The sequence below is a fragment of the Brucella sp. HL-2 genome (assembly GCF_025846885.2).
Lineage (GTDB): Bacteria > Pseudomonadota > Alphaproteobacteria > Rhizobiales > Rhizobiaceae > Brucella > Brucella quorumnocens.
In genome coordinates this window covers 1-55,654 of record NZ_JAOYTK010000011.1, presented here as the reverse complement: position 1 = coordinate 55,654, position 55,654 = coordinate 1, and the positions used below count along the sequence as shown (strand labels likewise).

The following is a 55,654-nucleotide window of genomic DNA, read 5'->3' as shown; positions in this document are numbered from 1 at the left end:
TCAGTTCGATTTCCGTACGCATATCGACGCCACTCTTGGCACGTGTCCAGCGTCCGCTGACTGCATTGGGCAAGCCCAAGAAGCTCAGCGTGAGCGAAACCGGATAAACGCCAAGATCGAATGCGGCACCGCCGCCTAATGCCGGATTGAAAAAGCGGCTTTCCGGGTTCTCCTCGTGGAAATAGGAAAGATCGGCTTCAATACGCTTTACTGTTCCAATTCTTCCGGCCTTGATGTGCTCGCGCGCGGCATGAACTGCCGGGAGAAAGCGGCTCCACATAGCTTCCATGGCAAACACATTATGCGCTTGGCTTGCGGTTGCGATCTGGTTTGCACCATCAGCATCAAGCGTCAGCGGCTTTTCAGTCAGGCAGGCTTTGCCAGCGGCGATTGCCTGTAATGTCTGCGGGACATGCACGGCATTGGGCGTGGCAATGTAAACGGCATCGATATCAGCACTATTTAGAAATGCTGATGGATCGTCAAACGCCTTGTCTGCATCGACGCGGTCCTTAAAGCTTTCAGCACTATCGAGTGAGCGAGAGCAAATGGCGGTCACGCGCATATCTTGGCTTGCCTGAATATCTGCTGCAAAGGCGTTGGCAATCGTGCCCGTTCCCCAAATGCCCCAGCGAAAATTTTTGCCGTCGCGTTGCGTGTTCGTCATGGTTTTACCGCCAACCCCTTCGCGATACCCTTGTCATTTGTCTGTTGTATATCGCATGATATGCGGGATTACGACCGGCTTTGCCTGCCGTTTCCCTCTTCATGTGATCAAGGTAAAAATATGAGTGGAATTGTTGTAGCCGTTGCACGTGACGCCGAGCATCGTTTCTCGAAACAGCTGGTTTCTGAGATCAGCATCATTGCAGGCCAGGGCGTTGAAGGCGACGCGCATAAAGGTGTGACGGTCAAGCATCGTTCGCGCGTGAAGGCTGATCCGACTCAGCCAAACCTGCGTCAGGTTCATCTTATTCCAGCAGAACTCTTCGATGAGCTGACTGCGAAAGGGTTCGACATTGCGCCAGCGCAACTGGGTGAAAACATCACCACGCGCGGGATCGATCTGCTCGCACTTCCAAAGTCGGCGCTTCTCAAAATCGGCAGTGATGTAGTTCTCGAAATCACGGGCCTGCGCAATCCATGTTCACAGATTGAAAACTTCGAAAAAGGCCTTCTCGGCGCTGTTCTCGATAAAACCGACGACGGCGAACTGGTGCGTAAAGCGGGTATCATGTCGATCGTTATTGCGGGTGGCAATGTGCAGGCTGGTGACAATATCGAGGTCGAGCTGCCGCCCCTGCCGCATGAGAAACTGGAGCGCGTCTGAGCATTTAAATCGGTTAGTTTTTTAGAAAAAGGCCTATCAAATTTGCGTCATATGCCCTAGATCATCCAACAATAGGATACAGACTGGCTTTGCTGGCGCTACATAGTGCGACAGCGACAGCTACGACAGTCCAGTCTGTCGGCTCTCTAATTCTGTATGACAAGCCAGTTGGCTGTGTTTCAAAAGGGCAAAAAATGGAAAAAGCAGATATCGGAATGGTCGGTCTCGGCGTCATGGGTTCGAACCTTGCGCTGAACATCGCCGAGAAGGGCTACACGGTAGCCGTCTATGACCGCGACGAGCCCGTCCTGAAAGCATTCATCGAAAAAGCTGGCGCGTTGCGTGACAAGATCATTCCTTGCGCCACCTTTGAAGAGCTGGCTGACAATATCCGCAAGCCACGTCCAATCATCTTCCTCATCAAGGCAGGCGCACCAGTTGATGCCGAAACCACCCGCCTCAAGGCTTATCTTGAGAAAGGTGACATCATGATCGATGCTGGCAACTCTGACTATCGCGACACGGTTCGTCGTTTGAAGGCGCTGGGTCCAAACGATCCGACCTTCGTCGGCATGGGTGTATCGGGCGGTGCGGAAGGTGCACGTCATGGGCCTTCGATGATGGTTGGCGGTACAGAGGAAGCCTATGAGCGCATCGCGCCAATCCTCCTGGCTGCGGCTGCAAAATATAAGGGCGAGCCTTGCTGCGCACTGGTTGGCCCGGATGGCGCAGGCCATTTTGTGAAAACCATTCACAACGGTATCGAGTATGCCGACATGCAGATGATTGCCGAAATTTACGGCATTCTGCGTGATGGCCTTGGCCTTTCGGCTCCGGCAATCGGTGATGTGTTCGAGAAGTGGAATGCGGGCCCGCTCAATTCCTACCTCATTGAAATCACTGCAAAAGTCCTGAAGGCTACCGATCCTGAAACCGGCAAGGCGATGGTCGATGTGATCCTCGATGAAGCTGGACAGAAGGGTACGGGTCGTTGGTCGGCTATCGAAGCGCAGATGCTCGGTGTTCCGGCAACTGGTATCGAAGCCGCAGTTGACGCGCGCTCTTTGTCGTCGCTCAAGACCGAGCGTCAGGCTGCTGAAAAGGTTTACAATCCGGCTTCGCGCGCGCTCGATATTGCCGATCAGGCACAGTTCCTTGCCGATCTTGAACAGGGTCTTCTGGCTGGCAAAATTGCAGCCTATGCTCAGGGCTTTGCCGTCATGTCGGCAGCGTCGAAAGAATATGGCTGGAACATTCCGCTCGCAACGACAGCACGTATCTGGCGCGAAGGCTGCATCATTCGTTCGCTGTTCCTTGACGACATTGCACAGGCCTTTGAAGGTCAGGAAATCGAAAACCTGTTGCTGGTTCCTGCTTTCGTTGAACGTATGGGCAAGGCGTCAAAGGGGCTTCGCAAGATCGTGGCGCAGGCAGCTCTTGCCGGTCTACCTCTTCCTGCGCTTGGTTCGGCATTGAGTTATTTCGACAGCTTCACGCAGTCGCGGGGCACTGCAAATGTTATTCAGGGTCAGCGCGATTTCTTCGGTTCGCACGGCTTCAAACGCATCGATAAGGAAGGTGACTTCCACGGACCTTGGGGTGATTAAGCGCTGAAAAGCTTTGGCTCTGATTGATGGAAAATCACATCAGCGCCATTATTTTGACACGCCATGAACACGAGTTTCATAAAAAAGCCGCCCGGTTGGGCGGCTTTTTTGTTACTTTTTATCGACTAATCAGCCAGAACGAGCAGATCGTGTGATGCAAAATGCACCGTCACTTTGTCGCCGCGCTGCGGCGGTGGCTGTGTCGGATCGTTGAACGTGTCAAATGACAGCTGGTTCTTGCCAAGTGCTACGCGCGTACGAATAACCGAGCCAAGGAAATGCACATCTTCGATGGTTGCATCGAGCGACGTATCGTGGCTCTTGCGTGCTTCGAGGCTGACAGCTTCCGGGCGCAGAGCCAGCGTGATCTGCTTGCCCTTAGCATGATGACCGAGTTCGTCGTTAACTTTGATTGTGCGACCATCAAGATCGATGCTGTTTTGTCCCGGTTCGTTGACGGATGCTTCGAGCATGTTGAGTGTGCCGACGAAGGACGCAACAAAGCGCGAGGCAGGACGGTTATAGATATCAAACGGAGTGCCGATCTGATCCGCCCGACCTTCATGCATGACGACAATGCGGTCGGAGATCGACAGTGCTTCTTCCTGATCATGTGTCACGAAGACAGTCGTGATGCCCAGCTTCTGCTGGATCGCACGGATTTCCTGACGCAGTGAAATACGGATTTTCGCGTCGAGCGCTGAAAGCGGCTCATCAAGCAGAAGCACTTGCGGCTTGGTTGCGAGCGCACGCGCCAGTGCCACACGCTGCTGCTGACCACCAGACATCTGATAGGGATAGCGGTCCGCAAGATGCTCAAGCCGGATGAGGCTCAGCATTTCCTGAACTGTGGCATCGATTTCAGCTTTTGACTTGCCAGAAACACGAAGACCGAAGGCGACGTTCTGTGCAACAGTCATATTCGGGAAGAGCGCATAGGCCTGAAAAACCATGCCGATATTGCGCTGATTGGGCTTGAGGTCGACAACATCCTTGCCGTCGATTTCAATCGCACCGCTATCCGTTGTTTCAAAGCCTGCGATCATACGCAGAACGGTTGTCTTGCCACAGCCCGAAGGCCCGAGAAAGGAAACGAATTCACCTTTTTCGACGGCAAGATTGAAATCGTGGACGACGGTATTGGCGCCGAAGCTCTTTTTCAGGTGCTTGAGATTAAGAAAAGCCATGAATGTTACCCGGCGGTTGTCTTGAATTTGTTGAGGCGAGATACGAGCTGCAGCATGATGATGCTGACCCACGTAATGCCAAACGAAATGATCGCCAGCGCGGACGGCTCATAAGCGCGATTGGCGCCCACAAGCTGCAGATACGGGCCGAAAGCTGGACGATTGAGTAGCGATGCAAGCGTGAATTCGCCAATGACAATGGCAAAGGTAATGAACGCACCGCTCATAACACCCGACATCACATTCGGGAAAATCACCTTGAACATGATCCGCCCCCAGCCAGCGCCAAGGCTCTGTGCTGCTTCGGTGAGTGTGCGGACATCAATCGTGCGCATGGCAGTATCAACAGCGCGATACATGTAAGGCAGCGACAAGGTCATATAGCCGAACATAAGCAACAGATCAGTTGCACGCGTCGACGAGGTGAACGGCAACCATGACGATGAATTATAGATGCGCAAGTAACCGAACACGATGACGATGGCCGGAATGACAAGCGGCATCAAGGTGATGAACTCAATCACTGGCCGTAAGTGCGGCAGACGCAAACGCACCCAATAGGCTGTCGGTACCACCAGCAGCACACCGAATATGATCGTCAGAACGCCGAGCAGAATCGAATAACCAAAGGTTGCCTGGAAATTCGGATCGCTGAAAACAACCCGATAGGCATCAAATGAATACTCGCCGCGACGCATGCGCAGAGAAAACTCGAAGGTGCCAATCAGTGGGACCAGGAAGTAGATCGCGCCGATAAGGAAAGCGATCCATGCACCGATCTTCTGAGCGTTGAATGCCTTTTTCATCGCTGCCACCTTTCGGCGCGCATACGCAGCCAGATGTAAAGGAGGTTGGAAAGCCCGGTTATAACGATCATGCCGAGCGCCAGCGCGTACCCAAGGTTCTGGTTATGCAGAACGTCGCCTCGGATCTGCGCATAGAGCAGGATCGGCACGATGTTGAGCGAAGAACCGGTCAGTGCATAGGCGGTCGCAATCGCACCGAAGGCATTGGCGAACAAAAGCAAGGTTGTGCCGAGAAGGCTCGGCCAGAGGATCGGGAATGCAACCATGCGCCAATATTGTAGATTGGTGGCACCCAGGATCGAAGATGCCTCGCGCCATTCCTTTTTAAGACCGTCGAGTGCTGGTGTCAGAATCAGCACCATCAACGGGATCTGGAAGAACAGATAGGTGATTGTCAGGCCGAAGAAGCTTAGGAGATTAAAGCCTGTCGAATAAAGATTGAAGCCGAACCATTCGCGCAGCAGGATAGTCACAAAGCCGGTGCGTCCGAGCGTGGCCAGAAAGGCAAAGGCCAGCGGAACGCCAGCGAAATTGGATGCAACGCCTGAGAAGGTCAGTACGGTCGGACGTAGCCAGCGCGGCAGATTGCCCAGCACTACGGCCCAAGCCAGAAAGAAGCCAATCAGCGCACCGCCAAGGGCGGAGGCGAGGCTTACTTTGATCGAAATCCAATAGGCACTCATAATCTGAGGCTGGAAAAGATCACGGACATTCTGCAGCGTGAAATTGCCATTTGGGTCCTGAAAGGCGCCGATGATCAGATACACCGTCGGCCATAACAGGAAGAGAATGGCAAACAGAAAGAAAGGCGCGACGCCAATCCACGATAGTGGCAATTGACGCTTACGCACCCCGCTGATTGGTGCGGTTGTTTCGGCTGATGAACTCATGCGTTCTTTCTTTAGAGCATAATCCCGAAAGCATATAGGTTTTCGGATGTGACTACGCGTGAAATTAAAAGACGAAGTATCTCTGTCGGCTAAGATTCTATCAGAGCACCGCGAACCCTAACGGGCATACGAAGGTTGCTCTAACAGCTTAAATTCGCTGCATAATGCCTGACTGTTCAGGAAATACTGCGACGACCATTTCTGGTCGTCGCAGGCATAAACAGGGCGAGATGAAATCGCTTACTGAACGTTGGCGCCGACGACGCTATCCCAGTTCTTGGTGATTTCTTCCTGAGCGGCTTCAATCTGTTCCAAGGTTGGGAAGATAGCCTTTTCATAGGAATCTGCCGGTGGCAGCTTGTCGAGCAGATCCTGTGGGATCTTGCCAGCCTTAGCCATCGCGTTGAAGCGGATCGGATGGCAGTAGCCCTTCAGATAGCCGAGCTGGCCTTCATCCGAATAGATGTGCTCCATCCAGAGCTTTGCAGCGTTTGGATGCGGTGCGTATGCGCTGATCGCCTGAACGTAAACGCCGGCAATGACGCCGCTCTTCGGAATCACGGTTTCGATTTCCGGGTTGCCCTTGAGCGTATCGCGGTCTGCGAGAGCGTTATAATCCCAACGGATAACGATTGGGGTCGAGCCCTGTGCGAGCGAAGCAGCCTTGCCGATAACAGGAACGAAGTTACCGTTGGCATTGAGTTCCTTGTAGAATTCAAGGCCCTTCTTGCCAGCTTCTACACCTGGCTCCGCGCCGCGTGCGATACCTGCAGCGTGAACGCCGAGAATGGCCTGCGCGGAAACGCGTGGATCACCGGCGAGTGCAACCGAATTGGCATAATCGCTCTTGAGCAGATCTTCCCAATCCTGTGGGACGTCCTTGACGATGTCCTTGTTCACTTCGAAAGCGAGAACGCCGTAATAATCGCCATACCAGTAGCCTTCAGCATCCTTGGCGCTATCTGGAATTTCGTCCCAGGTTGCAACCTTGTATGGCTGGATCAGGCCGTCTTTCTTGGCGGTGGTGCCGAAGGCAAAGCCGACGTCGATCACGTCAGGAGCCTGTGGGCCCTTATTGTCCTTGTTGGCCTTGATGGCTTCGATTTCGTCGCCCGAACCCGCATCTGGATTCAGTTCGTTGACCTTGAGGCCATACTTGTCTTTGAAGCTCTTGATGATTTCGCCATAACCGCACCAATCATGCGGAAGAGCGATGGTGGTCAGTTCGCCTTCGGCCTTCGCCGCAGCGATCAGTTCGGCCGATGGTTCAGCAGCTGCAATAGAAACCCCGCCAACGGCGATTGCTGTCGATAGCGACAGCAGGCGCGCAGTAAATGCAAGCATTGTTTGACTCCCCTGTTAAAGTCGGGCGAACGCTCCCGGTCGATTCCAGTGTTCGCGCACTCCCGATAGCCGTCCTAGATGACGGTTGGATGACAGTTTGCTTATTGTCACAAATTGTCAACGACAGAAAGTGAAACACGTTTTCAGGGACTTAGCAATTGATCCATAAGGGTTAACTGCATTTTTATGACAATAAATATGACAAAGGTTTCGTCACTGTCACAATTTAAAAAAACGCTTTTCCCAAAACGACAGGAGTTTGCCTGCGCGCGGCAAAGTGCAAGCAGGAGCAATTTAAACGAAAATTTATGAAATACTGACGAAGCAGATTCAGTTTCGTTTGAAACCGAACCTTGTTGCTTGCTGGCTCTATTCTAGTGCCCGCCGCCACCGCCTCCGGCTGCTTGTTTTGGTTTGCGCAACAGCACGGCACAGACTGCGAGTGTACAGAACATCATCGTCAGGATGAAGAACACATCGATGAACGACATCAATGTCGATTGTTGGCGCACCATGCCTGACATTTTGGCAATGGCAACAGTTGCGCCATCCATCCCAGCCGCATTGTACTTGGCAGTCAGGTTGGCGAGCATCTGTTCGGCTTCGGCATTGCCCCAGCGAACATGTTCGGCCAGCCGTTCATAATGCATATCGTTGCGGCGCATCAGGATCGTGTTGATGACAGCCAGACCGACAGCGCCGCCGAGATTTCGCGTGAGATTGAACAGGCCGGAGGCATTCTTCATGAGAGGAGGGGGCAACGTGCCAAGCGCAAGGTTGTTGATAGGGACCATGCAAAGCATGAGCGAACAGCCACGCAAAATCTGTGGGATGAGCAGCTCGTAGAAGTCCCAGTCCGCTGTAAGCCCGGTGACCATCCACGTCCCAGCCGCAAAGCCAAGGAAGCCGATCATCATCATCAAGCGCGGGTCCATGCGCGTGGACAGGAAACCGGCAAGGGGGGCCGTGAAGAACATGGCAAGGCCGCTGACGAACAACGCTTCACCGATCATCAGGGCGTCGTAGCCACGTATTTGACTGAGATAGAGCGGATAAAGATAAGTAAGGCCATAGAGGCCGACACCCATTACGAATGAGAACAGCGAGCCAAAGGCAAAGTTGACGTTTTTAAAGGCTCTTAAATCTACAATGGGTTCTTCGGCTGTGAAGGCTCTGAAGAAGAAGAGAATACCGCCTACAACCATTACGCCGCTCAGAATGAAAATCGCTTCATCCTGCAGCCAGTCATTGCGAGGGCCTTCTTCCAGAACATATTCCATTGAGCCGAGGAACGCTGCCATACCTGCGAGGCCCCACCAGTCGAATTTGCTCAGGAGTGAGCTGTCGCCTTCGTCGAAATCGATGAGGTTCCATGCAGCGATTGTTACCAGAATGCCCGGGCCGACATTGACCAGAAACAGCCAGTGCCAGGAAAAAGCGTGGCTGAGATAACCGCCGATGGTCGGTCCGATTGTTGGCGCAAGTGTTGCGACAAGGCCAATCATCGGCGAAACGATGGAGCGTTTGGAGGGCGGGAAGATCGTGAAGGCGGCTGCAAACACGCTTGGGATCATACCGCCGCCGATGAAGCCCTGAATGGCGCGATAGACGATCATCTGATCAATATTGGTCGCGGTCGCGCAGAGCATGGAGGCAAGCGTAAAACCAGCAGCGGATACCGTGAACAGAACGCGGGTTGAGACAAGGCGTCCGAGGAAGCCTGACAGCGGGATCATGATGACTTCCGCAATCAGATAGGATGTCTGAACCCAGGAGATTTCGTCGGAGCTGGCGCTGAGGCCTGCCTGAATTTCAGACAGCGATGCGGACACAATCTGAATATCCAGAATGGCCATGAACATGCCGAACACCATCGCAAGAAAGGCAATCGCCTTCTTGGGGTCGATGCGATCATCTGCAGGAGCCATGGGCCCCATTGTGGTGTTTGCAGCCATGACGGCGCACTCCGAAAGGGAAGAGGAAGGCGGCGCGAAAGCTGTCAGTCGCGCCGCCGCATGTTCTAATGATCAGTGTTCACGCTTTTCGGAATGCGCTCCCAAAAGCTTTGTCACGCGTGTCAGTTGGCCTTGTCTTCAGGTGCGGTGCGTGTGTCCACGTCAACCGTTACGCTGAGACCGGCGCGGATCTTGCCAGAATCGAGGGCGTCCTGAGGGATCGTGATACGAACCGGAACACGCTGAACGATCTTCGTGAAGTTGCCGGTGGCATTTTCAGGCGGCAACAGCGAGAACACGGCACCCGATGCAGGGGCTACGGATGCGACCTTGCCTTCAAAGTAAGGGCCGTCGATGGCATCAACATAGATACGCGCTGTTTCGCCAGTTTTGATGTGGCCGAGCTGCGTTTCCTTGAAGTTGGCATCGATATAGAGTGCATTCACAGGAACGAGCGCTGCAATCTTCTGTCCGGGCGAAACGAGATCACCCTTCTTGCCGGAAAGATTACCAACAACACCATCGAAAGGTGCGCGCAGTGTCGTAAAGCTGAGATCGCGGGCAGCCTTGTCGCGGGCGAGCTCCAGCGAACGAATGGTGCTTTCCTGCTCTTTATACTGTGCGTTCAGCACTTCGATATTGGCATTGGCCGAAGCGATCTGCGCATTCGAACCAGCAAGCTTTGCCTTCGCCTGATCGAGCGACGACTGCGCGTTGTCGAGTTCGGACTGCGCGGAGAAGCGCGTATCATGCAGCTTCTGAATTCGGACCATGGTGCTTTCGGCATTCTTCAGAACGGCCTGCGAGGCCTGTTCGTCTGCTTGCGCCTGCTGCAACGTCGCCTTTGAGGCATCGATCTGCGCGTTGATACGTGCAAGGGTCTGCTTCTGGGTGTCGAGCTTGGCTTCCGCATCGTCGAGCGCAATCTGGTAATCTCCGGCATCAAGCTGGAAGATCACATCACCAGCTTTGATATGCTGGTTGGCAACGACTGGGATGCTTTCAATATAGCCGGTGACTTTTGGTGCGATAGACGCAATGTCACCCTGCACGTAAGCGTCGTCCGTTGAAACCATGAAGCGGCCAACAGTCCACCAGTTGTAACCGTACCAAAGTCCACCAGCGACGGCAGCAATGAGAACGACCGGCAGCACAACGCGCTTACCAATGCCCTTTTTCTTGCCGCCTTTTGCGGTATCAGGTGTTGCGCCAGGAGCAGCAGTATCCGGGGCTGTTTGCGGTGCTGGCCGTTCGCCCATGGGTTCTGCATTCACTCTGGACTGTTCTCCCTGAGCCGTAGGGGTCGGGAATGGACGGATATCAGCCGTATCAACAGACTTATGGGCGGACATTTGGAAACTTTCTGTATAACCGCTTCAACGAACCGCTTGGTTCGATGTTGACTTAGAGCAATAAGTTGACCATATCAAGTGACATCGAACCGTTTGGTTCGAGAAAATTATGAGTTTTGTACAATGAATCGTGAACACCACATAGAACAGAGCGCTGCAGCTGCCTTGGATAGCGATGAGGTCGGCGCCTTTGCGGTCGAACCCGATGTGGAAGGCGGACGTACGCGTCTCGCTGCAGGTCAAGATCCAATAAAGCGCCAGCAGATTCTTGAGGGTGCGCAAAATGTATTTCTGCGGATGGGATTTGACGCTGCGAGCATGAACGACATCACGCGGGAAGCGGGTGTCTCCAAGGGAACGATTTACGTTTACTTCAATAGCAAAGAAGATCTGTTCGTCGCCTTGTGCGAACATTATCGAATGACGACTTTCAGCAAGATGGTCGCTAAAATCGACAAAGGCTTCTCGACCCGCGAAGAGCTTGCTGACTTTGGTGTTACTCTGGTTACGCTTATCACTTCGACGACCGCAATTCGTGCGCAGCGCATCATTCTGGGTGTCAGTGAACGCAAGCCTGAATTGTCGGCGCGCTTCTATGAACGTGGTCCTAAACGCAGCCACTTAATCATGGCAGATTATCTTTCCAAAATGATCCAGTCAGGCGAACTGGAACCGTTTGATCCGCTGGAAAAAGCTTATCAGCTTTCGGATCTTTTTCTTTCCGGCCTCTATCGACCCCGCCTTTTTGGCGTATTGAGTGAACCTCCTTCGAGGCAGACAATTGTTAAAAATGTCGAGTCTGCTCTCGAATTTTTCTTCAGGGCTTATGGCAAACGAAGCCCGGATGTTTCAAAATAGTACATCCGCCCTTTGAGTGAAGGATTAAACACACATTATCCTGTCGGTAACGTAGTTTTCATTTGCGAGAGCCATAATTAGGCACCGTTCTTGTGTGTAATACATAGCAATCAATTTATTGCGGGTTGCAACACGACCCATTTTTTATGTGACTTATAAGTGATTGAAGGCCCGAAGGAGTCGATTCGCCACTGGTATTTTGGTGGCACCAGATGAAGCCCTTTTTTCCTTTATTACCAAGGATATTATGCAATGACTCTCGACTTGATTCATTTTCCGAATTTTAAGAAGACCTTCTTTGGCACCTCGTTCCAGGGCGACACACTTGCGCTTCTAACGCGTATCCGTGACGAGATTGGGTGCAAGTATATTATGCACACATATCGCGGGCGCATGGGAGATTGTACAAAGGCAAATTCTTCCGATCTTACTGTGGTGATGACTTTTCCTTCGAGCTGGGCGACCCGATATTCAGCGAAGAATTACTTCATAATTGATCCTGTCTTTCAGGATGACGCTCCCTATTATCGAAATGATTCCAGCGGGATCGTGCGCGATCTCAAGGAAGATGCTGCAGCATGCCCCGATATCGCCGACATGCTGCAGGATGCTGAGAAACATGGGCTGGGAAATACATTTATAGCGGTCTCGGCACGCAATCCGAAGGGGGCTGTTGGCTGCACATTTTTCTGCTTTGAGCTTGGCGACCAAGCTACGCAGGAAGAATTTCTTCTTAAGATGCGCCCGCGTCTGTTGAGCGTTTCTGGTATTATTCATAACACGCTGTGCGGTTGTGATAATACGAAATCGGCAGCATCTCTTCTGACACCACGTGAAGTTGATTGCTTGCGCTGGGCGGCCAATGGCAAGACGGACGGGGAAATCGCTGAAATTCTCAGCATCGCTCGCTGGACGGTCGTAACCTATCTTCAGAACGCGAAGATCAAGCTCAATTGTTCCAATCGTACTTCCGCAGTGGCGACTGCGCTCTCTCTGGGCATCATTGAAATGCCGGAAGTTCAGCATTTAATGTGATGCGACGCTTACATGAAAAACTACCATTACACCGGATGCGTGAAGCTTCCGGTGTAACTTTTCAGGACCAACGGCGTTATTCTGGATTACAGCGGTTCGAGTTAATATTGAATCGTTGGAACCGCTGTAACTATTTGTTTTTACGCATTTCCCAACGCAAAACCGGTTCCCACTTTTGCTGGAAATGCTTTAAGCAGTCTTCCGCATAGGTAGGCGTGCATTGTCGATCGCATCGATCAGGCGGGTCGTATTCTGTGCCGGATCGTCGTCCGGGTTCTCAAATACAATGTGGCTCAGTTCAACGCTTGCCGTTTTCCCCGACAGCGTCAGGCGGAAATAAGCGTAGACGCCCTTATTGCGAAACTCCATGTCGAGAACGATGGACGGATTTGTGAACCAGTCACAATGAAACTCACCGCCATGCCCAAGTTCGAGCGTGCCGGGGAAAAAGTGCAGCTCAGTTGCCGAGTGGACGATATCTGCAATGTTGGCGAACAATTCGCAGCGGATGAAAGCAATATAGTCGGCTGGATCAACCAGCCGAAGTTCAGCGACGACTTCGCGAATGTTTTCGGCAATGATTGCCTCGCGTTCGTTAGAGAATTGCAGGCTCTTCATCTTGCCACCGCCGATCCGGAAGAACAGGGATATAATATATTAGAATATCCTAAAGTCATCTCAAAACCTATCAATGTAATGCATGTCGAGCATTGATGACACGGACGAGTTCAGCGACAGCCTTATAGAATTCAGGCGCGATCATCTGGTCGACATTCACCTGTTTATAGAGCGCGCGTGCCAATTGTACATCCTCGAAAACCGGGATCGAATTTGCGGCAGCGACTTCTCTTATTTTCAGAGCGATCAGATCTTGTCCCTTCGCAACAACAATTGGAGCTGCATCCTCATTGGGCCGATAGCGTAGTGCTACAGAGAAATGGGTCGGATTTGCGACAATAAGCGTTGCCGTTGGTACGGCGTTGATCATGCGGCGGCGCGCGCGATCACGTCCAAGAGAGCGCTGACGCGCTTTTACAAGCGGATCGCCTTCTGATTGCTTGTGTTCATCTTTTACTTCCTGCTTGGTCATGCGCAATTCCTGCTTCCAGTGAATGCGCGACCAAGCGAGATCGAAAGCAGCAATAGCTGCAATTGCCAGCACATTGGCAACTAGAAGCTTGACCAGATTTTCACGCAGGAATTCTGGCAACGCGCTCGGATCGGTCGCAAGGGCATCGGTGAAAAGATTGTTGCTCTTGAAGAAGACGAAAAAAACAATAATGCTGGCGGCGAGAAACTTCGCAAGAGATTTCAGGAATTCCACCTGACCGGAACGCCCGAAAATACGCTGCCAGCCTTTGATCAGCGATATCCGGGACGCCTGTGGACGGATGCGCTCACCGACCATGCGCGGAGCGTTCTGAAAGGCGGAAGCGGCAATGCCTGCCAGCGGAATAATGATGAATATCGGAACAAGCGCCATGCCGACTGACAGTCCAAGAATGCCAAACAGATGGCTTGCATCCTCTGCGCTGTTGAGAGTCCAATCCTCTGGACGATCCATCAACTCACGCAAAAATACGGTGAGTTTTGTCGTCGCCGGAGCTGCAACAAAGACAGCGATGACGAGAAAGGACGCGATACCTGCAAGAATGGGCGTTTCGCGGGAAAAGGGCATATTGCCCTTATCGAGAGCGTCGCGGATTTTCTTCTCGCTGGCGTCCTCTGTTTTACTCTCTTTGTCGGTATCATCGGACATGTGTCACACGCGTTCTTAGTGCATGTCTCCCAAAAGCGGAAAGCAGTTTTGGAAGACATGCGTGAAAACAAAGAGTTAGAGAATCTTCAGGAAAAGAGGGCGCGGCTTATTCCGTGTCTTCGCCTGAATCGAGCGTGATGATTCCGCGCTCCGACAGATCAATCGCAATACGAGCGACAGCTCGCCGTGCGTCTGCGATGTTCTGGCTGGTGATATTGCCCTGTTCGGCGGCCAGTTCGCTCTCGACCATGCGGCGTCCGCGCGTGGAAAGCGACGAAAGCACTGTTTCCTGGAGGGCTGCATCGGCGCCACGCAAAGCCGTTGCGATCTGCTCGGTCTGTACTTCATCGAAGAGCAGAAGACGGGCACGCTGCGACAGACGTTCGATATCCTCAAAGTTGAAGAGCTTGGCCTTGATGCGGGAAATGTCGTCCTGGCTGAGATCTTTGAGGCTCGCCATAAGCTCTTCCATTTCCTGCCGGTCGAGCTGGTTGAAGATGTTGGCGATCTGGCCGTGATGGGCTTTGACCGGACCAGAGTCACTGCGTCCCAGAAGGTCACGACGAAGCACATCTTCAAGAAGATCAGCGGCAGCAGGGGCGACATTGCCGATGTGCAAGGAACGCTGCACCACGGCACTGCGTAGCTGTGGAGGCAACCCTACAAAAATGCGTGCTGCGAGGTCCGACGGAAGCTTGGAAACGATATAGGCAATGATCTGCGGGTGCTGATCAGCGAGATAGGCTTGCAGCCCTTCTATCGGCAATCTTGCAAGCCCTGCCCAGACGGGTTCCTGAACAAGCTGCGGTTGAACGCGCTCTTCAAACACGGCATCAGCTTCGTCCTGCGGCAGTGCTTCGCGCAGCAGACCTTCGAAGCGCTGGGCTGCTTCCGACACAGGCGCACCTTCTGCAAAGGAGTCTTCGAACTGCTTTACAAGATGCTCGAAATCAAGCGGCGAAATTGGCTCGAGCGTTCGGGCATGACCGGCGAGCTTGCGCAAATCGTCCGCATTGAAATGCTTGAGGAGACGTGATGCGGATGGACGGCCAATGGCGACAAGGATAGCAGCCGCTTTTTGCGGACCGGAGAGTGTATCGATCAATCCGCTTACGCTGTCGTCGGAAGGCTTTTGCGTTTCATTGTCGGCCATGGTCGATCCGTTACTTACCGATGATTTCGGTCAGGCTGACGCCGAACCGCGAGGAATCGTCTTCGAGCACGATGACTTCACCGCGTGCAATCACACGTCCATTGACGACGATATCGACCGGATCACCGATTTGCTTGTCGAGCGTGATGACAGCACCACGACCGAGCTTCATGAGGTTTGCGACTGGCATGGTCGTGCCGCCGAGAACCACCTGAACATCGACCGGGATACCCATGATAAGCTCGAGATTGGGCTTTGAGGCACCAGCTTTGGCGCTGCGCGGCTTTTCTTCGCGCAATTCTTCAATCGCCTCTTCCAGCTCATGCTGCATGTTTTCGTCCTTGTTCTCGGTGCTCATGCCTGCCCCGCAATTTCAACGGTTGCCTTCTTGACCGCACGGCGCACGAAGACCGGCAAGGCGCTTTTTTCTTTTGGTGCAGGTTCGCTTGCGGGCGAAAACACCTTCTCATCGATACGTGCTGCAGTTTCCGTGACGGTTCGTGCCTGACGCATATCGCGCGTGAGTGCTTTACGCAGCCGGTTCAGCTCTTCGATTGCTTCGTCCATCTCGCGGCGCACACGGCTTGTCTCGGCTAGACGGGCTTCGAGCTTTAGTGTTTCGTCTGACAAGTCGGTGCGCTGGTTCTGCAACGACTTGGCAACGCGCTCCAAACCATTGGAGGCAGCAGCCACGCGCAGCGTCAGCAGTTTACCAAGCTTAATGGTTTCGTTGGTTTTGCGACCCACAATGATGAGCGCACCAAGCGAGCCGAGCGCCAGAAGCGTCGATAGAAGATTAGCCAGCAACAAGCTCATCGATGAGATCCTCTTCCTGATTGACCGGATCGCCAACCTTGACTGTAAAGTGAATGCCGGACTTGCCGAGCGTGCATTTGAAAAGCTGCTGATCACCAGCGCGGAGCCGCACCTGCTCCATCGCATCGACAGGGAGTTTCAGCACCTGTCCGATTTCAAGCTTTGAGAGGGCATCCAGCGTCATGCTGCCCTGTTGAATGAATGCCTCAAGCTCAATGCGGGCACGGCTGACTTCATTGCGCATCTTCTTGGACCAGGCAGGGTCTGCCTGGTTCATGGGACGGCGCAGGAAAGCAGCAACGGCATCCTGCATTGGCTTATGTGTGGCTCTGGGAAGAAGAAGATGCAGCGTGCCGGTCTTGCCCGCAGCAACAACATCGATACGGCAGATAAAGAGGCGTGAGCGCTCAAGGTCGTCACTATTAAATTCGGCTGTGTCCATGCATTCGCCGGGCGCAAAAAGCGATTGTCCGCCGCCCATAAACACCTGATCCAGTGCCGCCGACATATGCGATGTCAGCTGGTTGGATACCTTGCGTTCGAGCATACCAAAGGGGCGTTCAAGGTCAAAACTACCGAGGTTGCCCTGCGCACCGAACATGGTTTCGATGACTGAAAACACCAGGGTTGCGTCGGCAGTCAGATAAAGCTTGCAGCCCCAGCGATCGGCTTTGAGTGGCGCGATGATTGCAGCCTGATCGAGAATGGCATTGATCGCGGCGTCATCAGCCGTTTCTACCTGACCAGCTTCGGCGTCAAACGCAGCAGCGCTTCCCTGCTTGAGACGGCCACAAAAATGAGACGATGCATCCTTGAAGACATGCGCAAGCGATTTGAGATCGTCACCGGAAAGTCCGGCCGCACGTAAAAGGTTTTCAGCGAGCACGTCGTTTTTGCGGTTTTGGTCCGGAGAAGTCATATCAGGCCGCCTGCTGGATCGGCGTGGTCGCCATGGTTTCCTGCTCAACCACGTCGATGCTTGGACGCTCATAGGCCGAAATGGTCTTGCGGCCATATTCAAGCGCGATCTGCGGCAGCGAACCATTCATGTAGGCAAGCAGCGTCTGTTTCACGACTGTATAGAGACGGTTTTGCTTGTCTCGGGTTGACTTGATCTTGGTGGCGATCGGACCCACGACACCGTAAGAGAAGAAGATACCGGCAAATGTTCCGACAAGTGCTGCACCGATCAGGTGACCAAGCACTTCCGGCGACTGATTGAGCGCGCCCATGGCCTTGATAACACCCAGAACTGCGGCAACGATGCCCAGCGCGGGCAACGCTTCCGAAATCGAAACCATCGCCTGATACGGTTTGAGCTTGTCACGCGAGAGCGTGTGGATTTCTTCATCCATAAGCGCTTCAATTTCATGGGGACGTACATTTCCGACAATGATAAGGCGGCAATAGTCACAGATGAAATGCACGAGGTCGTCGTTTTTCAGAACGCTCGGATAGGCCTGGAAGATCGCGGACTCTTTTGGGTTGTCGATATGGACTTCCACTTCATTGCGCGACTTTGCGCGCAATTCCCGCATCAGGCTGTAAAGCAGGCCCAGAACGTCGAGATAATCACGTTGCTTTGGTACAGCATTTGCGAAGGCTTCCATGCAGGCCTTGCCCGTATCCTTCACAAGCGAGAGGGGGTTGGCGACAAAGAATGTACCGAGTGCTGCGCCCAGAATAATGACGAATTCCCACGGCTGGATGAGCACGCTGACGTGCCCGCCCATGGCGATGAAACCGCCGAGCATGCAGCCCAGTGTGATGGCGAGGCCGATGAGAATACCCAAAGCGCATGACTCCCGTTGGTTCGAAGTTACAGCGGCTCCAGTTAAGACCGAATCGTTGAAGCCGCTGTAACCATTTGTTTTTACGCATTATCCTACGCAAAACCGCTTCGCACTTTTTGCTGGAAATGCTATATTTTTGCACCTTAAGGATTGCGCCTTGTGCGAAGCTTGCCATTTGAGACCGAGCAATTGACGCGGAAATGCATCAGCTTCGGACAAGCTTGATCGAGCATAACGGTCATGAAAAATTGCAGGGGGTTCTCGCATGGTCAACACGATGATGAGTTATCGGCTGATTGCGTCCGATATGACGCGGTCGTTGCAGCGCGTCTCGAAGGAGCCTGTGGTTGAGCGGGAAACCGCTTACTACAAAGAGAATATCGGCAAGGTTAAATCCATTGACGATTTCATGTCCGACACCCGGCTTTTCAATTACGCGATGAAGGCATTTGGCCTTGAAGACATGGCCTATGCGAAAGCTTTCGTGCGCAAGATCCTCACCGAAGGTGTCAAAAGCGATGACGCCATGGCGAACAAGCTGACTGACAAGCGCTACAAAGAATTCGCAACAACCTTTGATTTTCAAGGCAAGGGCGACAAGGCGACAGAAGGCACTGCTGCACAGCAAGGGGTGATGGACAAGTATGTCCGTCAGACGCTTGAAACGGAAGCAGGCAGTCAGAATGAAGGCGTCCGTCTGGCGCTCTATTTTGAGCGCAAGGCATCTACCATCACCAATGCGTATGAAATCCTCGGCGACAAAGCGTTGCTTACGATGATGCAGACGACTTTCGGCTGGCCGTCAGCCATGTCGAACGCCGACATCGACAAGCAGGCCAAGATGATCGAGGCGAAAGTCGATTTCTCGAAAATGTCCGATCCCGACTATGTGTCGAAGCTGATTTCGCGCTTCACGGCCATGCATGAAATGAACAATCCAACGGCGAGCAGCCCAGCTTCCATTGCGTCACTGTTGCTGGGCGGAACATCGTCAGTTGGCATATCGGCCAACATCCTGACCACATTGCAAAATTTTAAGCCGGGCGGACGCTGATCGATGCAGAATAATTCCATCTATGTCGGGCTTTCTTCGCTCGTAACGCTTGAGCGGCGGATGAACGCCATCGCTCATAATGTGGCGAATATCTCAACACCGGGGTTCCGTGGTGAAGGCACCAAGTTCGACACCATCGTTTCGAACAAGGCCAGCGAAGACATAAATTTTGCGACTGCTGGCAAAAGCTTCATCCGAACTGAAGCAGGCTCGATGCTAGAAACCGGCAATCCATTTGATGTCGCCGTCAAAGGCAACGTCTGGATGTCGGTGAACACGCCGCAAGGTCTGGTTTACACACGCGACGGGCGCATGAAAATGATGCCGACAGGCGAGCTGGTGTCTGTAACCGGAAACTCCGTTCTGGATGTGGGTGGCGCGCCGATTGTGCTCAATCCCGATGGCGGTGCGCCTAAAATATCAAGCGACGGCGCAGTCTACCAGAATGGTGCACAGATTGGTGCCATCGGTCTGTTCTCAATTCCTGCTGATGCTGATCTCAGCTATGCTGGCAATTCTGGCGTCGTACCGAACAAGCCGGCACAGCCTGTCGTTGACGATATGAGCGCAGGCGTTGTGCAGGGCATGATTGAAGGCTCCAATGTTGATGGTATGACGGAAATGACACGTCTGATCAGCGTTAGCCGTGCTTTCGAGCAGGTCAACAATCTGCTTGGCCAGCAGGAAAATACAGTCGCTGAAGCCATCAGGACGCTAGGCTCCAAAAACGGATGATCTCTGACCTCCCGCTCGCGCGGCTTGCCGCCTTTGCAAGTCAGCAATCGATAGCGCCAAAGCCACTAACCGGCATTGGTGGCACGGTGAGTGATGTGTCGCGTTCGGCAATTGCTGTGCGCGGGTTGTCGCGTAATGCGCGTTTGGGGGATGCAGTGGCCATTCGTGCTGATGGTGGGCAAAGTCTGGCGGAAATCATCCGCGTGGCAGACCGTCAGGTGCTGGTGAAGCCTTTCGACGACCGCATTATTCCGTCTCTTGGCGCGGCTGTTTTCGAGGAAGGTCCGCTGCGCATTCGCCCGGCGCCGGAATGGCGTGGCCGGGTTATCAATGCGCTTGGCGAAGCAGTTGACGGAAAAGGCGCTCTTCAGCCCGGCACACGGCCGATGGCTTCCGAGAACCTGGCTCCAGCTGCATTGCGCCGCGCCCGCGTTGATCGGGGGCTTCGCACCGGCGTCAATGTGATTGATATTTTCACGCCGCTTTGTTTTGGACAACGTATCGGTATTTTTGCGGGCTCTGGTGTGGGTAAATCCACATTGCTGGCCATGATGACCCGTGCGGGCGATTTTGACACTGTGGTTCTGGCCCTGACCGGCGAGCGTGGTCGTGAAGTGCGCGAGATGCTTGAAGAGACCATGGCCGGGCATCTCAACAAGACTGTGACGGTGGTCGCCACTGGCGATGAAAGCCCGATGATGCGCCGCCTCGCACCCAATACGGCGACAGCGATAGCCGAATATTTTCGCGATCTTGGCCAGAACGTGCTGTTGATTGTGGATTCCGTTACCCGATTTGCACATGCGGCGCGCGAAGTGGCGATTGCCGCAGAAGAACCGCCTGTTTCGCGCGGTTATCCGCCAAGTGTTTTCAGCCAGCTTCCTCGCCTTCTTGAACGCGCCGGACCGGGCATCACCGAGGCAGGTGGAAGCATCACCGGCATCTATTCGGTGCTGGTCGATGGTGACGACCACAATGATCCGGTTTCGGATACCATTCGCGGCACATTGGATGGTCATATTGTTCTCGACCGTGCCACTGCTGCTCAGGGGCGTTTTCCAGCAGTGGATATTCCTGCGTCAGTATCGCGTCTGGCCAAGCACAACTGGACGCCGGAACAGCGCAAACTTGCAGGTCAATTGCGCAGCATGGTTGCACGTTTTGAAGAAACGCGCGATCTGCGCGCGATTGGTGCTTATCAAAAGGGCAATGACGGCCTGTTGGATCAGGCGGTCGATCTTGTTCCGCGTATTTATGATGCGCTGCAACAATCGCCCGAAACAGGTCTGTCGGAAGACCCTTATCACGACCTTGCCGCAGCGTTACGCGGAGAAAAACAGACATGAAGAACATGATGAAGGGTTCTCGCAACAGACGGGAAGAGGACATTCTCGCCGATCTCGCGGCGGAGGTCGAAGCCGCTACTGCAAGCGAAACCAAAAAGCCGCAAAGTCAGGTTGACCGCTATCTCAAGATTGCGGCGATCACGCTGGCTGTTGGCTGTGCGATGCTTCCTTTCATCACCTATCTGCAACGTGTTGATCTCAGCCCTGACAAGAAGGCTGATAGCAAGATTGTCGACCCGCTCGACCGTTCGGAACAAAAGACGGTGAGGAGCTTTCCTTCGTTCCGTCCCAACGATCAGGTCGCGCCGAATGAGAACATTGATACCACCACAACCGGTTCGGTTATGTCCAATGGCAAGGGGTTGCCCGGAACAGGAGCTGGCAACGGTGGTGATGGGAATGGCGAAGGTCAATCGCTTCCAAAGCCGGTATTCGCTCTGCGCGAAGTGGTTGGCGGTATGGCGATGATCGAAGACACGTCAGGCTATTGGTTCGTCGAGAAGGGCTCGCTTCTGCCTGATGGCAGTCACCTCGTTTCAATCGGACGCGGTAATCAGGCTGGCACCTGGAAACTGACGACGTCGGCGGGCGATGTGATTGAGTTGCGTAAGTAATACCAAAGTTCATTGAGCAAGACTCATCGGACTTTGGTTGAGCCCGTCTAGCGATTGAACCTTTTCAAGGCGTGATGCGTCAACATCTTGAGCCGCCTTGGTATAAAGCGCAGGATAGGGCGTTTGCCGCGCGCGCTCCATCAAAAGCGGAAGTTTCTCTTTTCAGCTACGTCTTATGGTGTAAGCCACGCAAGCTTGACGCAAGTTCCGACCTTTAAGTTAACAAACTATAAAGGCGGGAAACTCCATGAGCTCCATTCATCTTTTCGATCTGGCTTCAAGGCAGGCGCAGTGGTTGTCGGTACGACAGGCCACCGTTGCAGGCAATGTTGCCAATGCGAATACGCCGGATTTCCGGGCGCGAGACGTTCAGCCTTTCGCTGATGTGCTGGACAAAACCCAGCTCACCATGGCTGCAACCAGTCCGCAGCATCTGGAAGTAGAGGCGAATGGCATTGCAGGCGCGCGGCTGCGTCCTGAAGACATCACTGAGCAAACCCATTCGGGCAATACGGTCGATGTTGAACGCGAAATGATGAAGGCTGGCGAGGTTGCCCGCGAATATTCGCTCAACACGAGCATCGTCAAAGCGTTTCACCGCATGATGCTGTCTGTGGCGAAGGGGTAAGCTATGTCAGACGCATTGCAGAACAGCTTGAAGATTGCAGCATCGGGCTTGTCGGCACAGTCGACCCGTTTGCGCGTCGTTTCGGAAAATCTTGCCAATGCACAGGCGACAGCGAAGACGGCAGATGCCGATCCTTATCGTCGCAAGACTGTCTCCTTCCGTACGGAAGTCGAGCAGAGCACAGGCGCTGCCGAGGTTCGGGTTGCAGAAGTCGGCAAGGATACCTCTGCCTTTATCGAAGAATATGATCCAAGCCATCCCGCAGCGGATGCGCGTGGATATGTGAAATATCCCAACGTCAACATGGTCGTCGAAATGGCGGACATGCGTGAAGCCAACCGTTCTTATGAAGCCAATTTGCAGGTCGTCAAACAAGCGCGTGAGCTGATCTCGATGACCATCGACCTCCTGAGGAGCACTTAATGTACGACTCAATTATGAGTGTTTCGGCGCGCAATGCCCTATCGCGCCTTTCTGAAACAGTCGCCGAAAAGAGCGTTGGCTCCACTTCGGCGCCCCAGGCCATCCCGACCACTCCGGGTGCGTCCTTTGGTGAAGTCCTGTCGCAAATGACGGATTCGGTTGGTCAGAAGCTGCAGGCTGCTGAAGCCAATTCCATTCAGGGCATCAAGGGTGATGCTCCGCTGCGCGACGTGGTCAGCTCTGTCATGGAAGCCGAGCAGTCACTTCAGACGGCAATCGCGATCCGCGACAAGATCGTGCAGGCCTATCTCGAAATCAGCCGTATGCCGGTCTGAGTGCTCTCACTGAATAAGGACCTGCCATGAAAGCCCTGACGATAGCCGCCACCGGCATGAACGCCCAGCAGCTCAATCTGGAAGTGATTGCGAACAATATCGCGAACATCAATACAACGGGCTTTAAGCGCGCACGCGCTGAATTTTCTGATCTTCTGTATCAATCGGAACGCACCGCTGGCGTGCCCAATCAGGCCAATCAGGCAATCGTGCCCGAAGGCGCTTTGGTTGGGCTAGGTGTGCAGACTGCGGCTGTGCGCAATCTTCATATGCAGGGAAGTTTTAACCAGACTGGCAATCCATATGACGTGGCATTGACCGGACGCGGCTGGTTCCAGATTCAGAGCCCGACGGGTGAAACGCTTTACACACGTGCTGGCGCATTCAACAAGAATGCTGACGGCCAGCTGGTAACGCTTGATGGTAATGCTGTAGAGCCAGCCATCACTATTCCGCCTGACGCTATTGAGGTGACGGTGACGGAAACCGGGCAGGTCTTTGCCAAGTTGCAGGATCAGGTCAATCAGGTCGATCTTGGCCAGTTGACGCTTGCAAACTTCACCAATGAAGCTGGCCTGGAGCCATTGGGTGGCAATCTTTACCGCGAAACAGAAGCGTCTGGCGGACCACTTGTCGGTGTTCCCGGTGATCCCGGTTATGGCGCGATCAAGCAGGGTTATCTCGAAGCATCCAATGTCGATCCGGTGAAAGAAATCACCGATCTGATCACGGCGCAGCGTGCTTATGAGATGAACTCCAAGGTCATTCAGGCTGCCGATGAAATGGCTGCGACCGTATCGAAAAACCTGCGCTAAAGCATTAGAAATGCTATCTTTTTTTGTTTTTACGCACATGCCGGTCCGAAAACTGGTTCCCACTTTTCGGGATGTGCTCCAACGGTGATGACGATGAGTTATACGAAGGCAATTTCCCGGAAAACAAGGCTGGCAATCACTGCCGGCCTTCTGCTGTTCGCAGTAACGGGCGCAACTGCTGCCGACCGCATCGCCTTTGTCGTGCCTTCGGCAACCGTCTATCCTGGTCAGGTCGTGAGCGAAACCGCGCTTCTTGAAAAGCAGTTTTTCATCAGTGCACCGGCTGCGAGCCAATATGTCCTTTCACAAGACCAGGCTACGGGCAAAGTCGCACGTAAGACGCTGCTTCCGGGCAAGCCGATCCTCGTTTCTGCACTTGGCGAACCATCGCTGGTGAAGCGTGGCGTTCCTGCGCCGCTGGTGTTCACTTCAGGCACTTTGGTGATAACCGCAATGGGCACGCCACTTGAATCGGGTGCAGCAGGCGACTTCATTAAAATTCGCAATATAGACAGCGGCATCATCGTGTCTGGCACAGTGCTTGCCGATGGTCGCATTCAGGTGGGGATGCAGTGAGAAGAACGCGCGCAGCCCTCATCGCCCTTTTGGCCTTAGCACTCCAGCCCATCGCCGGGTTTGCTGACGAGTCTTCGAAAAACGCGCGTGAGTTTGGCAACGCCGTGGAAGCGGATGCAGACTGGCTCGGCTCTGGCGGTGATCCGTCGAAAATGGCATATGCCGAACTTGGCAGGGGCAGTGCGGTTGCACGTCTCAAAGACATTGCGACCATTCAGGGCGTGCGTGAAAACCAGCTCGTCGGATATGGTCTTGTGATTGGTTTGAAAGGCAGCGGCGATAGTCTGCGCAATTCGCCTTTTACCGAGCAGTCCATGCGTGCCATGCTTGATAATCTTGGCATCAGCGCACCGCGCAATTCGACCCGCTCCAAAAACACCGCAGCCGTTATCGTGACTGCCAATCTGCCCGCATTTTCGGGCACTGGTTCGCGTATCGACGTGACTGTCTCCTCGCTTGGCGATGCGACTTCGCTACAGGGCGGTACTCTGGTCATGACGCCCCTGATGGGCGCGGACAATCAGATCTATGCGGTCGCACAGGGCAACATGATCGTTTCAGGCTTTTCGGCCGAGGGCGACGCAGCAAGCATAACCCAAGGCGTTCCGACATCTGGCCGTATCCCGAATGGCGCGCTGGTCGAGCGTGAGGTTGCAGGCAATTTCGGTAAAGACAGCGAAATGGTTGTCGAACTGCGCGATCCTGATTTCACGACGGCTGTGCGCGCTGCCGATACGATCAATGTGTTCGCCAAGCGCCGCTATGGGCGTGGCGTAGCGATTGCCCGCGATGCCAAGACCATTCGGCTTCAGCGTCCGAAGAACGTGCCTGCCGCTCGCTTTCTGGCTGAGCTGGAAGGTCTGCCAATCACCACGGATGAAGTTGCGCGCGTCGTCGTGGACGAACGCACCGGCACAGTCGTTATCGGTGAGAAGGTGCGTATTTCCAAAGTGGCGATCAGCCATGGTAGCCTGACCGTAAGAGTGACCGAAACGCCGATGGTCGTTCAGCCTGAACCTTTCAGTTATGGCGAGACGGAAGTCGAACCGAATACCGATATCGCCGTTAATCAGGCCGATTCCAAGATTGGTATTCTGACGGGGGCTAATCTCGAAAACCTCGTGAAAGGCTTGAACCAGATTGGCGTGAAACCAAACGGCATCATCGCAATCTTGCAGGCGATCAAGACATCGGGTGCACTTCATGCAGAGCTGGTGGTGCAATGATCATGGCTAGCAACATCATACGTTACGGTTCGGCTTTAGCGTTGCTGATTGGTGCAAGCTTCCCGGCTTTTGCACAACAGCCCCTTCCGCCCGTTCCGGCACCGCAACAAGCCGCGACACCAGCGCCAACAACTGCCGCGCAGCAGCTTGCGGCTTCTGCGCCGATTGGCAATCTCGACGAAATCCGCAAGTTTTGCGGCAATATTGATGATCAGGCGGCAGATGCGCGCTTTGCTTTGCAGACCAAGCAGCTCAACGATCTCAAGGCCGATGTGGAAGCGCGTATGCGTGCGCTGGAAGACAAGCGCAAAGAATATGAGATGTGGTTGAAGCGTCGCGACGAGTTTGTCAGCAAGGCACAGGATTCACTTGTCGACATCATATCCAAGATGAAACCAGATGCTGCAGCGGCTCAAATGTCGCTTATCGGTGACGAAGCGGCTGCAGCTTTGATCCTCAAGCTCAATCCACGGGTGTCGAGTATCATTCTCAATGAAATGCCGCCTGAAAAGGCGGCCAAGCTTGCACGGGTCATTGTTGGTTCGCAGCGCACGGCTGCAACACCCCAAACCAACAGGGCTCAGAGCGCTCAGGCTGAAACCGGGAATACGGTGCAATGACGAGAAGCATGAACAAAGCGATCCTTGCAACAGCGATGCTGGCTCTGCTGGCAGGTTGTGCCACGAAACCCGAAGAAATCGGCCGTGCGCCAGACTTGTCGCCAGTGGCTGCAAATCTCGGCATGAACAACAATCCGCAATATAGCGGTTATCCGATCCGTCCGAGCAAGGCGTCATATTCGCTGTGGGATCAGCGCTCGACCAACTTCTTCAAGGACCCGCGTGCGGCTGAACCTGGTGATGTGCTGACTGTTATCATCTCGATCAATGATCGGGCAAATATGGATAACAAGACCGACCGTGAGCGTGTATCCAAAGGCCTTTACGGTGGCGGCGCGTCGTTCGATACCAGCAGTCTTTCTGGCGCAGCTGGCGGGGGTGATATCGATGCATCGGTCAATACCCGCTCTAACAGTACATCCAAAGGCAAGGGCAAAATCGAACGCAGCGAAGACATTCGTTTGCAAGTCGCTGCCATCGTCACGGACACATTGCCCAACGGCAATATGATCATTCGAGGCTCACAGGAAGTCCGCGTAAACTATGAGTTGCGCGTATTGAATGTCGTGGGTGTTGTGCGTCCGCGCGACATTTCCGGAAACAATACAATTTCCTATGACAAAATCGCCGAAGCGCGCATTTCATACGGCGGGCGCGGGCGCCTGAGCGAGGTTCAGCAGCCGCCATATGGCCAGCAGATTCTCGATCAAATTTCTCCGTTCTAAAGTTGAGCAGGCATGAGCGATACAGCAATCGATAAAGACGGCAAAGCAAAGACCTCCATAGTGGGGCTGCTGGCTGCCGTCGCTGTGTTGACTGCAATTGCTGGCGGTGGCGGCTGGTATCTTGGCGGGGTAATTTCCGCCGAGCAGCAAGTCGCGGCCAAACCGACCACGAAAGATGACAAGCCGAAGCAGGGCCACTTTGAATCCCGCTCTATCGGTACAATTGTTCCGTTGCAGCCAATTGTCACCAATCTCGGCATCCCACAGACCACATGGGTCCGGCTTGAAGCTTCGCTTGTTGCGAAGCCGGGCCGCGAGATTCCAGCAGATATGGCCGCAAGTGTGGGGGATGATTTCATGAGCTTCCTGCGAAGCGTCAATCTCATGCAATTGCAGGGCGCGGCAGGGCTGGCTTATTTGCGTGCCGATCTTGAAGAGAGGGCGCGGATGCGTTCGGAAGGCGCGGTGGACCGCGTTTTCATTTCGACGCTGGTAGTAGAATGAAAAAGATTTTTGCGCTTACTGGCCTGCTGACGCTGGCATTTATTTCTGCCGCTCATTCACAGGCGTTGTCGCTGGATAATCTTCTGCCTGCCGGTAGTGGGGCTGCCAGCGGACAGATCGTTCAGCTGTTTGGTCTTTTGACTGTACTGTCGGTAGCGCCGGGCTTGTTGATCATGGTCACAAGCTTCACGCGCTTTGCAATCGCGTTCTCGCTTTTACGTTCGGGATTGGGTTTGCAGACTGCGCCTGCCAGTATGGTCATGATTTCGCTGGCACTATTCATGACGTTCTACGTCATGGCGCCGGTGTTTGATCGTGCGTGGAACAACGGCGTGCAGCCACTGATGCGCAACGAGATTACGCAAGAGGTGGCTTTCCGAGAAATCTCCACGCCTTTCCGCGAATTTATGATGCGCGAAGTGCGCGACAAGGATTTGCGCCTGTTTGAAGACCTTGCCGATCCGGCATTCCGTACGGGAGAAGATGGCATTGTCGATTTCCGCGTGCTGGTGCCCGCCTTCATGATCTCGGAATTGCGTCGCGGTTTTGAAATTGGCTTTCTGATCGTCCTGCCATTTCTGGTGATCGATCTTGTGGTTGCCACACTCACCATGTCGATGGGCATGATGATGTTGCCGCCGACGGTGATATCCCTGCCGTTCAAGATATTGTTCTTCGTGCTGATCGATGGCTGGAATATTCTGGTCGGAAGCCTGATACGATCATTCTCGTGAATGCTGCCCCGAGGCAAAGGATGTTTCACGGCTCTAAATCAAGGGCTTGTTAAGCATCCTGACGAGGTGTCACTCCCGAAAATGGTGGTTCGTTAAAAACGATCGCATTATATTAATATATTCTTAACAATTGGGTTATAGTGCTAGCATCCATAGTAGGTCCCACGCGTTATGTGGTGACAGGCATGATGCCGCTCTCCTATGCCGGTAATTTTCAATCCGGCCTGTCCCTCAGTTTGTTTTCCCAAGGGGCAATACAATGGCTAGCATTCTTACCAACTCTTCAGCTCTCACCGCTCTTCAGACCCTTTCCTCGACCAACAAGTCGCTGGAAACCACGCAGAACCGTATTTCGACCGGCCTGCGCATCGGTGAAGCTTCAGACAATGCATCGTATTGGTCGATTGCGACCTCGATGAAGTCCGACAACAAGGCCAATTCGGCTGTTCAGGACGCTCTCGGCCTCGGCGCCGGCAAGGTTGACACTGCATACACTGCAATCAACGACATCAAAGACCAGGTTGACAAGATGAAGTCGCTTCTGGTTAGCGCTCAGGGCGCCAGCCAGGAAGACCAGAAGAAGGTCGCAACTGAAATCAAGGCAATCCAGTCGCAGATCAAGTCGTCGGCAAGCAATGCGAACTACGCTGGTTCGAACCTGCTCGTAAACGATGCTGCTGCAACTTCGGATCTTAAGGTTGTTGCATCTTACAACCGTACCGGCACCACTGTAACGATCGACACTGTTGACGTTGCTGCTGCTGACGTACAGGTTTTCGCTGACGCTGCAGGCACCGGTGGTATCGCTGGCGATCTCGTTGCCGATGCATTCTTCGATCCAGCGACTGCAAAGCTTGACGACGCTGCAATCAAGACGGCTCTGGAAAAGGTTGAAACTGCTCTGGACAAGCTCACCACTGGTGCAGCTTCGCTCGGTGCTGCAAAGGCACGTATCGACACCCAGAAGAGCTTCATCTCCAAGCTCAGCGACTCGGTTGAAAAGGGCGTTGGTACGCTCGTTGACGCCGACATGAACAAGGAATCGGCTCGTCTGTCGGCTCTGCAGGTTCAGCAGCAGCTTGGCGTTCAGGCTCTCTCGATCGCTAACTCGTCGAGCCAGTCGATCCTGTCGCTATTCCGCGGCTAATAACTTAGCTGATACGGCTTATATTTGGAGGGCGCGGGATTCATTCCGCGCCCTTCTTCTTTCTTAAAATGTCCCCGTCTTCCAAGCCGACACTTTCGCGCAAGCTTCGCGATCTATTTTGCTCGCATCAGGATGGCGGTGATATTGATGCAGCAGAATTTCCAGCAATTACTCGAACAGCTTAAGGCAACGCTCGGCAAGCTTGGCGCGCGAAAACTTATAGCGCTCGGACTTGTCGGAGCCGCATTGATGGGCGCAATCCTCTACACCAGCGTTTATCTGAGCCGCCCCTCCTATGAAACGCTCTATGTCGGTCTTTCACGCGATGACGTAAATCGCATGGGTCTGGCGCTTGGCGAAGCTGGTATTGCTTTCGACGTTAAATCCGATGGTTCGTCGATCCTTGTCCCTGTCGGCAAGGCCGAGCAAGCACGCATGTACTTGGCTGAAAAAGGTTTGCCGACCTCAAACAATGCCGGTTACGAGCTGTTCGACAATATGGGTTCGCTTGGCCTGACGTCATTCATGCAGGAAATCACCCATGTTCGCGCGCTTGAAGGCGAAATTGCCCGTACCATTCAGGCAATTCGCGGCGTGAAGGCAGCGCGCGTTCATATTGTTCTGGCAGAAAAAGGCTCTTTTCGTCGTGGCGATCAGAAGCCTTCGGCTTCTGTTGTCATTCGTGCGGAAGGTGGCTTTGCAGCTGAATCTGCGCAATCGATCCGCCAGTTGGTTGCAGCCGCTGTTCCTTCGCTTGATGCGTCTTCTGTGACCGTTCTCGATACCAATGGTCGCCTGTTGGCATCCGCTGGTGAAGCCGCCAATGGCGCTGCACTTATGACCGCGTCGCTTGAGCAGCAGGTAGCTGCGAATGTGGATGAAAGCATCCGTAAGGCGCTTGCGCCCTATCTTGGTATCGGTCATTTCCAGAGCAGCGTTCAGGCATCACTCGATACAGACCGCCGCCAGACCCACGAGACAAGCTTTGATCCTGAATCGCGCGTCGAGCGTTCCGTGCGCGTGGTTCGGGAAAGCGGCGATTCCCGCAATTCCCGCAATGACAACGCAACGGGTGTTGAGCAGAATATTCCGCAGGAAGAAATTCAGAGCCGTAATGGCGATAGCTCCACGGAAAAGACCGACCGTCGCGAAGAGCTGACCAATTACGAAATGAATACCAAGACGGTGTCGACGGTCAGCGATGGCTATGCCGTCAAGCGCTTGTCGATTGCTGTGGTCATTGATCAGGCACGTTTGCTTGAAACCGCCGGTACGACCCCGCCACCTGCCGATTTTGTTGACCAGCAGATTCTCAAGATTCGTGATCTCGTTGCCACCGCCGCCGGTCTGAACGCGGACCGTGGCGATGTTATCAATGTGACTGCTGTCAATTTCCTCAATCCGGCAGGCGCAGATATGGACCCGGTTTCGACACCTTGGTCTGAACAGCTGATGCGACAGAGCGGTTCCTATGTGAATGCACTGGCAATTCTTGCCGCTGTTGCACTTCTGATCTGGTTCGGCGTGCGTCCGCTGCTGCGCGACCAGAATGCAAAATCGGCAGGAACCGAAGTCGCACTGCGTGAGGCTGGTGAAGCTGGCGTGCCAAAGTTTGTTGGCGATACGCAACAGGCAATCGCAGGTGAGGGTGCTAAGGCCGTAATTGGTGGGCCGGAAGCCTATGCCGACCAGATGAAGACCAGTCTTAGCGATCTGCGCCAGCGGATGCGCATGCCAGCCAAGCTGCGTCTCGAACAGATGATCGAGATGGATGAGGAGCGTGTAGCCGCCGTTCTCAAACAATGGATCCATGAAATTGCCGTCAAGCAGGAGGCCGCATCGACGCAGCGGTCCGTCATGCCGGAGCTTGAGGCAGCCTGATTATGAGCACGCTCGCCCTCAGCCGTTATCTTCCCGATTTTTCAACGCATCCAATTCCTGATGATGCAGTTGAGATCATTGCGGCACCCGCACATCCCCTGCCGCTCGCTGAACATCCTAAACGGGCGGATGCGCAAGACGCGTCAGCGGAAGAAAAGGCGGCATTTGCCGAGCAGGCAGAAGTTGCTCGCATTATCGCCGTTGAGGAAGAGAAGCGGATAGCATTCGAGGCCGGTCGCGAAGATGGCCACAAGGAAGCCGAGGCTTTATATGAGGCCGAGAAAGCAAGGCTTTTGCGTGAGCACGAAGCCGAGATTGAAGCGTTGCGCGCCAGTTTCTCCCGCGAGCAGGCAATTTTGCTGGCGGGCGCATTGACCGAGGCCTTGGGCGGGTTGGAACAGAACCTTTCCGCGCAGATTGCTGATGTTCTCGCGCCACTTCTTGCCGCCAAGCTGGAACGGGACGCCGTTTCCGGTTTCGCGCAGCGTATCAGCACACTTGCTCTTGAAGGGGAAGCGCCGGAAATCGCTGGGCCGCTGCATCTTCTTGAGCCATTACGGGAGCATGCCGATCTCCTGCCAGCTGGATGCCGGTTTACTGAAACTGTATCCGGCGAACTTTCATTTTCCTTTGGTGAACGCGTGCTTGAAACGCGCGTTTCGCCGGTTCTGGAAGAATTAAGGGCTGCTGCCAGATGAGTATTAATCCAGAAACCAAGCGTGAAATCATTATTGTTCGTCGGGGCAGGCGCGATGAAGACGACGGTCATCATGGTGGTGTCTGGAAGATCGCTTATGCTGACTTCATGACCGCTATGATGGCGTTTTTTCTCGTCATGTGGCTCATCAATGCCGCAAATGAGGAAAGCAAGGCTGCTGTTGTCAGTTACTTCAATCCTGTCAAGCTGATGGACCGGCATTCGAGCCCAAAGGGCGTACAGGATATTGACGAGAAAAATGGCAAGGTTCGCTTCGAGAGCGACCAGCAGATAGAGAATAGCACCAAGGTCATCAATGACAACGCGGCCTCTCCGCCTATTGAGCAGGAAGAAAGCCGCATGTTCCGTGAGCCTTATGCGGTTCTGTCAGAACTCGCGCATGAGACAGGCGTCTTGCAAAATCAGTCCACGAAAGGCGATGGCGGCAGTTCTCAGGCTGGCACGCAGACCGGGGCTGATGGCGGTGACGCTTATCGCGATCCTTTCAGCCCGGACTACTGGTCGAGCAAGGCTGCAGAAGAGCTGACGCAACCGGAAGCAGTACCTGCCACACCGCCACAGCAGACAGCAGACGCGAAGACCGAGGCAAAGCCAGAAGCGGCTGAAAAGCCTGCTGAAAGTCAGGAGCAGCTTATTTCGGATCTGAAGAAAGCTGCAGACGGTGGCACTGCGACCGATGGCGGAAGGCCTGCGAAAGCGGAACCGATGCCAGATGTGACGGTTGTCCCTGTTGATGGCGGCGTGATGATCCAGCTGACCGACAAAGTCGATTTCGGCATGTTCACAATCGGTTCTGCCAAGCCCGACGCACGTGTTGTGCAGATGCTCGAGCGCATCGCGCAGGTTATCTCGCGCCAGTCGGGTGAAGTCATCATCAGCGGTCATACCGACGCGCGTCCATTCAAGAGCGCAACCTATGACAACTGGCGTCTGTCTTCGGCGCGCGCGCAAATGGCCTATTACATGCTGGTCCGTGGTGGGCTGGATGAGAAGCGCGTGTTGCGCGTTGAAGGCTATGCTGAGCGTCAGCCGAAGAACGCCGCCGATCCGAACGCCGCCGAAAACCGTCGCATCGACATCTTCCTCAAGTCCAACCCATGAAGAAACTGGTAACGCGCTCTTTGCTGGCACTTGTTGCGAGCCTGCCGCTGGCAAGCGGGGGAGCGGTTTCCTATGCTCAGACACCTGCAGTGGACGCGCCAAGCAGTCTGCCGGTTCTCGAGCCGTACAAGCTGGTTCGTTCGCTGCGCATGTTGCAGGACCAGCTGGTCTCGGGAAAGCCCGAAGCAGTGGTCATGCTCAACAGGCTTCTCATTTTCGTTAGTTCCGATATGGAGCGTGCTCCCAAGGAACTGTGGGAAAAGCCTGAGAATATTTACGCGGCGATTATCTATCTGTTCAATGGCGGCAATCCGGAAGCTGTGCGCAAGGTGCTGGCTGGCCTGGATGGCGGGACAGTGCCGCAAGAGCTGGTCAAAGGCGCATTGGCTTACGCTTCGGGCCAGAACATCGAAGTCGTGAAGTTGTTTTCGGTTCCGTTGTCGCAACAGCTTCCGGCTGAGCTGCGATCCTCCATCATTCTGGTTACCGCAAGCCAGATGACAGCCTTCGATCCTGCCACTGCACTGCTGCGTCTTGATCAGGTTCGGCTTGAGAGCCCGGGGACGCTTTTTGAAGAAGCTGCAATCCGTCGCTCCATGCCAATTGCAGCCAAACTGGGCGATGCTGACAAAATACGCATGCTGTCACGCAATTATCTGCAACGCTTTCCCCGTTCGCCCTATATGCGCGATTTCATGAAGCAGTTTGTGGATGCCGCATTGAAGCTCAATGACCGAATTGGCAATGCCGAACTGGTAAAGCTGATAGGCACCGCCGATCCCGTTATGCAATATTCGCTATATTTGCAGATTGCGCGCGGTGCTTTGGTTAATGGCCAGACTGAACGCGCCCGTTTCATGTCCGGTGAGGCACGTAAACTTGCTGATCATCTGAAGACTGATCCAAGCCGTGCCAATCTCTATGCGGCTGCAAGCGATGTTGCTTCAGATTCCGCCGGAGACGCCTTGCGGGAATTGTCGCAGATTTCACCGGATCGACTGCAGGAGCGCGACAGGAAGCTTTTGCAAGCGGCCGAGGCTGTCGGGTCAGTCGTGACGCGTACGCCTGCCAGCACAGCGGATAAGGCAAAGCCGGTCAAAACTGAGACTGACATTCCGGCAATGCCGATTGCGGATGCCGAGGAAGAGTCAGCACCGACTGTAGCAGCTCAGGAAGTTGCGCCGGCGGTTGGCTGGAAGCCTTCCCAGCCCGCAAAGCCCGATGATGATTTGCAGAAGACCATGGATGACGCGCGGCGCAAGCTTGCAGAAATTGATGCCTTGCTAGGAAAGACCATTCAATGAGCGTAGATGTTTTGCTCAATGCGGCTGGAAGATTAGGGTCGCTCGTCAAGGGAACCGGTGCGCAACAGGGCGCTGTGACGAAACTGAATGGCGAAAATCAGGAACAATCCGAGCCCGCAAAGTTGTTCGGCGCACTTCTCGAAAAGCCTCAGAACAAGCTGTCGCCAGACGGCGAACAGCGGGATGACGATACGCGGTCTGATGATAGCGATAAGACGGACCGTGAAACTTCGGCTCAATCCCCTGTCCAATCTTCAGTTTATGGCGCATCGCAGACCTTGCTAGCACTGGCGGCAGGGTTGAATACGACAACAGGAGACAAACAAGCTGCGGCAGGCAACGATCCTGCCAGGCTTGATGCAAATATGTCAGCACTGGCAGATGTGGCGGAGGCTGACCCGGCAACGGCTGTCGCTAACGTTGGCGATATGCAAACGTCTGCAACGGAGCCAAAGAAGGATCAGCCAAAGAGGGATAAGAAGGACAGCGTTCAGCCAAGCAAGAACAACCCGGCTTCTGTTGATCCCAAGAACGCTGCAAAAGCTGAAAATGTTGTCAGTCACAATCCGGCTGCTGCAACAACAGGGAAGCAGGCTGAGAGTGGAGCGGAAGGTTCTTCTGCATTGCCTAAGCCCGATCTATCAGCTCAGTCGAACCAAGCTGCAGAACCAGACCGTACCAATGTGCAGCCGCAGCAACAAGCTGGGAGGTCGTCTTCCGCGGTTGACGTTAAGTCTCCTATGCCGACTGCTTCAACGGCAGCAGCACGCATTGCGGATATTCAGATTGTGTCCGAGCGCAGCTTCGGTGCGGTTAAGACTTTGCAGATCAGGCTTGATCCCGTGGAGCTTGGTGCTGTGACTGCGCGAATTCGTTTGGTCGCCGATAACAGTGTCGAAGTGCATCTCGTCGCTGACAAAGCCCATGGAGCGGAAGCACTGGCGGCGGATCGGTCGATGATTGAAAAGGCGCTGAAAGCTGCAGGAATTGCAGACGATGCGAAAATCTCGGTGACGGTCACTGAACGCGGAGCAGTCAGTGCAGTTCAGCATAGTGCTGCAAGCCAGAGTGCAGGGCATCAGCAGGCTGGCACTCAGCAGCAAGGGCAGCAATCTCCCGACATGCAGAACGGCTCGGATGGCCGAGGCAATGCGCAGGGACAGTCGCAGGCGCAGTTCATGGGCGGAGAGGGCAGACAGAATGGCGAATCCGGTCAGGCAGAGCGCAGCCAAATGGGCACTCGTGTTTCTGGTGAAGCCAGTGAGCGTGAAGTTTCTGGCGGTCTTGGCGGCCGTAATCGCGGCCTGGTCGTTTAGTTTAGCAACAGCTAAAGCGGAGAATATTTGTGAACGGGAAATGCACCACGCGTCTGCCCGTTATGACGTGCCGCTCGGTATTCTCTATGCCGTCGGTTTGACAGAGACGGGGCGGAAAAACTCGCTTCAGCCCTATGCGATGAACATCGAAGGACGAGCTGAGTTTTTTCCATCTCAAGCCGCCGCATTAAAGCGCTTCACTCAAGTACACGCCGAAGGTGCAAAGCTGATTGATCTGGGCTGCATGCAGATTAATCACTACTATCATTCGCGCGAATTTCCGTCCGTTGGCGCGATGTTGCAGCCGAGCCTCAATGTCGATTACGCTGCACGTTTTTTGAAGCGTCTCCGCGAGCGGGAAGGCAACTGGACGATGGCTGTTGCACGCTACCATGCAGGTCCAAATAATGACCCCGCACAGAAGCGATATGTGTGTCGCGTAATGACAAACATGATCGTTTCAGGCTTCGGAAATTGGACGCCACAGGCAAAAAGCTTTTGCGCTGGCTGATTGTGAATCCACGAAAAATGCCGGTTGTAGCGGTAACTGCTATACACGCGCTTTCATGCTGTGCAATCTGTGGTTGCTTAAAGGTTTATCAGCTATTTAAGAGGATAAATTTTTAAGTGCTTGTAAAGAATCGTAAAACTTCGTGATCTTGTTAACCAATCGTTAAGGTTTTCGGACGAAGAGTGCACATTCGATGCAATCATCGCGATTCCCTTCAAGTTAGATAATGCTAAAATGCCTCACAAGTTATTGCGGGCAACTTTTTGTCATTGCCGCTGACTCCTCCTGCCCGTTACTTCTGTCTTGCTTGGGTTAACATATTGATTCGGAAGGCGGGCCGATGATCGTAGTCGTAGATGAGCGGAATATTGTGACTGAGGGGTACTCCTCTTGGTTCAGCCGAGAAGGCATCACGACAACCGGCTTCACACCAGATGATTTCAATGAGTGGGTCGAGAGCGTCCCCCATCAGGATATTATGGCGGTCGAAGCTTTCCTGATCGGCGAATGTGAAGCTCAAAACGGTCTTCCAGCCCGAATTCGTGAACGCTGCAAGGCTCCGGTTATTGCTGTGAACGACCGCCCATCACTGGAACACACTCTGGAGCTTTTTCAATCCGGAGTTGATGACGTGGTCCGCAAACCGGTCCATGTCCGCGAGATACTTGCCCGCATTAATGCTATTCGTCGCCGTACCGGCGCCGCTGGTTCGTCTGGCAACGATGGAACAGCGCTCGGTCCGATCCGCGTTTTCTCCGATGGTCGTGATCCACAGATAAATGGTGTGGATTTTCCACTGCCTCGTCGCGAGCGCCGTATTCTTGAATATCTAATTGCAAACCGTGGTCGTCGCCTTAACAAGGCGCAGATTTTCAGTGCAATTTACGGCATTTTCGACAGCGAAGTCGAAGAGAATGTGGTCGAAAGCCATATTAGCAAGCTCCGCAAAAAATTGCGTGAAAAGCTTGGTTTTGATCCTGTTGATTCAAAACGTTTTCTTGGATACTCAATCAATATCGATTGAGATTCGTGTCCTGTCTACCGAGCTTTCAAAAGCTCAAATCCAGTAATTCGCGGTTTTTAAAGGTGGTTCGTTCCGGACGCCCCTGAAACTGATTGAGTCCTCAGTAAAAGCGTAAAAATCCTAACGGCTACAGTTTCACGCAAGCGTGGCCCGATAGCTTGTCTGCGGATTCTCAAATTCTCAGGAGTTGCCAATGAGCCTCTACGGTATGATGCGGACCGGCGTTTCGGGTATGAACGCGCAGGCTAACCGCTTGTCTGCGGTCGCGGATAACATCGCAAATGCGAGCACGGTCGGTTACAAGCGCGCTGATGCGCAGTTCTCGTCTCTCGTTCTGCCCAACACCGCAGGCCAATATAATTCTGGCAGCGTAGAAACCAATATCCGCTACGGCATTTCTGATCAGGGCGGCATTCGTCCGACTTCCTCAGCTACCGACCTCGCTATCGATGGCAACGGCTATTTTGTAGTCAGCGATGCTGACGGCACGCCTTACCTCACGCGCGCAGGCTCATTTGTGCCGGATCAGTATGGCAATCTCGTCAATACATCTGGCTACTATCTGATGGGCTATCCAGCGGACGCGAACGGCCAGGTTAATACGGTCGCCAATAGCTTCGACGGTCTGGAACGTGTGAACGTCAAGCAGTCCGATCTGGTTGCGACGCCGAGTACATCGGGTAATTTTACCGTCAACCTGCCTTCGACTGATGAAGTGCCTGCTACCGGCGAGTTCAATCACAAAACATCGCTGATCGCTTATGACAATCTCGGCGGCAAGATCACGCTGGATGTCTATTTCACAAAGACCGGCGACAACACCTGGGACGTTTCGATCAAGAATGCTGCGGATGGCGTTGAAGTCGGAACGACCACTCTGAATTTTGACGGAACGAACGGCAAGCTGCTTTCCGGCGGCGACGTTGCTGTCGATCTCACGGCCTATAACGGCCAGTCATTGGATCTTAACCTCGGTTCGTCCAAGCAGCTCGCCAAGGACTATACGATCAGCGAAGCCGTTATCAACGGTCAGGCACCTTCGTCCATCAAGGGCGTTGATATTGGCAAAGACGGCTCGGTCGTAGCGCTTTATGAGAACGGCGCGCAGAAGCTGCTCTATCGTGTTCCGCTTGGAACAGTTGCCAGCCCGGATCGCATGTCGGTTATGAGCGGCAACGTGTTCTCGCCGAGTGCTGAATCCGGCAACATTCAGCTTGGCTTCCCTGAGGGCGGCGGCATGGGCAAGATTTCGTCCGGCGCGCTGGAAGAATCCAACGCTGATATTGCGCAGGAGCTGACCGACATGATCGAAGCTCAGCGCAGTTACACCGCCAATTCGAAGGTCTTCCAGACCGGCTCCGAATTGATGGACGTGCTGGTGAACCTGAAAAGATAAACTGAAACAATTCTGGGGATGGTGGGGACCTCCATCCCCGGAATTTCGATTTTAGAGCGCATCCCGAACAGTGCGAAACAGTTTTCGGGATGCGCGTTAAAACAAAATGTTGAGACGGGCCGATCTGAGCCACTCAGATTGAAACACGCTCTAAGTAACTGGACCGTTCTCGCAACAAGCGCGGTTCTATGTAGGATGGGGATAAGATGTCGCTTAGTTCTGCTCTTCTGACGGCCAAAAGCTCGCTTGCGGCAACGTCCAAGCAGACGTCAGTCGTCTCTCGCAATATTGCGGGGGTCAATGATCCCGATTATTCGCGGCGTACCGCTTCGCTGGCTTCGGGGCCCTATGGTTCGCTTTATGTGAATATAAGCCGGTCCGCCGATGAAGCGTTGTTCAACCGCTTTATTCAGTCCAACAGCACGGCATCCTCTTCTTCTATTCTTGCAGGCGGGCTTGACCGCCTTTCATCGCTTTATTCTGCGGACAATTATTCCGGTTCGCCTTCTGCCTTGATTGGCGATCTGCGCGATGTACTTCAGACCTTTGCTGCATCACCGTCCAATTCGGCACTTGGCGATAGCGTCGTATCGACTGCGCAGGCGTTGGCCAATGCATTGAATAGTGGCACAAAACAGGTTCAGTCGCTGCGTACCGATGCAGATAATGAAATCGCGGATTCAGTCGCCAATATCAACGATGTGTTGGCCAAGTTCGAAAAGGTCAATCAGCAGATCGTCAGCGGTACGCGTGCAGGCAGTGATGTCTCTGATTTTCTTGATCAGCGCGATTCCCTGCTCAAGCAGTTATCCGGCGAAATCGGCATAACAACGATGACGCGCGGCGACAATGACATGGTCATTTTCGCAGAAAACGGCGTGACACTGTTTGAAACCTCAGCACGTAAGATCAGCTTCCAGTCGTCGAACGGTCTGGCTGCCGGCGTGGCTGGCAACGCTGTTCTGGTCGATGGCGTGCCGCTTACGCACGACACATTCGATCAGCCCTACGGTACAGGCCGCCTGAGCGGCCTCCTGCAGTTACGCGACCAGATTGCCCCGCAATACCAGATGCAGCTTGATGAGATCGCACGCGGTCTGGTGACAATGTTTGCCGAAAGCGATCAGACAGGTGCAGGACCAGATCAGACCGGCCTGTTCAGTTGGGAAGGCTCTCCAGCTGTGCCCGGCGCGGGTGTTTCAGCTGGCATTGCTGGCACGCTCAAAGTGTCGTCAGCATTTGTCGCATCAGAAGGCGGCAGTTCGCTTCTCTTGCGTGATGGCGGTGTGAACGGTGCCAATTACAAATATAATACGACTGGTGCGGCTGGCTTTAGTGATCGTCTGCGCGATTTGAATCAGGCCTTCTCGGAACCGCTGACTTTCGCCTCGTCTGCCGGGCTCAACTCCAATGCAAGCCTTATTGATTATAGCGCCTCATCGATCAGCTGGCTGGAAGGCAAGCGAAAGACGGCAAACGCTAATTTCTCCTATAATCAGACAGTTGCTGTGCAGGCCGATCAGGCTCTTTCCAATGCCAATGGTGTCGATATCAACACTGAAATGGCGCTGCTGCTTGATCTTGAACATTCCTATCAGGCATCGAGCCGGGTGTTGACGACGGTCAACGCCATGCTTGACGAACTTATCAGAGCGGTGTGAGGCTTATGAAAGCGCAATCGATTTCGACTTATGGTGCAGCTTCAGCTCTCAAGGTCCTCGTGGCAAAGACCAAGGCTGAGCTTGGCAAAGCCCAGCAGGAAGCGACTACCGGGATGGTGTTCGATGTCGGCCTGTCGCTCGGCTCCAAGTCTGGCCAGACTATATCCTTGCGCAAGGAATATGATCGTCTGACTGTTCTGACAGATATGAACAAGCTGCTGCAGCAGCGGATGACGACGACGCAAACCGCCACCAGCACCATTATCGAGAACACGCAGGATTTTCTTGGCGACCTGACCGGTGCAAACAGCACCGTTGAAAGCGCTGAGACGGCCGCAAAATCTGCAAAGTCTCTGTTGGATTCCGTCACTGGCCTGCTCAATACGAGTTACAATGGCGAGTATATTTTCTCCGGTGTGAACACCGATGTGAAGCCGATTGCCGACTACACCGAAGGCAGTGCCGCTCAGACAGCGGTGCGCCAGGCGTTCGAAGACCATTTCGGTTTCAGCATGAACGATCCGCAGGTTGCCAATATTACCGGCGATGAAATGAAAGCCTTTCTGGAAGGCGATTTTGCCGAGCAGTTCAATGATGCCAACTGGGACGCCAACTGGTCGAATGCGTCTGACACAGTCATCAAGAGCCGCATTTCACCAAGTGAAACGGCCTCAACATCGATTTCAGCCAATGCAGACGGTTTCCGCAAGACAATTATGTCGGCGGTGATGGTTTCTGAATTTGCGGCGATTGGTCTTAACAACTCTGCGTTCCAGGCGCTCACGACACAGGCCATGCAGACCACGACGCAGGCGGTCACTCAAACCACTTCGGAGCAGACGACGCTTGGTCTTGCGCAACAACGGACAAATGCAGCGACAACACGCATCGCAGCTCAGCAGAAGATCCTTAATGAATCGGTTCTCGATCTTGAGTCGGTTGATCCATATGAGGCTGCAACGCGCGTCAATGCGCTCATGTCACAGATTGAGACTTCTTATGCGCTGACAGTTCAACTGCAAAATATGAGCCTACTCAACTATTTGAAATAGTTAGACTATTAGAGCGTTTTGCCTCTTTTTGGCACTACATAAGGATGCTCTAAACAATTGAATCGGCGCATCGCGCTTTCCAAAAATCGATTCCGATTTAGGGGGTGATGCTGTGGGGCGCTTACCCGCCCCGAAGTTGAACATCACGCACCGGGCAGCATGAGGCGGCTTGTATGCGTGGTGCCGGAGAACGGAGACTACATGTACCAGCTGCGCTACGAAGACGTCATGAATGATGATATGGCGAGCGCCAAGGAACGCGAGCGGATGCTTTTTGACCGTTCGATCGAGATGCTTGCCGCTGCCAAGGCCAATGGGGCCGGATCGCGCGAAGGCATAGACGCTGCCTATTTTACGACCAAGCTCTGGACCACGATCATCGATGATCTTGGATCAGAAGAGAATGTGCTTCCCAAGGAACTCAAGGCGGCCATTATTTCGGTGGGGATATTCATTCTCAAAGAGATGGAACGCATTCGGCAGGGCGAAAGCAGTGATTACGATACCTTGATCGAAATCACCCAGTCCATCCGGGATGGTCTGTGACATGACGAATAATAAGAAGTCGACCAATGACAAGTCGGCAATCCGTCTTTCGCTGCGTGCGGGTGAGAAGATCTATATCAACGGCGCGGTGCTGAAAACGGATAGGAAAGTATCGCTTGAGCTGTTGAACGATGCGACTTTTCTACTGGAAAACCATGTTTTGCAGCCTGATGAGACGACAACGCCACTGCGCCAGCTTTATTTTGCTGCACAGATGATCCTGATTGAGCCAGCTCTGAGAGAACAGGCTCGCAATACGTTTGCGCAGATGCTGAAAGGCATGTTTGCGGCATTCAAGGATGCGGAAATCCTCAATGCCCTCAAGCTTGTTGATGAGCTGGTGCATAATGGGCGTGTTTTTGAAGCACTGAAGACAATTCGTGCGCAATATCAGCGCGAGGCCGAGCTGATGGGCGAAGCCGCCCCGCCCGTGCCTGCAAAACAATCCGAACAGCCTACGGAGGCAAGTCTATGACCACCACATCGACAGTCGGTGCGAACAATACGGCCAACACAGCCAATTCATCGAGTGGCAACGCCGCAGCTGCCAAGGCCAGCGTCGATTACAATTCCTTCCTGAAGCTTTTGGTGACACAGATGCAGAATCAGGACCCGACGCAGCCTATGGATGCGACGCAATATGTCTCGCAGCTGGCCACCTTCTCCAATGTGGAGCAGGCAGTGCAGATGAACAGCAAGCTTGAAACGCTGATTGCCAATTCATCTTTGTCGCAAGCTGAAGGCTGGATCGGCCGCACATTGACAAGCGCTGACGGCACAGTCTCCGGCGTTGTCAAATCCGTGACTATTCAGTCGTCGGGCATGCTTGCCGAACTGGAAGACGGCAAGACGATGCTGATCGGCCAAGGCGTCAAGATCAGCTAAGGGAAACGGTTTTGAACGAAGCTGATGCGCTCGACATCGTCAATTCGGCGGTTTGGACCGTGCTTATGGCCAGCGGTCCGGCTGTGCTTGCAGCTATGCTTGCGGGCATCGGTATTGCGCTGTTTCAGGCTTTGACACAGATCCAGGAAATGACGCTGACTTTCGTGCCGAAAATCATTGTCATTTTTGTGGTACTTGCTTTTACCGCGCCGTTTGTCGGAGCGCAGATCAACTCTTTTACGCTGCTTGCCTATTCGCGCATCGAAAAAGGGTTTTAGAACCATATTCCAGAAGAGGCTGCTGTTTCCCTGACGTAGCCCTCGCGCAAGCTTCGCCGTTTATGTTCCGTCGGACAATAGGAGACGGACGTGCAGCAGGCAGCGGCTAAGCCATTAAAAAAGAGCGGAATTCTGACAGGCAGCGACTTGGGCCTTGCTGCCGGCATTATCATTATTCTCACCGTGCTTTTCCTGCCTGTGCCAGCAGTCGTTCTGGATATTGGTCTCGCTTTCTCGATTGCCTTTTCCGTCCTTATCCTCATGGTTTCGCTGTGGATTCAGCGTCCGCTGGATTTCTCGGCTTTCCCGACCGTGTTGCTGATCGCAACCATGATGCGTCTGTCTCTCAATATTGCGACGACGCGCGTGATTCTTACGCACGGCAATGAAGGCTATCTGGCCGCAGGTCATGTGATTCACGGCTTCTCGCAGTTCGTGATGGGTGGCGATTTCGTCATCGGCCTTGTCGTCTTCTCGATCCTCATCATCGTCAACTTCCTTGTCATTACCAAGGGTGCAACGCGTATCGCTGAAGTGGGCGCCCGCTTCACGCTTGACGCCATTCCCGGCAAGCAGATGGCAATCGATGCCGACCTCTCGTCTGGTCTGATTGATGAAAAACAGGCACAGCATCGTCGTCGTGAACTGGAAGAAGAAAGCTCATTTTTCGGTTCGATGGACGGTGCGTCAAAATTCGTACGCGGTGATGCGATTGCCGGTCTGATCATCACGGCGGTCAATATCTTCGGCGGGATTATCATTGGTGTAACCCGCCACGGCATGGATATTTCCGAAGCGGCAGACGTTTTCACCAAGCTCTCGGTTGGTGACGGTCTGGTTACACAGATTCCAGCGCTAATCGTATCGCTCGCAGCAGGCCTTCTGGTTTCCAAGGGTGGTACGCGCGGTTCGGCAGACGAGGCGATCTTCGGCCAGCTTGGTGCCTATCCAAAAGCACTGCTGATAGCGTCTTTCCTGATGTTTGTTTTGGGCATCATGCCTGGGCTTCCGGCATTTCCATTCTTCCTGTTGGGCAGCGCAATGGCATTTGTGGGGATTGCGGTTCCGCGCAAACAAGCCAAGGAACGTAATGCGCAAGCTGCGGAAGCTGAGTCAAAGCAGCGCGACGCCGATGAGCAGGAACGCAATTCCGTCAAGGCCTCGCTTGAAACCACACAGATCGAGCTTTGCCTTGGCAAGCAACTCTCGGCGCGTCTCATCGCATCGCAGCAGGAGCTGGCACATCGCGTGGCGAAGATGCGCAAGAAGTTCGCCCAGGAATACGGTTTCGTCATCCCCGAGATCAAGGTAACTGACGATATTTCGCTGCCGCCAAAGAGCTATCGTATCAAAATTCACGGTACTGCGGTTGCAAGCCATGAACTTCGGGTCGGTGAAATTCTCGTCGTATTGGGCGAACGCCCGATTCCGTCTATTCCCGGTGAAGAAGTTCGCGAGCCAGCCTTTGGCATGCGTGCCTATTCGGTGCCGGAAACATTTGCGTCAGACCTGCGTCGCGATGGCTACATGACTGTCGATAATCTGTCGGTTTTGCTGACACATTTGAGCGAGATTGTGCGCAACAATCTGGCACAGCTCTTGTCCTACAAAGACATGCGGATTCTGCTTGATCGCCTCGGGCCGGAATATCGCAAGCTTCTTGAGGATATCTGCCCGGCAAATATCTCCTATTCAGGGCTTCAGGCTGTTTTAAAGCTGCTGCTCGCGGAACGTGTTTCAATCCGCAACCTGCATCTGATTCTTGAATCAATTGCCGAGATCGCACCTTTGGTCCGCCGCCCTGAAATGATTGTCGAACACGTTCGCATGCGTATGGCGCAGCAGATATGCGGTGATCTATCAGATAATGGCGTGCTCAATGTCCTGCGTCTTGGCAACCGCTGGGATCTGGTCTTCCATCAGAGCCTCAAGCGAGACAACAAGGGCGAAATCGTCGAGTTCGATATCGACCCGCGTCAGCTAGAGCAGTTTGGTACCGAAGCCACGGCCGCCATACGCAAGCATTTCGATAGCGGCGAACGCTTTGTGCTGGTTTCATCTCCCGAAGCGCGCCCATATATCCGCATGATTATCGAACGCCTTTTCGCGACCCTGCCTGTTCTGTCGCATGTCGAGATCGCACGTGGTGTCGAAGTGAAATCGCTCGGCGCGATTTCCTGACGGGGAGGGGACCCGTTGCCCATTACGCAACTGCCGATCAACGAACTCGTCTTCGCAGCCATGCTGGCATTCTGCCGTGTTGGCGCGTGTTTGATGCTGATGCCGGGCATTTCGAGCGGGCGGATACCGTTGCAGGTGCGGTTGTTCATTGCGCTCGCCTGTTCATTCGCTGTGCTGCCATTGGTGATTGAGACCATCACACCCAGCCTTGATGGCACACATCCGCTGGCGATGTTTCGCCTCATGCTGAGCGAGATGTTTATTGGTGCGGTGATTGGAATTCTGGCACATATTTATTTCTGGGCCCTGCAATTCATGGCCAATATGATGGCGATGGCAGTGGGCTATTCCGGTACGCCAGCGGATGCGATTACTGAACCGGAGCCGCAGGCAACGCTCGCAACCATTGTTACTTTCAGTGCGCTGTTTCTGTTTTTCGTCACAGACATGCATCTGGAGATTTTGCGGGCGCTGCTGAGTTCCTACACAGCTATACCCGTTGAAGGTCATTTCAGACCCGATGCAGCGATGATCGATATCAGCGATGCCCTTTCGGGTGCATTTTTGGCAACCTTGCGTATTGCAGCGCCGTTTATTGTCTTCGCGATTCTGGTCAATTTCGCCATTGGACTGATCAACAAGCTGACGCCGACGATTCCTATCTATTTTGTGTCGATGCCATTTGTGCTCGGCGGCGGATTGCTGGTCGTCTATTTCATTTTACCGGAACTGCTGCGTTTCTTTATCGGCGAAACATCAACGCAGATGCGCAATCTGTTCTGAGGAATTCATGGCTCAAACCAATGCCCGTAATCTTAAAAAGCTGATTGCATTGCAGAAGTTGGGTGCTGCCCGGCTCGAAGCATCTCTTGCCGTGACGAACAATCGCAAGACAGCACTTGATGAAGAGCGGGAAGCGCTTATCGCCATGCAGGATCGGCGATACGATGGCAGTTCATTCACGGTCGATCCAGCACTTCTTATCAAGCGCCTGGGTGGGAATGCCTCAGAAAGCGAGAGCATTGAACAGCAGCTCGAATCACAACGCAGCGGCCTCTTAAAAGAACAACGTCGGGTAGAACTTTTGGAAGACCGGCTGGAAACGGTACGAAATGATACCGAAAGACGCGAGCTCGCAAGCCTCATTGAAGAGTTTATCAGCCGAAAAACATCCACGGCGTGACCGATAGAATCTTCGATAGAACTGAATAGTATATAACGGTACCAATTACTTACAAGAAATCTGGTGAGCTTATCTGAACGACATTGATCTTGTGCCTGTCATAAAACTGAAGCTGATTCGTACCGCAAGCTTCAGTCAAGTTTGGCAAACTATGGTGCAATCAAGAGATGAAGAAGGACGAGTTGTATGGCGATCAATCCGCCGTCAGATCTGGTGATGGACGTGGCGCGGGCGGCTGATCCGCAAGCCTATCGCCTGGCGGCGGAACGTCTGAAGTCGATATCGACAAGCGCGGGTCCAATGGGCGCTGACGCGGATACGGGGTTGCCGCGGAATTTTATGAGCTTTTCTGAAAGTCTTGGTTCAGGGGTTAGTATCAATCCCGACAGCCAGAATACGACCAATTCAGCCTATCGAAAGTTTGAAGCATTCATGCTGCAATCTTTTGTCCAGTCGATGTTTACCAGCGATACAACGGCCACTTTTGGCAAGGGTATTGCAGGGGAATATTGGAAATCGATGATGGCTGAGGCCATGGCCAATAAAATGGCAGATACGGGCGGCGTAGGCATCGCCCGTATGCTTGAAGCGCAAGCAGCGATGAAGCAGCGAGCGGAGAATTCGGCAACTTTGGCTTTGGGAGACGTCGTTAACGATCTGGGACAGGGAATGAGCACGGATACGGTGTCGAAGGATATCGTTCACGGATTTGAACGTCAGCTCATTCAGAAGCAACTGGAAAACAATGAAAGTGGAGAACGCGCTCAAGGCTGATCCAGAGCATCTACTGCAAAACTGCCCTCGCGGTTTTGCGGAGCATAATGCGACGGACCACAGATAGAGCGGTTAGGTGACTAGGCTTTTGCTGAATTCGATCTAGCCAGCGAATGAGAACGCGACTCGCTGATACATACAATTGAGGAAACCCGAACATGACTGACACAAGCTCCGAAATCAGCCTGCTCCCGCAAGCTCCGGAAGCAGCACTGGATGTAAATCCAGCACAGGAACTGGAGCAGCAGCCGGTACTTAAACCAGTTGTGCGGGCTATTCAGCGTCTTGAGGACGTCATTGATACGGAAACGCGTCTTTTGCTTGAAGGCGGGCATCCAGACCTTGCAGACATCAACTCGCGCAAGAGCCGCGGCCTTTATGACTTCAACAAGGCAATCAAAAAGGCTGCAAGCCTTGCCGAACCTGCCACGATGAAGGGATTGCAGCCATTACTTGATAGCCTCAAGCAGAAGCTGGAGAAAAATTGCGAAGCGCTGCAATTGCACCTGCGTGCGGTTGGTGAACTCGCAGATCTTATCCGTGGCGCGCTGGAAACGCAGGACGCAGACGGCACCTACAGCATGCAAAGCGCGAGGCTCGGTCACGCCAGATGATCCGCATAATTGCAATCGGCCTCTGGATATGTGCGGTAGCCCTCGGTTCGCTGTTCTTTGCCGTGCGCCAGAACGATGCACCTTCGGGTGAGGTGCAAGCGAATGGAGGCGCGTTTGGCGGGCTCGATTACGTCAAGACCGACGTGATGAGTGTGCCGATCATCTCCAATGGCAGCGTTGCAGGCTATGTCGTGGCGCAGTTGGTCTATACGGTCGATTCGAACATTCGCAAAAAGCTCACCGTGCCGCTTGAGTATTTCATCAGCGACGAGATTTTCCGTAAGTTCTACGGCAGTTACTCAGATACCAAAGAAGTTGAGAAAGTGAACTTCGAAGCCGTGCGGGCATCGGTCATCACCGATTTGAACGCGCGCTTCCCAGAACCGGTGATCAAGGATTTGCTGGTCGAACAGTTCAATTACATTTCGGCGGAAGAGATTCGCGCCATGAATATGCGCGGTGGTGCTTCGGCGGAAATCGCAGGCAAGCAGGCTGCCGCTGCGTCATCTCATAGCGAATAGTATTTTCCTGCCAGCTGGCTCAAACGTTCTTCATCAAGTGTTGGGATGGACGCGTCGGTGATAAACTGGACGCCGATTTCGCGTTTTTCGCGCCAGACCATTTGGGCCAGAAGTGCGCGCGCATAGAAGTCGTCAAACAGCCAGAAGCGTTCGGGGAGGTTTGGAACGTCAGTTATCCTTAGTCTCGCGCCGTGCGGAGCTATGTCACTGAACTGGCATTCGATGATGAAGCGTCCGTCAAGATCGATAATCTTTCCTGATCGCAGCCGCGTGCGCTGTCGCTCTTCCCTACGTCGCTCGTGAGATGGCTTGTTGCGCACCATAAAATTTTGCCTGCTATATTTCCCCTTGAAGGCAAATATAGCAGGCTTGGCTTTAGTAAGCGTTACCTAACTTCAATGCTCACCGCATTTTTCACAACGGCCACGCAATTCCAGCGTTGTTTTGCGTGATTTGAAGCCACTCTGGACGCTCCAGGCGCTGACAAGATTTTCGATGGCCGGATCAGAAAACTCGGTCACCTGTCCGCATTGTTCGCAAATGGCAAAAGCAATAAGGCCGTGCTGGTGGCATTGCGGATGTGCACAGGCTACGAAGGCATTCAGGCTTTCGAGGCGGTGCACCATCCCGTAATCAAGAAGCTTTTCCAACGCGCGATAAACCTGCAACGGAGCGCGAAAGCCATCGTCGCGGAGCTGGTCGAGAATCGTATAGGCACTCAGTGGCCCATCCGCCTTGGACAACACATCGAAAACCAGTGTCTGATTACGCGTCAGATCATGCGATGGTTGAGTGTGTGCGTGATGATGGTCGTGGTGATTGCTCATTGTCCAGCGGTCCGTTTCGGTGAAGCCTCTCTCCTATTTAATGGCAGGAGGCTTAAAATGAAAATAGCCAGTGCGGCAACGACGATTGATGGGCCCGATGGCGTGTCGAATTCAACGGAGCCATATAGTCCGCCAATAACGCCAATGGCGCCGATGACAGATGCCATGACAGCCATTTGCTCAGGCGTTGAAGCAAACCGGCGAGCTGTCGCGGCGGGAATAATGAGAAGCGACGTTATCAGCAGAATACCGACGATTTTCATCGAAATGGCAATAACAATTGCCAGCAACAACATGAAGATGATGCGCGACAAGGCAGGATTCAAGCCTTCAGCACGAGCGATATCTTCGCTGACGGTAGCTGCAAGCAGTGGACGCCACAACCATGCAAGCACGGCGAGCACAAGTATTCCGCCGCCATAGATAAAAGCGATGTCGAGACGCGAAACTGCGAGCAGATCGCCAAACAGGAATGACAGCAGGTCGACACGCACCCATGTCATAAAGGCGACGATGACCAGTCCGAGGGACAGTGTTGCGTGCGAAAGAATACCCAACAGCGAATCCGCCGAAAGCGAATGCTTTTTTTGCAGCAGCAAAAGGATGGCTGAAATGGCTACGGCTACGGCAAAAACACCGATCATCAGATTGATATCGAGTATCAGCGCTAAGGCTACACCCAGCAATGCCGAATGGGCCATGGTGTCACCGAAATAGGCCATCCGCCTCCACACGATGAAGCAGCCAAGCGGGCCGGTGGTCAGTGCCAGGCCTACTCCGGCAATCAAAGCGCGGGTGAAAAAATCGTCAAGCATGGGGTTTGCCTTCCTCATGATGGTGATGATGTTCACCGTCATGGTGATGACCATCTTCGGCGTGGCAGTGATCTGTTACTGTGCCATCGGCGTGCATGACACGACCATCAGGCAGATGTGTGTGATCGTGATGATGTTCATAAACGGCGAGAGGCCCGACTGCACGGCTCCCGAACAGGCGCAAATATTCCGGACTGGCAGTCACATCGCGCGGCGTTCCGCTGCAGCAAACATGACCATTGAGGCAGATGACGCGGTCGGTCGCCGCCATAACAAGATGCAGATCGTGGGAGATCAGCAGAACACCGCAGCCCGTGTCATCACGTAATTTGGCAATCAGCTCGTAAAGGGCTGCTTCACCGGAAAAATCGACACCCTGGACTGGCTCATCTAGCACCATGATATCGGGCTTGCGTGCGAGCGCACGCGCCATCAACGCTCGCTGAAATTCGCCACCGGACAGATTGGTAATCTCTGCTTTCAGAAGATGCGTGATTCCGACAGCATCCAGCGCACGCACAATATCGGCTTTGGGTAGGGGGCCGGTCAGTGTCATCAAGCGCTCAACAGAGAGCGGCATGGTGCGGTCAATATTGATCTTTTGCGGCACATATCCAATTCGCAAGTCCTTTAGATGACGGATTTCACCCTCATCAGGCTTGAGAATATGCAGTGCCATTTTGGCCGTCGTGCTTTTGCCCGCGCCGTTGGGACCGATCAATGTGACGATCTCGCCGCGGTGGATCGTCAGGTCAACATTGCGCACAAGCCACCGCCCGTCGCGATAAACGCCGGCACCTTTCAATTCGATCAATGGTTCCCGCTTTGCATGTGCGGGGAGGGCGGTCTTACGGGCCATATAAAATGAGCTTTCGCTGCCTTTGTGAGAGCATCAGCGCTTGATCTTGAAGGACAAGCGGCGTTCTCGGAATTCTTGTCTCAATATCTGTGAACGATATGCCGATTCGTGTTCATTTGCGTTGCCCGGATAAGCACTGTGAACAATTCTCCAAAAAACTGGTTGTGTCTCCTTATCGCAGACGTTATAGCATAACGCAAATGATGTAATAGAATAACATATCACCTGCATATGTTGTTCGCTTTTGCTCACGTTCAAGAGAGACCCATGAAACACTTCCGATCCGTGCTGTTGGCATCCGCATTTATGGCTGTTTTGGGCGGGGCGGCTTCTGCCGCCGAACGCAGCGGCGTTGTCGTTTCGATTAAACCACTGCATTCCTTGGTCGCTGCTGTGATGCAGGGTGTCGGCGAGCCAAAGCTGATCGTTCAGAGTGCAGGGTCGGAACATTCTTACAGCCTCAAACCATCTGATGCCCAAGCCATTGAGCATGCGAAGGTCATCTTCTGGGCAGGGCCTTCTATGGAAACCTTTCTCGACAAACCGTTCGATACCCTTGGTGAAGGTGCGAAAGTTGTAGCGTTGGGCGAAGCCGATGGATTGACGAAGCTCAAGTTCCGCGAAGGTGGTCCATTCGAAGCGGATGATCATGGCGATGAAGGTCATGAGCACGAAAAGCATGGTGAGGCGGGTCACGACCACAGTGCCGAAGCTGGCTCTCACGATGCCCATGACCACGCAAACGAAGCCGTTGAAAAGGCCGAAGAACACCACCATCATGCAGAATTCGACCTGCATTTTTGGCTCGACCCGCAGAATGGTAAGGTTCTCGTTGGAGACATCGCCAAGGTCTTGAGCGAAAACGACCCTGAAAATGCAGCGCAGTACGAAAAAAACGCTGCTGATTATGCCGAAAAGCTGGATGCGTTGACCAAGGATATTGAGGGTGAGCTTCAGCCGGTAAAAGATAAGCCCTTCATCGTTTTCCACGATGCTTATCAGTATTTTGAAAACCGCTTCGATGTGAAGGCCGCAGGTTCCATCACCGTTAGCCCTGAGAAAGCGCCGGGTGCAGGCCGTATCAAGGACATCCACGAGAAGATCAAATCGCTGGGTGCGGTATGCGTGTTCTCCGAACCACAATTTGAACCAAAGCTGGTCAATACGGTTATCGACGGAACCGAGGCCAAAACGGGTGTGCTTGATCCACTCGGTTCAGAATTGAAGGATGGTCCAGACCTTTATCCTCAGCTCATCCGGAATCTCGCCGATTCATTAAAGAACTGTCTGTCGAAGTAGCACTGGTCGCTCCCTTGTTCTGGGACTCCACCCAGAAGCGACCAGTTGTGGTGCCGGGCTGTCTCTTTAGACGGTTCGGCACATTCGACAAACATGGGGCATGTTACTCCTATGTTTATATGCCTATCTAAACTAAGCACTGGGCCAGATTTTTGCAGTGTGGTTACCGTAACATATCAGTTCCGGTTAGGCCGTTAGTTCAATGCAGAATCTTCAAAGGGTGGCTTTGCCGCCTCTTTTTAGCCAAATGAATGTAATGATATAACATTAATAGCCAGCGACGCTGCGCTAGTAGCTTTTGTTCAACCGCCAGCAAAGGAGATGCCATGAAAAGGCTTCCAGTCACCGTTCTTTCGGGCTTTCTCGGAGCAGGAAAAACCACGCTCCTCAATCACGTGCTCAACAATCGCGAAAATCGGCGTGTTGCGGTTATCGTCAACGATATGAGTGAAATTAATATTGATGCTGCCTTGGTACGAGAGGGCGGTGCCGACCTGTCGCGTACCGAAGAGCAGCTCGTTGAAATGACCAATGGCTGCATCTGCTGCACGCTGCGCGATGATCTTCTGAAAGAAGTGGCGCAACTGGCATCGCAGGATCGGTTTGATTACCTGCTTATAGAATCAACCGGTATTTCAGAGCCTCTGCCTGTTGCAGCTACATTTGAGTTTCGTGACGAGAAAGGGGAAAGCCTTTCCGATCTTGCTCGTCTCGACACCATGGTTACGGTCGTGGATGCCGCCAATCTTCTGAAAGACTATTCGTCCAGCGATTTTCTGCGCGACCGTGGTGAGTCGCTCGGAGACGAGGATGAGCGGACACTGGTTGATCTGTTGGTCGAGCAAATTGAATTTGCGGATGTTGTAGTGCTCAACAAGGTTTCCACTTCAAGCGCGGAAGAACGCGATCTAGCGCGTAAAGTGATCAAATCACTCAATCCAGACGCAAGAATAGAGGAAGTCGATTTCGGGCAGGTCTCGCTTGATTCGATTCTCAACACGCGCCTGTTCGATTTCAACCGCGCCCACGAACATCCCCTTTGGTATAAAGAACTCCATGGTTTCCACGAGCACGTGCCGGAAACAGAAGAATATGGTGTGCATTCATTTGTGTATCGTGCTCGCCGTCCGTTCGATCCAGCGCGGTTCCAAAGTTTTATTGATCGAAGCTGGCCGGGTGTGGTTCGCGCAAAGGGGTTTTTCTGGTTGGCAACACGTCCTGATTACGTGGGGGAATTGAGCCAGGCGGGTGCATTGGTCCGCACCAACAAGCGCGGTCGCTGGTGGTCGGCTGTGCCCCGCAGCTATTGGCCAGCAGATCCGGAATGGCATCAGGCGATGCAGCCCTATCTTGATGCTGAATGGGGAGACCGGCGGCAGGAAATTGTATTTATCGGAGTTGGTCCGATGGATAAGGCAAATATGATTGCCGAACTTGATGCCTGTCTGGTGCCTGAGCAGCTGTTCATGCCGCAAAATTGGCAAAAATTGACCGACCCGTTCCCCTATTGGTCGTCTGTAGCGTAACCGACGCCTTATATTAGCGCATCGGTGTAAAAAATCGGAATCGATTTTTGTAAAGAACGATGCGTAGAATCAAAGAGTTAGAGCATCCTTTGTGCGTCCGAAAGGACGCAGAGTACTCTAAGGCGCAAAGATGCTGACGCATTAAGCCTAGAAAATATTCAGTCGCCACATGTGCTTAAACAGTATCCGATGAGTCCCCCTCATCGGATACTGGTATTATTCAGCCGACAGTGCGGTAATTTCAGACATCCTGCTGTCGGCGAGGGTGCGGTGATCGAGCACGTTGGCGATCGCTTCGCGCACGTCCAGCATCATGTGTCGCACTTCGCATTCGGTTTCATCGCAATCGTCGCAAGGCTGATAGTCAGTTTTGCTGGCGCAGGCGATAGGCGCAAGTGCTCCGTCCAGTGCTCGAATAATATTGCCGATATGGATTTCACTCGCAGGGCGGGCCAGACAAAATCCGCCGCCTTTGCCTTTGCGGCTCAATACAAAGCCTGCGTTTCGCAATTCGATGAAAATATTATCGAGAAACTTACGCGGGATATGATGCCTTTCGGCGATCTCGCTTGCTGAAGCCAGTTGACCGTCCGATATGCCGGCCAGGTGCACCATGGCTTTCAGGCCGTATTTGCCTTTTTTGGTTAGCATGGCATCCCTGCTGCAATGTCCAACGGACGGCCTAATTTCCTTAATAATCGTATTATAAATAAGAATTAGGGAGTTACGGCTCTCCCGGCAAGTTACTTTCACGTCGCACTATGTTGGTAACGTTGTTTTTAGTGCCAGTGCGAGGGCACCTTGGAGGCTGTCGCCGCTGGGGGCCTTATAAAACTCCCTATAAGGAAAGAATGGCAGTGCAGCATAGGGTGACGCTAAACCACCGGTGATGCTGAACCGTTGAAGTTTTTCGATCTGCAAATTCTCTAATGCCTTGCGGATCATTTCACAGGCTTCGGTCAAGATTTTTAAGCTGAGCGAGTCGCTCCGCGCCGCAAATTCAAAAAGCATTGGCGCAAAGGCGGCATAGTCAGCAGCGCTGGCCGTCCTGGAGAAAACCGTGATGTTACGAGGATTGCTGTCGAATCTCTCGAGAACGGCATGCGACAAGTCTGAGTGATGTGCGAACCCGTCAACTGCAAGCAGCACATTTTCCAACAGTTTACGACCGAGCCAAGCACCACCGGCATGATCGCTTAATATAAAGCCACGCCCGCCAACAATGCGGATCGCGTCGTCGGTGCGTCTAACAAAGGCGGATCCGGTGCCCAGAATCGCAATCGCGGCATCTCCATCCCCCATTGCCCCTTGCAAAGCAGAGAGTGTGTCCGAAACGATATGGCTCTTTTTGAAAGGCAGACGCTTATATATAGGAGTGTGATCGGCGAGAGAGTTAGCGCCAGCCAGGCCCAGCACGGCGTTAGCTGCTCCATATATAGAAGATGCCAAGCTGGCATCCTTACGAGCTTGTTCGGCGGCCTCGCATATATGAACTATGCTGTTCTCTGAATCCGCACCTATATTCGCCGGCCCCGAGATGCCTTCTCCCAGCACTTTGCCGTTCTGATCCGCAATGACTGCCCGGCATCCAGTGCCACCGCCATCGATCCCGAAGTGATATTTGATCGTCATTTCTGTCATTTCATTGTCGCAAAGAAAGGAATCGGCATGCTGAAACGGTTGAAACTCTATTAAAATGCACCATATCCCCTGTGGAAAGAAAGTTTGGCTATTTTGTTATTTTAGCGTTGACAGTTTTGTTTGGTGGGACGTATATAGCGACACAACGAGGGCGGCGGCGTCGCAAGCGACAGGCTGATGCGTCCTTGGAGTTGACATAAAGAGTTTGGCAGTGATGTTTGAATTGGTTATGTCGGCGGCGTTGATCGGGCTTTTGTCTGGTTGATGTGTTGAAGAAAGAACGGCTGTTAAGTTTGTGAATTTCTTCAAAAAAACGGGTTGACACGCTGAACGGTGTGATCTAGATACCCGGCACCGCAGAGACGGAGCGCAGA

General features: G+C 53.5%; 61 protein-coding genes (1 of these 61 cut by a window edge). 41 read left to right on the top strand and 20 right to left on the bottom strand.

Going from position 1 to position 55,654, the window contains the following annotated elements; genetic code table 11:
• Positions 1-667: the 5' portion of a Gfo/Idh/MocA family protein gene (locus OIV19_RS13770; RefSeq protein ID WP_264231990.1), read on the bottom strand. It extends 389 nt beyond the left edge of the window; 667 of the gene's 1,056 nt are visible here — the first part of the coding sequence; it begins with the start codon at positions 665-667; its stop codon lies beyond the left edge, outside the window.
• A gap of 120 nt (positions 668-787) precedes the next feature.
• On the opposite strand from OIV19_RS13770, the gene OIV19_RS13765 reads away from it, so the two are divergent.
• The gene (locus OIV19_RS13765) at positions 788-1,330 is read left to right on the top strand and encodes an MOSC domain-containing protein (protein WP_264231989.1); all 543 of its coding nucleotides are present in this window, start codon (positions 788-790) and stop codon (positions 1,328-1,330) included.
• Between the two features lie 194 nt (positions 1,331-1,524).
• Entirely contained in the window at positions 1,525-2,937 is a 1,413-nt protein-coding gene (gene gnd / locus OIV19_RS13760) for an NADP-dependent phosphogluconate dehydrogenase (protein ID WP_264231988.1), read from the top strand.
• A gap of 125 nt (positions 2,938-3,062) precedes the next feature.
• Here gnd and OIV19_RS13755 read toward each other — a convergent pair whose 3' ends face one another.
• The 6 genes from OIV19_RS13755 to OIV19_RS13730 all read right to left on the bottom strand — a co-directional run bounded on the left by OIV19_RS13755 (position 3,063) and on the right by OIV19_RS13730 (position 10,471).
• Positions 3,063-4,124 (bottom strand): ABC transporter ATP-binding protein, encoded by a 1,062-nt coding sequence (locus OIV19_RS13755; RefSeq protein ID WP_151092976.1) that lies wholly within the window; start codon positions 4,122-4,124, stop codon positions 3,063-3,065.
• A gap of 5 nt (positions 4,125-4,129) precedes the next feature.
• Positions 4,130-4,930, bottom strand: coding sequence for an ABC transporter permease (locus OIV19_RS13750; RefSeq protein ID WP_151092974.1), 801 nt, complete (start codon positions 4,928-4,930; stop codon positions 4,130-4,132).
• Positions 4,927-5,820: an ABC transporter permease gene (locus tag OIV19_RS13745; RefSeq protein ID WP_264231987.1), complete on the bottom strand. Its 894-nt coding sequence runs from the start codon at positions 5,818-5,820 to the stop codon at positions 4,927-4,929. Before OIV19_RS13745 ends, OIV19_RS13750 begins: the two co-directional genes overlap by 4 nt.
• A 240-nt stretch (positions 5,821-6,060) precedes the next feature.
• Entirely contained in the window at positions 6,061-7,164 is a 1,104-nt protein-coding gene (locus tag OIV19_RS13740) for an ABC transporter substrate-binding protein (RefSeq protein WP_191792958.1), read from the bottom strand.
• A 374-nt stretch (positions 7,165-7,538) separates the two neighbouring features.
• Positions 7,539-9,119, bottom strand: a complete 1,581-nt coding sequence (locus OIV19_RS13735) for a DHA2 family efflux MFS transporter permease subunit (protein ID WP_264231986.1) — start codon at positions 9,117-9,119, stop codon at positions 7,539-7,541.
• A gap of 122 nt (positions 9,120-9,241) precedes the next feature.
• Entirely contained in the window at positions 9,242-10,471 is a 1,230-nt protein-coding gene (locus OIV19_RS13730) for an HlyD family secretion protein (RefSeq protein ID WP_151092966.1), read from the bottom strand.
• Positions 10,472-10,594: 123 nt separating this feature from the next.
• On the opposite strand from OIV19_RS13730, the gene OIV19_RS13725 reads away from it, so the two are divergent.
• Together OIV19_RS13725 and OIV19_RS13720 are read left to right on the top strand one after the other, a co-directional pair.
• Positions 10,595-11,329, top strand: a complete 735-nt coding sequence (locus OIV19_RS13725; RefSeq protein ID WP_319637602.1) for a TetR/AcrR family transcriptional regulator C-terminal domain-containing protein — start codon at positions 10,595-10,597, stop codon at positions 11,327-11,329.
• 252 nt (positions 11,330-11,581) lie between these two features.
• Complete coding sequence (locus OIV19_RS13720; protein WP_264231985.1) at positions 11,582-12,364, top strand: LuxR family transcriptional regulator; 783 nt, start codon at positions 11,582-11,584, stop codon at positions 12,362-12,364.
• 189 nt (positions 12,365-12,553) lie between these two features.
• Here the strand turns inward: OIV19_RS13720 and OIV19_RS13715 are convergent, their stop codons facing one another.
• From OIV19_RS13715 to motA, 7 genes are all read right to left on the bottom strand, one after another.
• Positions 12,554-12,982 carry a BspJ family T4SS effector nucleomodulin gene (locus OIV19_RS13715; RefSeq protein WP_264231984.1) on the bottom strand — a complete coding sequence of 143 codons (429 nt, stop codon included), beginning with the start codon at positions 12,980-12,982 and terminating at the stop codon, positions 12,554-12,556.
• Positions 12,983-13,052: 70 nt separating this feature from the next.
• Positions 13,053-14,123, bottom strand: coding sequence for a flagellar type III secretion system protein FlhB (gene flhB, locus OIV19_RS13710; RefSeq protein WP_264231983.1), 1,071 nt, complete (start codon positions 14,121-14,123; stop codon positions 13,053-13,055).
• A gap of 106 nt (positions 14,124-14,229) precedes the next feature.
• On the bottom strand, positions 14,230-15,276 hold the full coding sequence (locus OIV19_RS13705; protein WP_264231982.1) for a flagellar motor switch protein FliG: 1,047 nt from the start codon (positions 15,274-15,276) through the stop codon (positions 14,230-14,232).
• 10 nt (positions 15,277-15,286) lie between these two features.
• Entirely contained in the window at positions 15,287-15,634 is a 348-nt protein-coding gene (fliN, locus tag OIV19_RS13700; RefSeq protein WP_094579455.1) for a flagellar motor switch protein FliN, read from the bottom strand.
• Positions 15,631-16,092, bottom strand: a complete 462-nt coding sequence (locus OIV19_RS13695) for a BAB2_0123 family type IV secretion system effector (protein WP_151092954.1) — start codon at positions 16,090-16,092, stop codon at positions 15,631-15,633. The genes fliN and OIV19_RS13695 overlap by 4 nt, the downstream gene beginning before the upstream one ends.
• Positions 16,073-17,011 carry a FliM/FliN family flagellar motor switch protein gene (locus OIV19_RS13690; RefSeq protein ID WP_264231981.1) on the bottom strand — a complete coding sequence of 313 codons (939 nt, stop codon included), beginning with the start codon at positions 17,009-17,011 and terminating at the stop codon, positions 16,073-16,075. The genes OIV19_RS13695 and OIV19_RS13690 overlap by 20 nt, the downstream gene beginning before the upstream one ends.
• Before the next feature lies 1 nt (position 17,012).
• The gene (gene motA, locus OIV19_RS13685) at positions 17,013-17,885 is read right to left on the bottom strand and encodes a flagellar motor stator protein MotA (protein ID WP_095445427.1); all 873 of its coding nucleotides are present in this window, start codon (positions 17,883-17,885) and stop codon (positions 17,013-17,015) included.
• A 265-nt stretch (positions 17,886-18,150) separates the two neighbouring features.
• Here motA and OIV19_RS13680 point away from each other — a divergent pair, with 265 nt between their 5' ends.
• The 35 genes from OIV19_RS13680 to OIV19_RS13510 all read left to right on the top strand — a co-directional run bounded on the left by OIV19_RS13680 (position 18,151) and on the right by OIV19_RS13510 (position 48,313).
• Positions 18,151-18,939, top strand: coding sequence for a DUF1217 domain-containing protein (locus tag OIV19_RS13680; protein ID WP_095445428.1), 789 nt, complete (start codon positions 18,151-18,153; stop codon positions 18,937-18,939).
• A 3-nt stretch (positions 18,940-18,942) separates the two neighbouring features.
• Positions 18,943-19,674 carry a flagellar basal-body rod protein FlgF gene (flgF, locus tag OIV19_RS13675; RefSeq protein WP_264231980.1) on the top strand — a complete coding sequence of 244 codons (732 nt, stop codon included), beginning with the start codon at positions 18,943-18,945 and terminating at the stop codon, positions 19,672-19,674.
• Positions 19,671-21,020, top strand: coding sequence for a flagellar protein export ATPase FliI (fliI, locus tag OIV19_RS13670; RefSeq protein WP_264231979.1), 1,350 nt, complete (start codon positions 19,671-19,673; stop codon positions 21,018-21,020). The genes flgF and fliI overlap by 4 nt, the downstream gene beginning before the upstream one ends.
• Before the next feature lie 5 nt (positions 21,021-21,025).
• Positions 21,026-21,634, top strand: a complete 609-nt coding sequence (locus tag OIV19_RS13665) for a hypothetical protein (RefSeq protein WP_151093198.1) — start codon at positions 21,026-21,028, stop codon at positions 21,632-21,634.
• A gap of 247 nt (positions 21,635-21,881) precedes the next feature.
• A complete protein-coding gene (flgB, locus tag OIV19_RS13660) occupies positions 21,882-22,262 on the top strand; it encodes a flagellar basal body rod protein FlgB (RefSeq protein WP_264231978.1) in 381 nt (126 codons plus the stop codon).
• 3 nt (positions 22,263-22,265) lie between these two features.
• On the top strand, positions 22,266-22,685 hold the full coding sequence (flgC, locus tag OIV19_RS13655) for a flagellar basal body rod protein FlgC (protein WP_094579463.1): 420 nt from the start codon (positions 22,266-22,268) through the stop codon (positions 22,683-22,685).
• Complete coding sequence (gene fliE, locus OIV19_RS13650; protein WP_007877059.1) at positions 22,685-23,020, top strand: flagellar hook-basal body complex protein FliE; 336 nt, start codon at positions 22,685-22,687, stop codon at positions 23,018-23,020. The genes flgC and fliE overlap by 1 nt, the downstream gene beginning before the upstream one ends.
• A gap of 26 nt (positions 23,021-23,046) precedes the next feature.
• Positions 23,047-23,835, top strand: a complete 789-nt coding sequence (gene flgG / locus OIV19_RS13645; RefSeq protein WP_095445434.1) for a flagellar basal-body rod protein FlgG — start codon at positions 23,047-23,049, stop codon at positions 23,833-23,835.
• 93 nt (positions 23,836-23,928) lie between these two features.
• Positions 23,929-24,411, top strand: coding sequence for a flagellar basal body P-ring formation chaperone FlgA (flgA, locus tag OIV19_RS13640; protein WP_264231977.1), 483 nt, complete (start codon positions 23,929-23,931; stop codon positions 24,409-24,411).
• On the top strand, positions 24,408-25,637 hold the full coding sequence (locus OIV19_RS13635; RefSeq protein WP_151092940.1) for a flagellar basal body P-ring protein FlgI: 1,230 nt from the start codon (positions 24,408-24,410) through the stop codon (positions 25,635-25,637). The genes flgA and OIV19_RS13635 overlap by 4 nt, the downstream gene beginning before the upstream one ends.
• Positions 25,634-26,257, top strand: a complete 624-nt coding sequence (locus tag OIV19_RS13630; RefSeq protein WP_264231976.1) for a MotE family protein — start codon at positions 25,634-25,636, stop codon at positions 26,255-26,257. Before OIV19_RS13635 ends, OIV19_RS13630 begins: the two co-directional genes overlap by 4 nt.
• Entirely contained in the window at positions 26,254-26,982 is a 729-nt protein-coding gene (gene flgH / locus OIV19_RS13625; RefSeq protein WP_095445437.1) for a flagellar basal body L-ring protein FlgH, read from the top strand. The genes OIV19_RS13630 and flgH overlap by 4 nt, the downstream gene beginning before the upstream one ends.
• A gap of 12 nt (positions 26,983-26,994) precedes the next feature.
• Positions 26,995-27,486, top strand: coding sequence for a flagellar basal body-associated FliL family protein (locus OIV19_RS13620; RefSeq protein ID WP_264231975.1), 492 nt, complete (start codon positions 26,995-26,997; stop codon positions 27,484-27,486).
• Positions 27,483-28,220, top strand: a complete 738-nt coding sequence (gene fliP / locus OIV19_RS13615; protein ID WP_151092936.1) for a flagellar type III secretion system pore protein FliP — start codon at positions 27,483-27,485, stop codon at positions 28,218-28,220. Before OIV19_RS13620 ends, fliP begins: the two co-directional genes overlap by 4 nt.
• 259 nt (positions 28,221-28,479) lie before the next feature.
• The gene (locus OIV19_RS13610; RefSeq protein ID WP_151092934.1) at positions 28,480-29,367 is read left to right on the top strand and encodes a flagellin N-terminal helical domain-containing protein; all 888 of its coding nucleotides are present in this window, start codon (positions 28,480-28,482) and stop codon (positions 29,365-29,367) included.
• A 132-nt stretch (positions 29,368-29,499) separates the two neighbouring features.
• Positions 29,500-31,248, top strand: a complete 1,749-nt coding sequence (fliF, locus tag OIV19_RS13605; RefSeq protein ID WP_264231974.1) for a flagellar basal-body MS-ring/collar protein FliF — start codon at positions 29,500-29,502, stop codon at positions 31,246-31,248.
• 2 nt (positions 31,249-31,250) lie between these two features.
• Positions 31,251-31,946: a hypothetical protein gene (locus tag OIV19_RS13600; RefSeq protein ID WP_264231973.1), complete on the top strand. Its 696-nt coding sequence runs from the start codon at positions 31,251-31,253 to the stop codon at positions 31,944-31,946.
• Complete coding sequence (locus tag OIV19_RS13595; protein ID WP_264231972.1) at positions 31,943-33,067, top strand: flagellar motor protein MotB; 1,125 nt, start codon at positions 31,943-31,945, stop codon at positions 33,065-33,067. Before OIV19_RS13600 ends, OIV19_RS13595 begins: the two co-directional genes overlap by 4 nt.
• Positions 33,064-34,371, top strand: a complete 1,308-nt coding sequence (locus OIV19_RS13590; protein WP_264231971.1) for a chemotaxis protein — start codon at positions 33,064-33,066, stop codon at positions 34,369-34,371. Before OIV19_RS13595 ends, OIV19_RS13590 begins: the two co-directional genes overlap by 4 nt.
• Positions 34,368-35,687, top strand: a complete 1,320-nt coding sequence (fliK, locus tag OIV19_RS13585) for a flagellar hook-length control protein FliK (protein ID WP_264231970.1) — start codon at positions 34,368-34,370, stop codon at positions 35,685-35,687. Before OIV19_RS13590 ends, fliK begins: the two co-directional genes overlap by 4 nt.
• Before the next feature lie 40 nt (positions 35,688-35,727).
• Positions 35,728-36,198: a transglycosylase SLT domain-containing protein gene (locus OIV19_RS13580; protein WP_264231969.1), complete on the top strand. Its 471-nt coding sequence runs from the start codon at positions 35,728-35,730 to the stop codon at positions 36,196-36,198.
• Between the two features lie 340 nt (positions 36,199-36,538).
• A complete protein-coding gene (gene ftcR, locus OIV19_RS13575) occupies positions 36,539-37,222 on the top strand; it encodes a flagellar transcriptional regulator FtcR (RefSeq protein ID WP_151092923.1) in 684 nt (227 codons plus the stop codon).
• Positions 37,223-37,415: 193 nt separating this feature from the next.
• Positions 37,416-38,618, top strand: coding sequence for a flagellar hook protein FlgE (locus tag OIV19_RS13570; protein WP_264231968.1), 1,203 nt, complete (start codon positions 37,416-37,418; stop codon positions 38,616-38,618).
• 206 nt (positions 38,619-38,824) lie between these two features.
• A complete protein-coding gene (gene flgK, locus OIV19_RS13565) occupies positions 38,825-40,279 on the top strand; it encodes a flagellar hook-associated protein FlgK (protein ID WP_264231967.1) in 1,455 nt (484 codons plus the stop codon).
• A gap of 5 nt (positions 40,280-40,284) precedes the next feature.
• Positions 40,285-41,331 (top strand): flagellar hook-associated family protein, encoded by a 1,047-nt coding sequence (locus OIV19_RS13560; protein ID WP_151092915.1) that lies wholly within the window; start codon positions 40,285-40,287, stop codon positions 41,329-41,331.
• A 201-nt stretch (positions 41,332-41,532) separates the two neighbouring features.
• Complete coding sequence (flaF, locus tag OIV19_RS13555) at positions 41,533-41,877, top strand: flagellar biosynthesis regulator FlaF (RefSeq protein WP_151092913.1); 345 nt, start codon at positions 41,533-41,535, stop codon at positions 41,875-41,877.
• Position 41,878: 1 nt separating this feature from the next.
• Complete coding sequence (gene flbT, locus OIV19_RS13550; protein ID WP_264231966.1) at positions 41,879-42,352, top strand: flagellar biosynthesis repressor FlbT; 474 nt, start codon at positions 41,879-41,881, stop codon at positions 42,350-42,352.
• Complete coding sequence (gene flgD / locus OIV19_RS13545) at positions 42,349-42,762, top strand: flagellar hook assembly protein FlgD (RefSeq protein WP_095445451.1); 414 nt, start codon at positions 42,349-42,351, stop codon at positions 42,760-42,762. The genes flbT and flgD overlap by 4 nt, the downstream gene beginning before the upstream one ends.
• Before the next feature lie 11 nt (positions 42,763-42,773).
• Positions 42,774-43,040 (top strand): flagellar biosynthesis protein FliQ, encoded by a 267-nt coding sequence (fliQ, locus tag OIV19_RS13540; RefSeq protein ID WP_024895881.1) that lies wholly within the window; start codon positions 42,774-42,776, stop codon positions 43,038-43,040.
• Positions 43,041-43,130: 90 nt separating this feature from the next.
• Positions 43,131-45,221 (top strand): flagellar biosynthesis protein FlhA, encoded by a 2,091-nt coding sequence (flhA, locus tag OIV19_RS13535; protein ID WP_151092909.1) that lies wholly within the window; start codon positions 43,131-43,133, stop codon positions 45,219-45,221.
• A 15-nt stretch (positions 45,222-45,236) separates the two neighbouring features.
• Positions 45,237-46,004 carry a flagellar biosynthetic protein FliR gene (fliR, locus tag OIV19_RS13530; protein ID WP_111787528.1) on the top strand — a complete coding sequence of 256 codons (768 nt, stop codon included), beginning with the start codon at positions 45,237-45,239 and terminating at the stop codon, positions 46,002-46,004.
• Positions 46,005-46,011: 7 nt separating this feature from the next.
• On the top strand, positions 46,012-46,404 hold the full coding sequence (locus tag OIV19_RS13525) for a hypothetical protein (protein WP_151092907.1): 393 nt from the start codon (positions 46,012-46,014) through the stop codon (positions 46,402-46,404).
• Positions 46,405-46,590: 186 nt separating this feature from the next.
• The gene (locus OIV19_RS13520) at positions 46,591-47,178 is read left to right on the top strand and encodes a rod-binding protein (protein WP_264231965.1); all 588 of its coding nucleotides are present in this window, start codon (positions 46,591-46,593) and stop codon (positions 47,176-47,178) included.
• Between the two features lie 158 nt (positions 47,179-47,336).
• A complete protein-coding gene (locus OIV19_RS13515) occupies positions 47,337-47,792 on the top strand; it encodes a flagellar protein FlgN (RefSeq protein WP_151092903.1) in 456 nt (151 codons plus the stop codon).
• Positions 47,789-48,313, top strand: coding sequence for a hypothetical protein (locus tag OIV19_RS13510; protein WP_191792969.1), 525 nt, complete (start codon positions 47,789-47,791; stop codon positions 48,311-48,313). Before OIV19_RS13515 ends, OIV19_RS13510 begins: the two co-directional genes overlap by 4 nt.
• Here the strand turns inward: OIV19_RS13510 and OIV19_RS13505 are convergent.
• The 4 genes from OIV19_RS13505 to OIV19_RS13490 form a co-directional block, all read right to left on the bottom strand.
• Complete coding sequence (locus OIV19_RS13505; RefSeq protein WP_151092899.1) at positions 48,301-48,636, bottom strand: PilZ domain-containing protein; 336 nt, start codon at positions 48,634-48,636, stop codon at positions 48,301-48,303. The two genes, OIV19_RS13510 and OIV19_RS13505, sit on opposite strands and share 13 nt — an antisense overlap.
• A gap of 72 nt (positions 48,637-48,708) precedes the next feature.
• Positions 48,709-49,140 carry a Fur family transcriptional regulator gene (locus OIV19_RS13500; protein WP_111787532.1) on the bottom strand — a complete coding sequence of 144 codons (432 nt, stop codon included), beginning with the start codon at positions 49,138-49,140 and terminating at the stop codon, positions 48,709-48,711.
• A complete protein-coding gene (gene znuB / locus OIV19_RS13495; protein WP_412535006.1) occupies positions 49,137-49,997 on the bottom strand; it encodes a zinc ABC transporter permease subunit ZnuB in 861 nt (286 codons plus the stop codon). The genes OIV19_RS13500 and znuB overlap by 4 nt, the downstream gene beginning before the upstream one ends.
• On the bottom strand, positions 49,948-50,814 hold the full coding sequence (locus OIV19_RS13490; protein WP_151092895.1) for an ATP-binding cassette domain-containing protein: 867 nt from the start codon (positions 50,812-50,814) through the stop codon (positions 49,948-49,950). Before OIV19_RS13490 ends, znuB begins: the two co-directional genes overlap by 50 nt.
• Before the next feature lie 267 nt (positions 50,815-51,081).
• Here OIV19_RS13490 and znuA point away from each other — a divergent pair, with 267 nt between their 5' ends.
• Positions 51,082-52,113 (top strand): zinc ABC transporter substrate-binding protein ZnuA, encoded by a 1,032-nt coding sequence (gene znuA / locus OIV19_RS13485; RefSeq protein ID WP_264231964.1) that lies wholly within the window; start codon positions 51,082-51,084, stop codon positions 52,111-52,113.
• A 326-nt stretch (positions 52,114-52,439) separates the two neighbouring features.
• Positions 52,440-53,639, top strand: a complete 1,200-nt coding sequence (gene zigA / locus OIV19_RS13480; RefSeq protein ID WP_264231963.1) for a zinc metallochaperone GTPase ZigA — start codon at positions 52,440-52,442, stop codon at positions 53,637-53,639.
• Between the two features lie 216 nt (positions 53,640-53,855).
• Here the strand turns inward: zigA and OIV19_RS13475 are convergent, their stop codons facing one another.
• Together OIV19_RS13475 and OIV19_RS13470 are read right to left on the bottom strand one after the other, a co-directional pair.
• Complete coding sequence (locus tag OIV19_RS13475; RefSeq protein ID WP_151092889.1) at positions 53,856-54,290, bottom strand: RrF2 family transcriptional regulator; 435 nt, start codon at positions 54,288-54,290, stop codon at positions 53,856-53,858.
• Between the two features lie 108 nt (positions 54,291-54,398).
• Positions 54,399-55,280 carry a BadF/BadG/BcrA/BcrD ATPase family protein gene (locus OIV19_RS13470; protein WP_264231962.1) on the bottom strand — a complete coding sequence of 294 codons (882 nt, stop codon included), beginning with the start codon at positions 55,278-55,280 and terminating at the stop codon, positions 54,399-54,401.
• Positions 55,281-55,654 lie beyond the last annotated feature (374 nt).

What these genes read in the sequence shown, in the direction of transcription:
- OIV19_RS13765 (WP_264231989.1), top strand. Translation starts at nt 788, where the DNA reads ATGAGTGGAATTGTTGTAGCCGTTGCACGTGACGCCGAGCATCGTTTC.
- gnd (WP_264231988.1), top strand. Translation starts at nt 1,525, where the DNA reads ATGGAAAAAGCAGATATCGGAATGGTCGGTCTCGGCGTCATGGGTTCG.
- OIV19_RS13755 (WP_151092976.1), bottom strand. Translation starts at nt 4,124, where the DNA reads ATGGCTTTTCTTAATCTCAAGCACCTGAAAAAGAGCTTCGGCGCCAAT.
- OIV19_RS13750 (WP_151092974.1), bottom strand. Translation starts at nt 4,930, where the DNA reads ATGAAAAAGGCATTCAACGCTCAGAAGATCGGTGCATGGATCGCTTTC.
- OIV19_RS13745 (WP_264231987.1), bottom strand. Translation starts at nt 5,820, where the DNA reads ATGAGTTCATCAGCCGAAACAACCGCACCAATCAGCGGGGTGCGTAAG.
- OIV19_RS13740 (WP_191792958.1), bottom strand. Translation starts at nt 7,164, where the DNA reads ATGCTTGCATTTACTGCGCGCCTGCTGTCGCTATCGACAGCAATCGCC.
- OIV19_RS13735 (WP_264231986.1), bottom strand. Translation starts at nt 9,119, where the DNA reads ATGGCTGCAAACACCACAATGGGGCCCATGGCTCCTGCAGATGATCGC.
- OIV19_RS13730 (WP_151092966.1), bottom strand. Translation starts at nt 10,471, where the DNA reads ATGTCCGCCCATAAGTCTGTTGATACGGCTGATATCCGTCCATTCCCG.
- OIV19_RS13725 (WP_319637602.1), top strand. Translation starts at nt 10,595, where the DNA reads ATGAATCGTGAACACCACATAGAACAGAGCGCTGCAGCTGCCTTGGAT.
- OIV19_RS13720 (WP_264231985.1), top strand. Translation starts at nt 11,582, where the DNA reads ATGACTCTCGACTTGATTCATTTTCCGAATTTTAAGAAGACCTTCTTT.
- OIV19_RS13715 (WP_264231984.1), bottom strand. Translation starts at nt 12,982, where the DNA reads ATGAAGAGCCTGCAATTCTCTAACGAACGCGAGGCAATCATTGCCGAA.
- flhB (WP_264231983.1), bottom strand. Translation starts at nt 14,123, where the DNA reads ATGTCCGATGATACCGACAAAGAGAGTAAAACAGAGGACGCCAGCGAG.
- OIV19_RS13705 (WP_264231982.1), bottom strand. Translation starts at nt 15,276, where the DNA reads ATGGCCGACAATGAAACGCAAAAGCCTTCCGACGACAGCGTAAGCGGA.
- fliN (WP_094579455.1), bottom strand. Translation starts at nt 15,634, where the DNA reads ATGAGCACCGAGAACAAGGACGAAAACATGCAGCATGAGCTGGAAGAG.
- OIV19_RS13695 (WP_151092954.1), bottom strand. Translation starts at nt 16,092, where the DNA reads ATGAGCTTGTTGCTGGCTAATCTTCTATCGACGCTTCTGGCGCTCGGC.
- OIV19_RS13690 (WP_264231981.1), bottom strand. Translation starts at nt 17,011, where the DNA reads ATGACTTCTCCGGACCAAAACCGCAAAAACGACGTGCTCGCTGAAAAC.
- OIV19_RS13680 (WP_095445428.1), top strand. Translation starts at nt 18,151, where the DNA reads ATGGTCAACACGATGATGAGTTATCGGCTGATTGCGTCCGATATGACG.
- flgF (WP_264231980.1), top strand. Translation starts at nt 18,943, where the DNA reads ATGCAGAATAATTCCATCTATGTCGGGCTTTCTTCGCTCGTAACGCTT.
- fliI (WP_264231979.1), top strand. Translation starts at nt 19,671, where the DNA reads ATGATCTCTGACCTCCCGCTCGCGCGGCTTGCCGCCTTTGCAAGTCAG.
- OIV19_RS13665 (WP_151093198.1), top strand. Translation starts at nt 21,026, where the DNA reads ATGATGAAGGGTTCTCGCAACAGACGGGAAGAGGACATTCTCGCCGAT.
- flgB (WP_264231978.1), top strand. Translation starts at nt 21,882, where the DNA reads ATGAGCTCCATTCATCTTTTCGATCTGGCTTCAAGGCAGGCGCAGTGG.
- flgC (WP_094579463.1), top strand. Translation starts at nt 22,266, where the DNA reads ATGTCAGACGCATTGCAGAACAGCTTGAAGATTGCAGCATCGGGCTTG.
- fliE (WP_007877059.1), top strand. Translation starts at nt 22,685, where the DNA reads ATGTACGACTCAATTATGAGTGTTTCGGCGCGCAATGCCCTATCGCGC.
- flgG (WP_095445434.1), top strand. Translation starts at nt 23,047, where the DNA reads ATGAAAGCCCTGACGATAGCCGCCACCGGCATGAACGCCCAGCAGCTC.
- flgA (WP_264231977.1), top strand. Translation starts at nt 23,929, where the DNA reads ATGAGTTATACGAAGGCAATTTCCCGGAAAACAAGGCTGGCAATCACT.
- OIV19_RS13630 (WP_264231976.1), top strand. Translation starts at nt 25,634, where the DNA reads ATGATCATGGCTAGCAACATCATACGTTACGGTTCGGCTTTAGCGTTG.
- flgH (WP_095445437.1), top strand. Translation starts at nt 26,254, where the DNA reads ATGACGAGAAGCATGAACAAAGCGATCCTTGCAACAGCGATGCTGGCT.
- OIV19_RS13620 (WP_264231975.1), top strand. Translation starts at nt 26,995, where the DNA reads ATGAGCGATACAGCAATCGATAAAGACGGCAAAGCAAAGACCTCCATA.
- fliP (WP_151092936.1), top strand. Translation starts at nt 27,483, where the DNA reads ATGAAAAAGATTTTTGCGCTTACTGGCCTGCTGACGCTGGCATTTATT.
- OIV19_RS13610 (WP_151092934.1), top strand. Translation starts at nt 28,480, where the DNA reads ATGGCTAGCATTCTTACCAACTCTTCAGCTCTCACCGCTCTTCAGACC.
- fliF (WP_264231974.1), top strand. Translation starts at nt 29,500, where the DNA reads ATGGCGGTGATATTGATGCAGCAGAATTTCCAGCAATTACTCGAACAG.
- OIV19_RS13600 (WP_264231973.1), top strand. Translation starts at nt 31,251, where the DNA reads ATGAGCACGCTCGCCCTCAGCCGTTATCTTCCCGATTTTTCAACGCAT.
- OIV19_RS13595 (WP_264231972.1), top strand. Translation starts at nt 31,943, where the DNA reads ATGAGTATTAATCCAGAAACCAAGCGTGAAATCATTATTGTTCGTCGG.
- OIV19_RS13590 (WP_264231971.1), top strand. Translation starts at nt 33,064, where the DNA reads ATGAAGAAACTGGTAACGCGCTCTTTGCTGGCACTTGTTGCGAGCCTG.
- fliK (WP_264231970.1), top strand. Translation starts at nt 34,368, where the DNA reads ATGAGCGTAGATGTTTTGCTCAATGCGGCTGGAAGATTAGGGTCGCTC.
- OIV19_RS13580 (WP_264231969.1), top strand. Translation starts at nt 35,728, where the DNA reads ATGCACCACGCGTCTGCCCGTTATGACGTGCCGCTCGGTATTCTCTAT.
- ftcR (WP_151092923.1), top strand. Translation starts at nt 36,539, where the DNA reads ATGATCGTAGTCGTAGATGAGCGGAATATTGTGACTGAGGGGTACTCC.
- OIV19_RS13570 (WP_264231968.1), top strand. Translation starts at nt 37,416, where the DNA reads ATGAGCCTCTACGGTATGATGCGGACCGGCGTTTCGGGTATGAACGCG.
- flgK (WP_264231967.1), top strand. Translation starts at nt 38,825, where the DNA reads ATGTCGCTTAGTTCTGCTCTTCTGACGGCCAAAAGCTCGCTTGCGGCA.
- OIV19_RS13560 (WP_151092915.1), top strand. Translation starts at nt 40,285, where the DNA reads ATGAAAGCGCAATCGATTTCGACTTATGGTGCAGCTTCAGCTCTCAAG.
- flaF (WP_151092913.1), top strand. Translation starts at nt 41,533, where the DNA reads ATGTACCAGCTGCGCTACGAAGACGTCATGAATGATGATATGGCGAGC.
- flbT (WP_264231966.1), top strand. Translation starts at nt 41,879, where the DNA reads ATGACGAATAATAAGAAGTCGACCAATGACAAGTCGGCAATCCGTCTT.
- flgD (WP_095445451.1), top strand. Translation starts at nt 42,349, where the DNA reads ATGACCACCACATCGACAGTCGGTGCGAACAATACGGCCAACACAGCC.
- OIV19_RS13525 (WP_151092907.1), top strand. Translation starts at nt 46,012, where the DNA reads ATGGCTCAAACCAATGCCCGTAATCTTAAAAAGCTGATTGCATTGCAG.
- OIV19_RS13520 (WP_264231965.1), top strand. Translation starts at nt 46,591, where the DNA reads ATGGCGATCAATCCGCCGTCAGATCTGGTGATGGACGTGGCGCGGGCG.
- OIV19_RS13515 (WP_151092903.1), top strand. Translation starts at nt 47,337, where the DNA reads ATGACTGACACAAGCTCCGAAATCAGCCTGCTCCCGCAAGCTCCGGAA.
- OIV19_RS13510 (WP_191792969.1), top strand. Translation starts at nt 47,789, where the DNA reads ATGATCCGCATAATTGCAATCGGCCTCTGGATATGTGCGGTAGCCCTC.
- OIV19_RS13505 (WP_151092899.1), bottom strand. Translation starts at nt 48,636, where the DNA reads ATGGTGCGCAACAAGCCATCTCACGAGCGACGTAGGGAAGAGCGACAG.
- OIV19_RS13500 (WP_111787532.1), bottom strand. Translation starts at nt 49,140, where the DNA reads ATGAGCAATCACCACGACCATCATCACGCACACACTCAACCATCGCAT.
- znuB (WP_412535006.1), bottom strand. Translation starts at nt 49,997, where the DNA reads ATGACGGTGAACATCATCACCATCATGAGGAAGGCAAACCCCATGCTT.
- OIV19_RS13490 (WP_151092895.1), bottom strand. Translation starts at nt 50,814, where the DNA reads ATGGCCCGTAAGACCGCCCTCCCCGCACATGCAAAGCGGGAACCATTG.
- znuA (WP_264231964.1), top strand. Translation starts at nt 51,082, where the DNA reads ATGAAACACTTCCGATCCGTGCTGTTGGCATCCGCATTTATGGCTGTT.
- zigA (WP_264231963.1), top strand. Translation starts at nt 52,440, where the DNA reads ATGAAAAGGCTTCCAGTCACCGTTCTTTCGGGCTTTCTCGGAGCAGGA.
- OIV19_RS13475 (WP_151092889.1), bottom strand. Translation starts at nt 54,290, where the DNA reads ATGCTAACCAAAAAAGGCAAATACGGCCTGAAAGCCATGGTGCACCTG.
- OIV19_RS13470 (WP_264231962.1), bottom strand. Translation starts at nt 55,280, where the DNA reads ATGACAGAAATGACGATCAAATATCACTTCGGGATCGATGGCGGTGGC.